We start from the raw sequence: 57671 nt of genomic DNA, 5'->3' as shown, positions 1-57671 counted from the left end.
GGGAATCTCCTTCCCCGTGCGTGAACACGAAGTCGAATGGAACATGGTGCCCTTTGACGTCCAACTCATCGGAGCAATGACCCTTCACGACGGAAAGATCTCCGAAATGGCGACCGGCGAGGGAAAGACCCTGGTGGCGACCCTGCCCCTCTTCCTGAACGCACTCGTTGGCAGAGGCGCGCACCTGGTGACCGTGAACGACTATCTCGCCAGCCGCGATGCCGAATGGATGAGTCCGATATTCACTTTTCACGGCATGAAAGTGGGCTGCATCACCACCGGCATGACCTTCGAACAGCGCAAGGAAGCATATCTCTGCGACGTCACCTATGGCATGAACAGCGAATTTGGCTTTGACTACCTGCGCGACAATATGGCGGTTCACCGCTCCCAATTGGTTCAGCGGGATTTCTATTATGCCATCGTGGACGAAGTGGACAGCATCCTCGTGGACGAAGCCAGAACTCCCCTGATCATCAGTGGTCCGATCGGGCAGGACAAAAATTTCTACAGTGAATTGCGCCCGATGATCATGCAGGTCGTCCAAGCCCAAAACGCACTTGTGCAAAGACTCCTGAGCGAGATCCGCGAAAACATGGCAAGCCCGAAGCCGGATAGCGAAACCCTCGCCACAAAACTCCTTTTGGTGAAACGCGGCACCCCACGCAACAAGGCTTTTCTCAAGCTTTCCCAGGAAGGCGAACTGCGTAAAATGATTAGCGACATGGAAGGCATCTACCTGCGCGACAAAAAGATGCACGAATTGGACGAAAACCTCTTTTATGTGGTGGAAGAACGCCAAAACAGCGTCGATCTCGCCGACAAGGGACGCGACATGCTCGCCCGCCACGAAAAAGACCTCTTCATCGTCCAAAGCCTGGACGAGCTCCTTCAGGAAATCGACGAAAAAGAATATGCCGGCGAGACCGAGCGTCAAAAACAAAAGACCCTGATGACAAACCGCTTCATGGATAAAAGCGAAAAACTGCACAACATCAACCAACTCCTGCGTGCCTTCACCCTCTATGAAAACGACCAGGAATACGTCGTGATCGACAACAAGGTGATCATCGTGGACGAATTCACCGGACGCCAGATGCCAGGACGCAGATTTTCGGACGGGCTCCACCAAGCACTCGAAGCCAAGGAAAACGTCACCATCGAAGCCGGATCCCAGACCTTTGCCACCATCACCCTGCAAAACTATTTCCGCATGTTTGAAAAACTTGCGGGGATGACCGGAACCGCCGTCACCGAAGAATCCGAATTCATGGAGATCTATAAGCTCCCCGTGATGGCGATTCCCACCAACGTGGAAGTCACCAGGATCGACCACGAGGACGTCATCTACCTCTCCAAAAATGAAAAATACCAGGCGATCATCAACGAAATCTCCTATTGGCACGAACGCAAAAAACCCGTCCTGGTGGGAACCGTGAGCGTGGAAGTCTCCGAAGTGCTTTCCCGCCTGCTCAAACGCAAAAACATCCCCCACAACGTCCTCAACGCACGTCAACACCAACGCGAGGCGGAAATCATCACCTATGCCGGACAGCCGGGAGCAGTGACCATCGCCACCAACATGGCGGGACGCGGAACGGACATCAAGCTCGGCACCGGCGTCGTGACCAAGCCGATCGAGGAATATCGCGGCTTGCCATCCGGAATCAATGACGAATTTCTCTATGGATTGCCCCTGGACGGCTTGCATGTGATCGGCAGCGAACGCCACGAAAGCAGACGCATCGACCGTCAGCTTCGAGGACGCGCCGGACGGCAGGGCGATCCGGGAACCTCCAGATTCTACCTTTCCCTTGAGGACGATCTGATGCGCCTCTTTGGCTCAGACCGCGTGGCGCCGATGATGATGAAGATGGGGCTCAAACCCGGAGACGCGATTCGCCATCCTTGGATGTCCAAAGCGGTGGAACGCGCTCAAAAGCGGGTGGAGGAACACAACTTTGAGATCCGGAAAAACCTGATCAAATATGACGAGGTGATGAACCAGCAGCGCGAAGTGATCTATTCCTATCGCCGCAGTGTGCTCAAAGGCTTCAGCATGAAACACGAGATCGTGGAAATGATCGAGGAAACCGTGATCGCCATCATCAATCTGCACCTGCCGCCGGACAGCTATCCCGAGGATTGGAACCTGGAGCGCCTCTGTCATTGGTTCAAGACCAGCCTCAATATCTCAGTCTCCGTCAGCGATCTGGAAAGCGACCACCTCAACCGTGAAATGCTCGAACACACGCTCCTGGAGATATGCCGAAACGCCTATGAAAACAAGGAACGCCAGCTCGGCGATGAAAACCTCCGCAATATCGAGCGCCGCGCCCTCCTCGAAGTGGTCGATGACGAATGGCGGGATCACCTCCACGAAATGGACCTGCTCAAGGAAGGCGTCTATCTGCGCGCCTATGCAAACAAAGACCCCCTGATCGAATATAAACGCGAAAGCTTTGATCTCTTCCAGAGCCTGATCACCCGCATCCAGGAAGCCGTCACCAAAAAAGTGTTTACCACCTACATCCTCTCCCAAGAGCAAATGGACAGCCTGCTGCGCAATGCCGACCTCAAACACGAGGACATCAACGCCTTTCTCCTCGCTCAACAACAAGCCGAAGCGGGTCTCACCCAAAACGTCAGCGTTCCGCCCCAATTCTCTGGCGGATATCAACCCACCGAAGAAAAACAGCGCCCCGTCAGAGTAGCCGAACGCGTCGGCAGAAACGATCCCTGCCCCTGCGGCAGCGGCAAAAAATATAAGAAATGCTGCGGAAAAGAAGAGGTGGGGAATTGATATGACGTGGAAAGGTGGAAAGGTGAAAAGGTGGAAAGGTGGCTGCGCCGGCTTTGACCTCTGTTGTTTGATTAACGAAACTGAGCTTGGTAAAGATAGATTTTTTTGTGCTGTGTGTTTTCCCCGCATGGGCGAGAGTCTTAAATATACGCAATTATTAAATAGATATGGACATGCTGAGTCCCGGCTCCACGTCGGATTCGCCTTTCCACCCTTCCACCCTTTCACCTTTCCACCAAACAAAGGATAGCTCATGCCCAAATCACTCATCATAGTAGAATCTCCGGCAAAAGCCGGCACCATCGCCAAGTTCCTGCAAAACCGTTTCGTCGTGAAAGCTTCGATGGGGCACGTGCGGGATCTGCCCAAACACGAAATGGGTGTCGATATCGCCCACGACTTCCGTCCCGACTACGTAGTGGACAAAAAGAAGGCCAAGGTCATCAGCGAACTCCGCGAAGCGGTCAAAGCCGCCGAAGCAGTCTATCTCGCCAGCGATCATGATCGCGAGGGAGAAGCCATCGCCTGGCACCTTTCGCAGCTTTTGGAAAAAGAACTTGCCGGCAGACAGCTCCACCGCATCGTCTTCAATGAGATCACCTCCAAGGCGATCAACGAATCCATCGCCAATCCCGGCGAGATCGATATGCCCAAGGTGGACGCTCAGCAAGCGCGCAGAATCCTCGACCGCATCGTTGGCTATCAGGTATCGCCTCTCTTGTGGAAAGTGATTGCCAAAGACCTCAGCGCCGGCAGAGTGCAATCCGTAGCCTTGCGTCTGATCTGCGAGCGCGAAGCGGAGATCAAAGCTTTCGATCCCAAGGAGTATTGGAAACTGGAAGCGGATTTTTGGAAAGACGGACTGCCTCCATTCAAGGCTTCGATTGAGAAATGGGACGGCAAAAAGATCGAGATCACGGATGAAAAGACCGCCCTTGAATTCGCCACGCAGACCAAAGACCAGAAAGCTCTGCTTGCCGAAATCAAACGTTCCATAAAAAACGTGGAACCGCCCCCGCCATTTATCACCAGCACCCTGCAGCAGGAGGCATCCAAGCTGCTCGGATTCCAAGCACTGCGCACGATGAGCATCGCCCAGCAGCTCTATGAAGGCATCGAACTCGGCGGAGAAAGCACCGGTCTGATCACCTACATGAGAACGGATTCGTTGAGAATCGCGGATGAAGCGATCGCGAGCTGCAAAGACTTGATCAAAGACCGTTTCGGCGTCGAATTGCAGCATTGCTCCACCCGGGTTTATAAGAACAAAAGCAGCGCTCAGGACGCCCACGAAGCGATCCGCCCGACCGATGTTTTCCACACTCCCGAAAGCGTGGCGAATTTTCTCTCCAGAGAACAGCTCCGGCTTTATACCCTGATCTGGCAACGCTTTGTCGCCACCCAGATGAAACCGGTCAAGCTGCAAAACTCTGCTGCGCAGATAGAGATCGGCAAGGCGATATTTTCCGCCAGTGGCAATCAGATCCTCGAAGAAGGCTTTCTCAAAGCCTATCCCCACGTCAATATCCCTCTGGGCGAGCAGATCCATCCCGATTACCGGAAAACGGACGCGCTCGAGCATTCGGATATCGTTTCTTCCCAGCACTTCACTTTACCGCCGTCGCGCTTCACGGAAGCCTCTTTAATCAAAGAGCTGGAAGCCAAAGGAATCGGCAGGCCCTCCACCTATGCTTCCATCATCAGCACCATCCGCGTCCGCAAATACGTGGGCATGGAAAAGAAATCATTTGTTCCCACCGACCTCGGCAACGACGTCAACCGCTTTCTGGTGGAGCGTTTCGACAGCATCTTCAACGTCAAATTCACTGCGCAAATGGAGGACAAGCTGGATGAGGTAGAGCTCAGCCGCATCGTCTGGCACGAACTCGTCAAGACCTATTATGACCAGCTTCAAAAGCTGATTGGAGAAATCGATCTGAAGAAAGACAAGGGCTCCTTTGAGCAGGATAGCGGCATCCTCTGCGAGGTCTGCAAAGAGGGTAAAATGATGATCAAGCGCTCCAAAGGCGGAGAGTTCCTGGCATGCAACAAATTTCCCAAGTGCAAGAACAGCAAGAGTTTCACCCGGGATAAAGATGGCAACGTCAAGATCCTCGAACCGCAGATTTTGGAGGAGAAATGTCCCCAATGCGGCAGCCTATTGATGGAACGTACCGGAAAATATGGTGCGTTCATCGCCTGCAGTGCCTATCCCAAATGCAAGTTTGCCAAGCCCAAAACCACTGGAATCGCCTGTCCTGAATGCAAAACCGGCGAAGTGGTGCAGCGCAAGAACAAGAAAGGCAGAACCTTCTATTCCTGCACCCGCTATCCGGAATGCAAGTGGATCACGAACGACAAACCGCTGCCGATCCCATGTCCGACCTGCGGCAACGAGTTTATCTATGAGAAATATCACAAGGACAGAGGGGAATACAAAGAATGCCCCAAATGCAAAACCCAAATGGAGTAAAACCCTAATGCATTTCGCGGATGCGCTGCGCAGCGCCGTGCAGAGCATTTTGAGCCATAAATTGCGCTCACTGTTGACCCTCACGGGCATCGTGATCGGAGTGCTTGCCGTGGTGAGCATGTTTTCCAGCGTCTATGCCCTCAAAGCATTGGTCAAGAACAACATGGAGGGCATGGGCTGGAACTATTCGATCGTTATCACCGCCGACCGAGTGAGTAGGGTGAGCGGTCCTCGCGGCTTGAGCAGAGCGATCCGGCGCGCCAATCAAAGCGTGCAGATGATAAATTATGATGACCTGCTCGCCTTGAGAGAAAACATCCCCCACAAAAGCATGTATGGCATGATCGAAAACAACGTGCTGATCCGGCTCGGCAATCAGGACAAATATGTTCGTCTGCGTGCCACGGATGCCGATTTCTTTGTCAACAAATCCTATCCCATCCTCCTTGGGCGATACTATAACTCTTATGAAAACGACAATCTTCTCCCCGTGGCGGTGCTGGGTTCCATCTTTGCCAAAGAGCAATATGGCGATGAGAATCCGGTGGGGAAGACCATTTCGTTGGGTAAATACCGCTTTTCCGTAGTTGGTGTGCTTGCCGACGACGAGCTCAATTCCGGCGGTGGGATGAATTTCAATTCCTCCGACCGCAGTCAGGATCTGCAATCCGTCTTTGTCCCGCTCCGCTATGGCGTGCATCATTTCGGCACAAATAAAGGCTTGCACATGATCTATATGCAGGGGGAAAACGAGGCGCAATTTCGCAGGATGAAGACCCAGGCGCGGCAGCTCCTGCTTTCGCGGCACAATATGTTTCCCAATTTCAGCTTTATGGATATCGGTGACGTGCTGCTCACCGTCACTGCGGAAATGGATTCGGTGATGAAAAAATGGAATATCACCCTCTTTGCCATCGCTTCCATCTCTTTGATCGTAGGCGGAATCGGGCTTTTCAGCACGCTTCTGATTTCGATCCAAGAGCGCATGACGGAGATTGGAGTGCGCAAAAGCATCGGCGCCACCGAGAGCGACATCTTCTTCTATTTTATCTTCGAAGCAGTCACCCTGGCGATGATCGGCGCTATTTTGGGTATCTTCAGTGCCTGGCTGATCCTGATCATCATCTCCCAAGCGATCGATTTTCCGCTCTTTTTGCCCATCCAGGGCGTGGCGGTGGGGCTCTCTTTCTCCTTCCTCGTTGGAGTAATCTCCGGTATCTATCCTGCCATCAAAGCGGCAAGAATAGATCCGATCAAAGCGATTTATTACATGGAGTGAACACAATTAAACGATATAAGCTTTTCAGCGCTCTTGTCATCATCATTTTACACGCAGTGCTCTGGCAATATGGCGAGGGATGGATCATTTCCATGGGCGAAAAATACAGCGCCCTACTAACCGGCAAACCACTGAATCAGATTCAGTTATTCGATTACGACGGCATCCCTGTGCAGTCCTATCGTGCCTATGGCATACAATACAATCCGCTGTTTATCGCAGTGCAGGCAAAAAAGGATTTTGACAATGAGCCCCGCAACATTAAGCGTTTCCTCAAGCTGAGCGATTGGTTGGTGGATAATGCGGAGATCGGGGATTCCACTCTCTGGTTGCCCTACAGATTCGATCTGCCTGGTTATAATCTCAAAGCGCCATGGCAATCGGGACTGGCTCAATCAGTCGTTCTCACTGTGTTTGTTAGACGCCATCAGATTGAACCGGGGGGAAAGTGGATGGAGCTTGCCGCCAAGGCGCTCAACACCATAAAACCGGAATCGCATCTGGTTCTGAAGATGGAAGATGGCGGTCTCTGGTTCATGGAATATCCTTCAAGTGTAGATCCATACGTGCTGAATGGGATGATGAGCGTTTTACTGGAATTGGATTTCTATTACAAACAAAGTGGGAATATAGAGGCTAAGGAACTGTTTGACAGAGGCTTCGAGTCTTTGGTATCGAATCTGGACAAGTTTGACTATCACGGTTTCAGCTATTATGGTATCAGAAAGCAGAAGGCGGGCAGGAATTACCATCAGAAACATATTCGCCAATTGTTGGAGCTTGCAGCAGTTAAGCCGCATCCGAAACTGGAGTATTACCAAAAGCGCTGGCAAAGCCGGGATCAGTATCCAGTCTTGGTTCAGCTCGTTTTCAATCCTCGTCCGCGGCGAATTATGGTTTTCTGGATCAGCCTGCTCTTGCCTTTGTTGATTATGTGGCTGGGCTTTAGTGTTAAGCCAAAAGCCTCTCTCAGAATTGTCCCGTTTACATTGGCTCTATAGAGTCCAGCTTATTCACATCCCTGGCGATTCAAAGTATCAATTCGATCAAAAGAAAGATCCCCAAACCCCAACACGTGTAGTGACCATGAATTATCTAACTAACTGTAGGGCGAGCATATACATTTTTAAATGGTAAAGATTGGCAAGGAGATGGTGAAAAGAGTTTTGCTATAGAGGGTTCGGGTTTGAGGTCAGATCGCTCTCAGATACTCATGTGTTTGTCATTCTTTTTCAGCCAGGCAAGGTGATTTCGATATTCCGGCATCAGAGATTCCACCAAGTCCCAGAACTCTTTGGAGTGGTTTTTATGATCGATGTGCGCCAGTTCGTGAAGGATGACATAATCGATAACGATCGGAGGCGCCATCACGAGTTTGTAATCGAAGGAGAGCCAGTTTTTGTGAGTGCAGCATCCCCAGAGGCGTTTGTTTTTGGAGATTCGGAGCTTGCCGGGTTTGTAGCCGTGGAGTTTTGCCAACTCCCTGGCTCGGTTCAGGATGTGATATTCAGCTTTGGCGTGATACCAATGTTTGAGCACGTCAGTGATTTTGGATTCATAGCTGCGGTTGACGAGCAGCATATCGGTCTGACGCCAGACAAAAGCAACCTCATCGACAAAACGTATTTCGATCTCCTCTCCCAAAAGGAGTATCTTCTCGCCGTCGGAATAGTCTTTTTTGAGGGAAAGGCGCTCTTGAAAAAGCTGATATTTCCTGAGGATGACGGCGCTTTTTTTGTGCAGGAAAGCTTCGATCGCTGCGTCGCTAACGCCTAATGGAGTGCGCACTTCAAGGATTCCTTCCCTTTTGAAATAGACCGTTGTGGTCTTGCGCCGGGAGCGCAGAATCCGGATTGGAATACCATTGAATTCCTGCAAAACAATACTCTGTCAGACTGTTTTGCCTGTCAAAATGATATCTATGACACAAAGCAAGGTAGTTATTGCGCTACGTAGTGCAGGGCGAGATTCGCCTGTTTCAAGCGAGGTTTCAAGGTGGAAATGTTTCTTGCGAAGCGGAATTTGTCCGCTCCGGTAGTCTTGATATACAGCTCAGTCGCCTTGCCATAGACATTATCCGGGATGGCTCCGGTCGCGCCGGCAAAATAGAGCTGATCATAATCCTGCAATCCGCCGGAATAGCTTATTCCAATCGCCGCGGCGATGCTGATCAAGGCAAAGAATTGGTCTCCCGGCACTTTCTCGACGTTTGCCAGATGGCGAAACGCGATATAGATGGTCTTGCCGGGCACGACGAAGATGCTGCGCTTTTCCTTGGGTTCGCGGATAAACTTGAGCTGCGTGGGCAGTCCGGCACTAGGATTTGCCTGATTGAGTTTTGCCAGAAATTCGGTGTATGCAGCCCCTGCGGGAACCACGCTGAGTTCTTTTTCCAATTGGGCTTCGAGTCCGGCAACGCTGACGGGTTGGGTGGTCGGAGCCGGTTGTTTCTCTGCCTTGGGCTGTTCATTTTTCTTTTCTTTCGGAGAGATGACTTCAGGGATCACGCGATCACCGGAAACAACGATTTCCGGTTTTTTATCCCTTGCGCCGCGGTCCACGATTGCTTTGCCGATCTGCCAGAGGATGAAGATAGCGGTCAATGCAAAGAACGCGCTGATGCCATATTTTTTGAAGTTGACCGAGGCTTTTTTCGGTGCGACGCTCATTCCGCCTTCAACGGCACCGTGGACCACACGGATCATCTGAGCTGTGATGTTGTCCGCGCCACCGCGTTGTTTGGCGAGTTCGATCAATATCTGACAAGAAATCTGCGGATCCTCGCTCATATACTCCATGATTTCCTCATCCGCAACGTATTCAGTGAGTCCGTCCGTGCAGAGCAAAAAGACGTCGTCCTGATAGAGAACGTGGGGTCCTGAGACGTCCGGAGTATAGTTTGTGTGTCCCAAAGCCTTGCTGATCACGTTTCGGCGGGGATGTTCCTTTGCCTGCTCAGGACTGATGACGCCGGTATCCACCAAGCCCTGAACCTCGGAGTGGTCTTTGGTGAGACGGTTGATGGAATCGCCTCTGCGCATATAGATCCTGCTGTCGCCGCTGTGGGCATACCAGAATTGACTACCTTTGATAAGCAGCAGCACGAGGGTGGATCCCATATCCAGCATGGCGATATCACGAGAGGCGGTCGCCAGGATGTTTTGATGCGCATGATCGATGCTTTGAACGATGATGGGGATCTCTTCCGTGGGAACAAAGTAATCGTCAAAATAGCTCTTGATGGATTCCACCGCAATGCGGGAAGCGATCTCTCCGCCTTCGTGCCCGCCCATGCCGTCGCACACTATAAAAAGAGTGCCATAGTCTCCATCGAAACGTCCATAATAATCTTCGTTCTTTGTGCGGGCGGGATTGAGACCGATGTCGGACAGCGCGCCCACGCTGATATGTGCAGTTATTTTCGCCATATTATCTCCATAGCTTTGATTTCGTTAATTGCGGAAATACTTTCTCTTTGCATGAGTGCTCAGGCTTGGATATATGTCAAGCACTTTTTTATATCCTGATGCTCTTGATGCTGCCCTGATTCAGTTTCAGCGCGGGTTCGCCGTGAATCATCATGATGATTCCCAGCTCTTTTTTGCAGGCGGGACACAAAGGTTTGGAATATGTTTGAGTGCCTTTTAGACCAACGAAATCCTCGGTGATTCTTGGAATCATACATTTGATAATCCTGCCCTTGCCCGCCTTGAAATAGCGGAAGAGCCGAAAACCGCACCGACACTCAATATCGACGATTTTACCGCTTTTCATACTATCAATGGGGTTAGTTCCAGATTTTCCGCATGAAACCTGCGAGAAACCCTTTTCACTGGGCATCTCAAGATCAAGCTTTATTTCATCAGCATCATTTTGATGGTTTTGTCATAATCCCCGGCGCGCATGCGATAGAGATAGACACCGCTGGAGACTGAGGAGCCAAGATCATCGCGACCATTCCAGACGATGGAATGATTGCCAGCCCGCATGGTGGAATTGACCAGGCTGCGCACTTTCTGACCGCGAATGTTGAAGATCTCGAGACTCACCGGTGTTTGTGCCGCGAGGCTATATTTGATCGTGGTTTCCGGGTTGAAAGGATTGGGAAAATTGGGATAGAGTGCGCTGAGCGGCAACGCGGGATTGAGATTGTCCTCGTTTGGAGAGGAAAAACCGGAAATGATCCGGATATTGTCTATCGTCCAGCCCGGATCGGTGAGTTCCACATGGTTGGATTGATCGGTGAGCCGGAATCTGATCCAGACGCTCTGTCCGGCAAAATCGCTGAGGGGGACATATTCCGTTTTGAAGACGTCGTGGCGTCCGGACTTTGTCCAAAGCGTCTGCCAATCCACGCCGTTGGTGGAAACTTGGACGAGGACGGGGTCGTGAACCCATTCTGTGTAGAGATGGGATTCAAAACTGAGCAGCACGTTATTTGTCGTGGCGATAAAAACTGGCGAAGCGGTTTGAATCCAGACGTCACAATTCATCTCATAGAGCCCTCTGCCGCCCCAACTATCGGTGATGGCAAATCCCGAGACGGAAAGCTCGTTTTGACGCAGCCAGGGACCTTGAATCTGCCAGTTTGACGTGCCCTCTTCCCAGTTTTCGCTAAAAAGAATCTGTGCCGGACTGAGCTCAAACTGGTGTTGATTCTGTCCGGGTGTGAGTTCGACCGTTCCAATATAGGGGAAGTATCCCTCCGCGCTGATTTCGATGGGGTATGTTCCCACAAAGCTGTTGTGAACGAAATTGCCGTTGAAATTGACGGTATCCGTCTCGATTCCATAAATGATGATCTTGCCGTTGAGCGGAGTTCCACTGCTGCGCACAGTTCCGATGAGCTGAGAAGCCGGTTTTGGCTGCATCAGGATATTGCGGACCGTCCAGGAACCGTTGTTGACCATGGCGCTGTTGATGACGTTGTCATAATAGCCCGTTTTTCTTGCCCGGATCGTGTATAGTCCGGTGGTTAGCGGTCTCCAATATCTTCCGGTTACGGGATGAGAAGTGCGGGGATGAAACCAGGGAGCGTTGTGTTCCTCGATGATGATCTGGGCTTCGAGGGGCTGGTTTGTGACCGCGTCGCGGATGTTTCCGGTGAGCATCGAACTAGAAGGAACGCTTGAGGAGAATGGAAGGGAGCGGTTTAGCATCCACCAGACGCCCAGTTTGCAGCGATCGACGGTATTGACCATCAGGAGTGAATCCGGCTGCAGGTTGCGAGTGCCGGCTTCGATCAAAAGCTGGACAGTGCCATATCGCTGATACATCCAGTCATGAAAAGCGCCTTTGCGGCTGAGATTGGGAGAGACTTCATAGCTGGCTCCGCCTGCTTCCTTGATGATCTGAGCACCGGTGCCATTGGCGATCGACGCAAAGAAAACGATATCCGGGCTAGGGCGGATTTCTTTCCAGTTGAAGGAATAATATACCTTTTCTGAAAAGTTTCCCGTGCGGGAGGAGTGCCACGCTATGGAATAGACAAATTTCTTCTGATCGCTGAGTGCTTTGATCGCCTGCAATTCGCTTTCGCTTTCCGCTGCCGGTCCGCGATAATAGTCCCAAACTTCGAGTCCGCCGCCCTGCATCAGAGAGTCGCCATGAACCCAGTTAAAGTCCATGTTGCGGTTCAAATCCACTCCATCGATATCATATCCCACCAGCGGGCTATAGTCAAATATACCGTTGTTGTTGTTGTCACGTTTGTTTTTGCGGTAGGAGGTATCCAGATTAGCCGTGACGACGTTGTGCCCCTCTGGATTGAGTGTGGGAACGAACCACATGTCCAACTGGGCGATCCACTGGGAAAAAGGGGTTTGATAGCGCTGGTTGAGAATCTGATGGATGTTGCTCATCACAATCTGAACTCCGAGCACTTCCTCGGCATGGACTTGACCCACAAACAGCAGAGCGGGTTCCTCCTCCTGCTGCATCACGTTGTCCGATATCTGCATGGCATAGATCGGGACATTGTCTTGTTGAGAAAAGCCGATCAGGTGCTTTCTGGCAATATCTGGATGCTGGGACTGATAATTATCCAGCATCTGCGATATCTGAGCGTAGTTATAATAGCAGGTGGGCAGTTCCGCGAAAAGCGCAAGTGCCGTCACTGCCAGCATTAAGATCGTCAATATTAGTCTTTTCATCAATATCTCCATCGGTTACAAAAAAGAAATTCATCATACAACATGCAATTTTTGCACCAGCGGGATAAAAGAATGCCGTGCTAAGTTGCCGGTAAAGGATTCACGGCATAGGGACAAGATATTCAGCGCAACTTCAATACTTTGATCAGTCTGGAACTCTTACCGTTATGGGCGCGGATCAGGTATATTTCGTTAGCCACGAAACGTTTGTTATCATCAAAGCCGTCCCAACTGAATTCCGTGCTCCCGCGTTCCAGTATCCCTGAATGGATCTTGCGGACTTTCTGCCCCCTGATGTTGTAAACGGCGATTTCGGCTTCCGTGCTTTCCTTCGCCTCACAGACGAATTTTGTGATCGACGCAAAGGGATTGGGTGCATTCTGCCATAGTTCGAGCCCGGGTGAGGGGATCAATTCGTCTTCCGGAGCAGAACTCCCGGCGGGAAGTATCTTCTGCAGTATGAGCGAGTTTATATTCTGGTAGGGGAGAGAAGAAGCCCCCCCCCATGACATTTATGCAATTTGGATCTGAGGAAACGGAAATTACATTCAAAGCGCCAAAGGGTGGAGCAAACAGTCCGTTTTGCGCTGGCTGGATCATTTATCCCTCCGGGTTGATAAAATAGTACCTATCATTGCCCAGAACGCTTGAGCCAATTCTTGCCAGCAGCACCATGTTGCCATCTTCAAATCCCGTCAAAAAACGGGTTGTCACGTTTTGCCCGGCAGCCGTCAGGGATAATTGTTGAAAGGACAACAATTCACCCGCGCTGGAGTATTTATATAGATCGTAAAGATGGCCATAATGCCAGCCATTCAAAACCCCGTCTGTCGTAAAACCAATATTTATGCCCATGGTTGCCAGGGTCAAACCGGGAGAGTTGATTAGGAGCGCCCCATCGGGTGAAACTACCTGCTGGATATAAACCACATTGTAATTTCCTTCGCCGACATGGTAAGATTCATACCAGCCGCAATACAGCTTGTCATTGATCAGTCCAGTGTTCCGGGTACCGATGGAGTAATTGTCCTGACGCTGTGATATCTGCTTTCCCCAGGGCGCGAATCCCTGCGCGGGCGTGCCTTCGGAAGTAAAGCGCAGTGCAAAAACTTCTCTGGGGGAGTTTTCCAGGTTCCAGACCAGATAATCCTTGTGCGATCTCAAGTATGTCTGTGAAGCATCTGGATACTCGGGATGGTCGGCAACCAACTGGATTCCCCCGTCAGGCCAGGCAAGGGATCCGTTCGTGATCTTCTGTCCCCAGATCCTGATAGTATTATTGGGCATGGTTTTGCTAAAGACGATGTAAAAACTATCGTTAATAAGGGAAACCTGGGAATCTTCACCCAAAGAAGAAATGGTCAGACCGCCGGCACCCCAGAGTGGATCTCCAGTCGTGCTAAATAATTGGGTTTTGAACACGGTATCACCGGGGATGCTTGAATCCCACCAGGAAACAAAGACCTCATCATTGGTCGTGACGAAGATTTCCGGCAGAGCAAGTGTGTTTTGGTTGAGGCAGTTTCTTGTCAAATCGATGCCACCTTGGGGGAACTGGGGCAGTCCGTTGGCATGGATCATCTGCATCTTGATGCGGTAGTTTCCATTGTATTGATCCCGTTGCATCCAGACAACCACGGTTTTATCGCTCATCTTCTTGGTCTGGGCACCTTGGATCTCCCAATTCAGTCCGTTTTGCAGCGGCAGACCGTTCTCCTGAAAAACCATGTCCCCGTCCGTTTCGATCACCTGGGCATATATTCCGCTGACCAAAGAGCGGTTATCCATCCAAACCAGCAGGACTTTATTGTCATAGAATTTTCCCCAGAGGTATTGCTGGGAACTGCCTTCCGTGCAGATCGGCAGTCCGGTGATCTGCCAATTGTGCATACCTGCGCTGTTAATGTGTGCAAGAAAGACATCCCTGTAAACACTTCCGATGTAGCACCCCCCCGCGTTATCCGGCAGGAATTGGGTGCTGTTACCGTCAATTTCCAAACCTGTGCCGAAAAGAAGCTGACCAGCGTTGTTTACTTTCTGGATACGGTAGGGCGAGTTCCATATCGAAGCAGCGATGAATACTGAACCATCCGAACCCGAAAACACATGGGTTCTGTCGCTCCAACCACTCGGCTAATCGGCAAATATCTGTGTAGGCTGGCTCCAGAGCGCAGTTCCGGCATGATTGTAGCGCTGGATATTCAAGCCCTCATTATCCCACCAGGACAATGCAAAACTATCATCGGTAAACTCACAGATCATGGGATGCGGGTAAAATGCGCCGGACACAGTTATCGGTTGGGGCCAGACCATGGTTCCGGAAGACGTAAAGCGTTTCATCCTGAGCTGATTCGGCATCCTGTAAGCGACAATAACGCTGTTATCCGGCCAGTACAAGCATTTTCGCGTGCACATTACCAATACTGCTATCCAGCGGCATCCCAGTCAGTGGAAGGGATACTACGCCAGAGGCATTGACATGCTGAAGCCGGCTGCTATCGTAAGTCTGATTCCACCAGCAAAAATACGCTCCGCCTGACATATCTTGAGCAATTTCAGGAAAGACTGGGGTGTTTGAGCCGGAGTTTGAATGTATCTGAATCCCCAGCGGATTCCACAGATGCGAGCCGTCGGCACCTATCTTCCAGGCATGGACCCCGTTGCTGCGCATGCCTATCAGGATGAACGCCCCGTCACTGGTCTCGGTCACAAAATTCCAGAAACTGGAACGACCATCAAACATCAGAGGTTGGGGCCACAACGCCTGCATCTGCTGATCGTAGAGACGGAGGCAGACCTTGGATTCACCTTCTATCACCTGCATCCATAGCAGAAGGGTGTTGCCGTTTGCACAGGCAACTCCTTGTTCGCGAAAATCGATGTTATCCAACTGCTGGATGACAACCGGTGCCTGCCAGGCAAGCTCCGCGTTCAGGGCAGCGCCTGCGATCCAGAGCAACAGCGCTATTTTTATCAGCTTGGTCATGCACCGCCTCCATTATTGTAGGATAGCTTTTTATTCACAAAAATATAGATAGCCGATGCTGCGGAAAGAGAAAATCCGCACAAAGACGCTCCCAAAGACAGCTCAAGCCTCAAGCTTCAAGAACAACTATAGACAAAACTCCCGCACAAATTCGTCCGATAAATACCTTAAGTAATGTTATCAGGTGAGAAACATGCGTAGTCATATTTGCCGAAATTGCATGTTGATATGTATGCCGAAGATGCTTCCCGCCTGCATTCAGTCTATTTTTGATCGAATTATCCGGAAAAGAAGGAAAGCCGTTCCAAACCACAAACTAAATCATTGCAGGTTTATCCGTTGGCCAGTTTTCCCGTCCGCGTTTCGAGATTATTCTTGACAGTCTGTGCCTTGTGGAAAGATGGATTAGATGTGCAAAAATGGTGTGATTGCCTTTGCATAGACGCGCCCGCCGAGTGGTGGCTGCGAACACAAAAAGTCCCTGAGATAAGACTTTAAACATGCGAAAAAGGAGAATAAATGGCCCGTATCTGGGAAAGCATAGACAGAGTGAAGACCGAGCTTGCCGCCAAACTGAAAGAGCTTGGCAAAAGTCCCGATGAGATCATCCTGGTGGCGATCACCAAGACTCATCCGGTGGAGACGATCAACCAAGCCCTCAAAAACGGCATCGCTCACATCGGCGAAAACAAGGTTCAGGAAGCCGTACGCAAGATACCGAATCTGCGTCAAACCTATGCCGGCTTTCACTTTGTGGGACACCTGCAATCCAACAAGATCAATCAGTTGATCGCGCTCAAACCCTTTCTGATCCACTCAATCGATTCCGTGGAAATCGCGGAAAAACTCAATGAGGCGCTTCAACGCCGGGACATGATTCAGGACATTCTCGTGCAGGTGAATACCACCGCGGAAGAGAGCAAAAGCGGAGTCAGTTTTGAAAACGCCCGCGAGACCGTATTGCAGATCGCGGAATTCCCATTTTTGCGCATTAAGGGCTTGATGACCATCGGCATCAACGATCCTGATCCGGAAGAGACGAGACCCTATTTTCGCATGCTCCGGGAACTCTTTGAACACTTCAAAAGTGAGAATATCCCCAACGTGGAGATGAAGTATCTCTCCATGGGCATGAGCGATGATTATCTGATCGCCCTGGAAGAGGGTTCGAACCTGCTGCGCCTGGGCTCGATCCTATTTGGAGAAAGGGATCGCGGAGGCAGACGGTGATCTATCTCCTCGCGCTCTTGATCGCGCTGCTATCCTATATGTACGGTTGTTTTTCAACCGCAAGGATCGTGGCAAAATCGGCACGCTCCCTCAATATCTTCAAGATCGGCACCGGTTTTGCAGACACAGAAAACATCTATTGCAATGTTTCAAAACCGATGGGAGTGTTAGTGGGCGCGTTAGACGTGGTCAAAGCAATGCTCTATCTGGCTGTGGTGGAGAGCGTTTTGAGATTTTGCGAGCCGATGATGACCCTCGAGGGATTGGATCTGCTCTATAGCGCGAACTTTATGCTGATCTATGGCTTGGCGATGTTGGTGGGGCACACTCTGCCGATCACTCACGGTTATCGTGGCGGACGGGGGATCTTCACATATATCGGTTTTGTGGCATATTTCGCTTTTTTGCCGATGCTGGTCACGGTCGTTCTCGCCTGGCTGATCGTGCTGATCTATAAGCAGATACGCTTTGCGCAATACCTGATAGTGATCCTGCCGGTGATCCTCACTCAGGTCTTCTTTTCATTCATCCCCTGGTTTCGCAGGGAGTTGCCTCCGCACTTTGTCACCATCCTGCTCGGGATCTCTTTGCTGATGGGCATTCTAAACTTTATCGTGTCCAAGAAACTGGGCGAGATCTGATCCCTTTTTACACTCCAATAATCGCGCTTGCGAGGAATATATGATCAGGATCAAACCGGTCTTAAACAAGAAGGACATCAAAGCCTTCATCATGCTGCCCTTTGAACTCTATAAAGGCGATCCGAACTGGGTTCCGCCTTTGATTTCGGAACAAAAGAAGTTCTTTGATCCGCGCAAAAACCCTTTCTACCTGCATTCGGAAGTGATGCTGTTTCTGGCATTCAAGGATGGGAAGGTCGTGGGCAGGATTTCCGCGCAGACCAATACTGAACACAATAAGGAACACAACGACAACATTGGTTTCTTCGGTTTCTTTGAATGCGTTGAGGATCAAGCAGTTGCCAACGCTCTTTTCGATGCTGCCTTGGAGTGGAACCGCTATCGCGGCAAGACCTCGATGCGCGGACCGATGAATTTCTCCGTCAATGAAGAATGCGGTCTCCTAACAGATGGTTTCGACGATCCTCCAATGGTGCTGATGCGGCATGACAAACGTTATTATCAGAAACTTTGCGAGGGCTGGGGCTTGGAAAAAACCATGGATATGTATGCCTATCTTTGCATCAATGAGACCATGCCGGAACGCATCGCCAAAGTGGCGCCATTGCTTCAGCGGCGCAGCAAAGCCACCATCCGCTCTCTCAGCAGAAATAAGAAACAGCTCAAAAAAGACATCGAAACCCTCTTTGACATCTATACCAAAGCCTGGGAATACAATTGGGGAAACGTCCCCATGACTGAGCAGGAATTCAGACACATCGTCAAGGAACTGCTTCCCATGGCGGATCCGGACATCATCTTTATCGCCGAAGTGGATGGCAAACCTGCCGGTTTCAGTCTCGGACTGCCAAACTACAACGAAGTGCTGAAGGTCATGAATGGGCGCGTCAATCCGATCACCATCATCAAAGCACTGTTGGCAAAACGCAGGATCTCCAGCGCCAGAGTCGTCACCATGGGCGTGATCAAAGAGTTTCAGGGACGCGGCATCGACACACTTTTCTACTATCACCAATATAAAAACGGCTTGCCCAAAGGCTTTTTCCGTGCGGAATTCTCCTGGGTGCTGGAAAACAACACAATGATGAACCGCGTGGCGGAAATGCTGGACGCGGTGGCATATAAGACCTATCGGATCTATGACAGAGCGATTCCTGAAAACCAATAGTCCCTGCTTTAGCGCCATCGACAAGATCACGATCGCCTTCTGTGGCTGGTTCGTGCTCTATATGCTGATTGGGCTTTCCCGCGCCACGGACGTCTATCTCCATCTGCCGGCATATCTTTCCATCCTCGCGCTGGTCTTTTTGATGGCATGGGCGCAGCAAAATCTCGATCCGGTAACGAAACCGCGGATGCACAGCGCGCTGAGCTTTGTGCGCAGCATATATCCGGTGCTGCTCTTCGGCTATTTCTTCACATCCAGCTATGCCGTGAACCGCGTCATCTTTGCCGATTGGCTGGATCCATTGTTCCACAAGATCGACCATCAGCTCTTCGGCTATTATCCATCGATGGTCTGGGGTCAGAGATTTAGCCACTGGGCGGTATCCGAGCTATTTCACTTCGCTTATTTCTGCTATTATTTGATGATCGCGGGACTGCCGGTCTATCTCTATTTCAAGAAGAAAGCCGCCTTCAAGGAGCTGATCTTCAACCTCACTTTCGTGTTCTATCTTTGCTACTGGATTTATTCATTTTTGCCGGTGGTGGGAGGACGTTTCTTTCCGGAAGCGATGGAGATGACAAAGCATTACCGCGCCGGCGTCTTCACCCACATCATGGTATTTATCTATAGCAATACCGTTCACCTCGGCGGAGCTTTTCCATCCTCGCATGTGGGTATCACCGTCGTGCTCACCATCGCGGCGCTCAAATTTGTTCGTCCCCTGGGCTACATCTTTGCCGTGATCACTTTCTTTCTCACTTTAGCAACCGTCTATTGTCATTATCACTGGTTCATCGACGCCGTGGCGGGGGTGGGCATCGGCATTTTGGGCTATTACCTCGCACTCTTCGTTCATCGAAAAATACAGGGAGAAACTCCATGAAGATATGTTTATTCATGTTGACACTAATGTTCTGCACCGTTTTGATCGCTCAACAGCCGGCTCTGCCAATCAGGGAATATGACTATGCGATCCCGGAAAACAACGTGAGCCCCATGGCGATCGGTTTGGGTGGCATGAATATCACCAATGGGGGGGATTATTATGGCTCTTATTCCAATCCTGCGCTGTTAGCGGATAATCAGATCAGCGCCTTGGTCACCTCCTTCCGTGTGGCGGACGAAAAGGCTATGGGCTTCTGGGAAGCCACTCAAATCAGCAACGCGCTCAAACCCAAGCAATTTAAGTATTTCTCCCTCGTCACCAAACAAGCCGCCTGGACCTATCAACCTGTGGCAAGCGTCCACATCAGCGAAATCACCGCAGGGGGCGACAGCAGCCGCTATTATGACTATCAATTAGACAAAGTGCAGATGTCGCTGGCGGCAAAGGACGATTCCTGGCAATCCATCCGCGCGGGGATCAATATCAAGTATCTCACCGGCAGACTGGTCTATCTGAAAGAACACCGCGTGGGCAGCAATCTCGTGCGGGATGCCTTTATCGATGATAAGGTCAAGGGCTTTTCCACGGACGTCGGTCTCACCATGCGCGAAGAGGATTTTACCTTTGGGCTGACTGCATACGACCTCTTTTCCCGACTTTACTGGGAAAACTATGATTCCAAACCCATCCAACGCCGTGTCGCGCTCGGTGTCCAATATGCCAGCGGCAGCAGCATCCTCATGGGCGGGGTTCAAGGCAAGACCAGCAAACAGACGGACACCTCCATCCACTTCGGCTTTCAAAACACCTGGAGTTGGGGCAGCCAAAACCTGCAGGGCGATTCCACAAGCCAGGGACTGGTGCTGCGCCTGGGGCTTTATAGCCAGGATTTTTACGGCACTTCGAATATCAATTACACGCTTGGCTCCGGCTATAACTACAATGTCTTCCGCTTTGATTTTTCCATGAACAACCGCGGCATGAAGCTGCGCGAAAGCGAATATCTCTTTTCCCTCGGGATCGGTCTCCCCTAAACAATGTTTCAGCTCAGCTTTCTAAACACCGGCTTATTGATCTTTGCTGCCGCCACTGTGCTGCCGCTGCTCATTTGGCTGTTGGCAAAAAAGAAGCCCAAGCAGGTGATCTTTTCCTCCCTGCGTTTCATCAAGATGAGCATGGAACAAGAAAAGAAACGCACCCAGCTCAAGAATATCCTCCTGCTGATTATCCGCATGCTGATCATTCTCTTGGTGGCGCTAGCAGTGGCGCGTCCGCTCTTCCGTTCGGATCGGTTCAAACCCTCCAAAAAGCATCCTCCCACCGCCATCGCCATCCTGCTGGACACCACCTATAGCATGGATTATGTCCATGAAGGGCGCAGCAATCTTGACCGCGCCCGGGATGCCATCAAAAAGATCAATGCCCTTTGCAACCCTCAGGACAGATTGATCCTGATCACTTCGGACGAAGGCTGGAACAATCTGCATTCGCAGATCTATGCAGGTTTGATACCCGAAGAGGTGCTTGATCTCATCGAAGTGAGTTTCAGCCCTATTTCGTTTTCCGATATGCTGAACCATGCGGAAAGCAAGCTGGCGGAAACCCAGCTCTCAAACCGCGAAATCTATCTTTTGACCGATGGACAGAGCCATGAATATCCTGCCTTCTCGAGCCTGCCCATCCACCTCATTCCCATCGTCAAGACCAACCCCGTGGAAAACCTTAGCTGCCGTGATGCCAAGCCCATCGCCCAATTAGTGGAAAAGAAACGTCAGCAGACGATCGAATTTATCCTAACCAACCACGGCGTGCAGGATCGCGAAAACGTCCTTGTGCGCATAGTGCTTGGCGACATCAAGATAGCGGAGAAATTCGTCTCTATCCCTGCCCGCCAAAGCCTCAATCAAAGCCTCGCCATCGATCTACAAAGCGATGGCTGGCAGAGCGGCTACGTCGAAGTGGCGGATGATCGTCTCCTGCATGACAACCGAGCCTATTTTTCCTTTCCCTTCCATCTGAACCCGCGCATCGCGGTGGTCAGCGCTCAGAGTTCGTTGCCTTTCTATCTGGATTCCATGCTGCGTGTCTATGTCGGCAAAGGTGTGGACATGCTGAGACCAGAGCAGCTAAATCTCTCCCGCATCGAGCAGTATCAACTTTTTGTGTTCTATGCCCCCGGTTCGCTATCTCCCCGTTTGAGGGAGTTTATCCTCGCGCTGCAGAAGCGCAAACACGGTGTCCTTTTCTGTCTGGATCGGTCTCTTTCGCAGGATTACAAGAACCTCATAGGGAGTCTCTTTACCGCTTCCATCGGTGCCTGGCAAAGCTCCAATGCCAGCATCGACTACGTGAACAAACATCACTATGTCAGCTCCATCATCGCGGACAAAAGCATCGGTAAGAGCAAGATCACGGATTATTGGAGCATTTCAGCCGGATCCGCTATTCCACTTTTGTCTGCCGGACGCGAGGCTCTCGCTTTGGCAAAGGACAACATGCTGCTTTGGGCTTTCGATCCCGCGGTGGCGAACAGCACTTTCTTCCTCGATCCCGCCTATCCTGTCTTTGCCTATCGCAGCATAGAATATGCCGGACAAGCACGTGCCGCGGGACAGAGCAATTTGATCGGAGACATCCTCTCTGCCGATACGATCACTCTTCCGGATAAAAATAAGCTCCATCTTGCCGGACGCGCATACCGGCCAGCGCGTCCCGGAATCTACAAACTGGATCTGCCGGATGGCTCTCAGACTCACGTGGCGGTCAATATTCCGCGCTCCGAAAGCGAATTTGTCCCCATGGACTTTAGTAAGCTAAAACACATCAAAGTCCTGGGCGAAAACTGGCAGGCAAGCCTCTTTCACACCCGCCTCGGACACGACATCTGGAAGTTTCTGCTTATCGCCGCGCTGCTCCTGATGGCGGTGGAAATCATAATCGTCAAGCTTGAAGAAGCCAGACTACCCAAAAGCCCAAGCGTATAACCCAGGAGAAACCCATGATTTTGGAAAACATAGCCTCCCCCTCTGAGATCAAGAAACTCAGCCTGATTGAGCTCAAAACCCTCGCCAAGGAACTGCGCAAACGCCTTGTGGACGTGGTTTCCAAGACCGGCGGACACATCGCTCCCAGCCTTGGAACGGTCGATCTCACCATCGCTCTTTTGCACATCTTCAATCCCCTCAAAGACCGCATCGTCTGGGATGTCGGACATCAAAGCTATGCCTGGAAGATCCTCACCGGCAGAAACGACCGTTTTGAGACGCTTCGCAGCTTGGGCGGCATCAGCGGATTCACCAATCGGGACGAAAGCCCCTTTGACGCCTTCAGCACCGGCCACAGCAGCACTTCCATCTCCGCCGCGTTGGGTATGGCTTGCGCCTCCGATCTGAATAAGGATAACAACTTTAACATCGCCGTGATCGGAGACGGAGCCCTCACCGGAGGCATGTCCTTCGAAGCGCTCAACCACGCCGGGCACCTGCAAAAAAACCGCTTTATCGTGATTCTCAACGACAATGCAATGTCCATCTCCAAAAACGTTGGCGGCTTGCAGAAATACATGGCGCACATGATGGCAAGCAAATCCTACAACGCCCTCAAACAGCAGATCTGGGAGATGAGCCAGAGCCTTCCAAACAGCATCCGGCGCCGCTTTATCTATGGCGCTCAAAAGCTTGAGGAATCCATGATCAACATCCTCGTGCCCAATATCATCTTTGAGGACCTCGGCTTCAAATACGTCGGACCTATCGACGGACACGACATCAAACAGCTTACTTCCATCTTCCGCCGCGTCAAGAATTACATGGTCGGCCCCGTCCTGCTCCATGTCGTCACCCAAAAAGGCAAGGGTTATATCCCCGCGGAGAAGGATGCATCGCTGTTCCACGGCGTCGGACCCTTCGAAAGCAGCAGCGGAATGCAAATCTGCAGCGGCAGCGAATCCTGGTCGGAGATATTTGGGAAAAGCCTCTGCGAGATCGCCAAGGCGAACAAAAACGTGACCGGTATCACAGCCGCGATGAGTGCTGGAACCGGACTCACCCGCTTTGAAACGGAATTTCCGGAACGTTTCTTCGACGTCGGAATCGCTGAACAGCATGCCGTAACTCTTGCCGCCGGAATGGCTTGCAAGGGCTTAAAACCCTTCGTCGCGATCTATAGCACTTTCATGCAGCGCGCCCTCGATCAGGTGATCCACGATGTGGCTTTGCCGCGTCTGCCGGTAGTCTTTTGCATTGATCGCGCCGGACTTGTCGGAGAAGACGGAGCCACTCATCATGGCGCCTTCGACATCTCATTTTTAAACTATATTCCAAGCCTGATCATCCTCGCTCCCGCCACGGCAGAAGAACTGGACGCCATGATGCGCTTTGCCTCGACCTACACAGAAGGACCCATCGCCATCCGCTATCCCCGCGGCACCGCATTTTGCACGGGAAAAGCACTTGAGAGTTTCATGCCCGGCAAGGCGAAGACAGTGCATAGCGGCAAAGAAATCGCTCTGGTGGCTTGCGGCGACGCTTTGCCAATCGCTGAAGAGGTCTGGCAAAAACTGCGCGATGATGGGCATCAACCTGCGTTGATCAACCTCCGCTCGATCAAACCTCTGGACGAAACAATGCTGAACAGACTCGCCAAGACCTGTTCCCGCATCTTCACTTTCGAGACCAATTCCATCATCGGCGGGATCGGTTCACGCATCGCTCAACTGCTTGTAGAACATGACGTAAAGGTGATCAATTTCGGTTATCCAGACCAGTTTGTCACCCATGGCAAGACCTCCCTGCTCAACGAACTCATCGGTTTTACTCCGGAAAAACTATATGAACGGATCAAAGAGAGTGTTTGAAGTTGAGAGAGATTCAGAGAAGGTTTTCACCACAGAGAAACAGAGAGATCAGAGAAGATTTTCACCACAGAGGAAAGCAGAGCAAGAGCAGAGCAAGAGCAGAGAGATGAGAGAGTGAGTTATGAGACGTGAGATGTTAGATGAACCATGTGCTGCTGATTGCTTTCGTTCGGCGCCAGCTTATCTCATCTCTCATCTCTCATCTCTGAAGCACCTTTCCACCTCCGCAGCAGTGGCATGCTGCGCTACAGGCACACCTTTCCACCTTTCCACCTTTCCACCTCTCTAAGCCATGATCTTCCTCTCTGATCCCATCGTTGCTCTCATCACACCACCGGGAAGCGCAGCCATCGCGGTGCTAAGGCTTTCCGGAAAAAACTCCGTTGGCATCGCAGCACAGCATTTCCGTCCGCGTAAAAAGCTGCTCAAAGCGACTTCCCACACCCTTGTGCATGGCATTTTTCACGACGAGGAGGGCATCCCCATCGACGAAGTGCTGATCAGCGTTTTTCGCGCACCCTACAGCTACACCGGCGAGGAAAGCGTGGAAATCTCCTGCCATGGCAATCCCCATCTCGCGTCCAGAATCCTGAAAGTGCTATTGCGTCATGCGCGGCATGCCAAAGCGGGAGAGTTTACCCTGCGTGCGGTCTTGAACGGAAAACTCGATCTTGCCCGTGCCGAAGCGGTGAACGACCTCATCAACGCCAGGAGCGCCAAAGCTGAAACCGCTGCATTGATGCAGGCGCAGGGCATTCTTTCCGCGCATTTGAAAGGCATTTTGGACGAGATCACGGAAGCAAGGATGCGCTGTGAACTCGCCATCGATTTTTCTGATCAGGATCTTCCTCAGATCGATCTCGACGACCTGAAAACCAGGATCGACATGCTTTGCGCCAAGACAGGCGCTCTCTGCATGGAAGGAAATAGTGGCAAATATATCCGCGACGGCATCAGAATCTGCCTTGCAGGAGCGCCTAATTCCGGCAAATCATCACTATTCAACGCTTTTTTGAAACACAACCGTGCCATCGTGACCCCCCATCCAGGAACCACCAGAGACTATTTGGAAGAAAGTTTTTCTCTAAATGGATACACCATTGTGCTTTACGACACTGCGGGACTCCGCGAAAGCGCTGACGAAATCGAGCGACACGGCATTGACCGCAGCCTTGAACTGATGAAGGAAGCCGATCTTGTTCTATATCTGATTCCCGCGGATCAGGTTTTGGGGAGTGAGCCTCCTGAGTTATATTCGCCTTCACTACCTCAAGAAACTCGCATGAAATGTCTCTTTGTCCTCTCCAAAACCGATCTGGTAGATCCTTCGAAACTTGAAACGTTTCTTTCCGGAGTTCCCCATGTCCCAGCTTCCATCGTGATGGAAAATGGCTTGGACGCCCTCTCCGCTGCGATTATATCCCGCTTTGAGCTGCCTCAGGAAATCGTCAATCGTCCGCTGATCACCAATACCCGCCACCTCGGAGCTCTTGAACGCAGCCTCGATTCCCTAAGAAAAGCCAAGGACGCTCTCGCGGAGGACGCCGGTTTTGAATTCGTTGCCTTTGATCTGATCACCGCCAGTTCCGCCATCGAAGAGATTCTCGGGATCATCACTCCGGACGATATGCTTCAGCGGATTTTCGGCAATTTCTGCATCGGCAAATAGAAGACATAAAATCGTAGTGACAGTCGCCTGGACTGTCCTCATCCCTCCAAGCAGTGTGCTACGTTTATCGTAAAGGCAACCGCCTCGATTGCCTTCGGGGCTCATCCCTCCAAGCGTGATTAGTTTTCATTGCCATACTCATTGGTTATTCTCCGCCTGGCTCTTCGTATCCACTCTTCGTATCCACTCTTCGTTTCCGCAGCATCGGCATGTGGCGCTACACTGCTCTCCGCCTTGGCTGCGTTAATCAAGCCTTAATCAAGCGTTAATCAAGCGTTAGTTTTATTACGCTTGATTAACGCTTGATTAAGGCTTAATTAACACTTTGGATGTAGCGCAGCATGCCGATGCTGCGTGACAGTATAGATGTTGAAGATGTTGATAGAGCGATAGTTGTGATGGATGTTTCACGATAGATGCTTTGGGATGAGAGCCACAGCCCCAAAAATACCGATAAAATTGGTTGCAGCAGAGAGAGATTATATGGAAATGCAGTATAAGAAAGCCTCGAGTCCTCTTGAATTGAGGTAGTCCCCAAGCAGGATCGAGCCATTTGTAAAAGGATATGGCATAAGCAGGTTGGGAAAAACTTGTTGACACATAGCGCACGTGGATTTTCTTGGCTCAAATTCAGTTAATTTCATCAAGGAGCAAGATAAATGAAACAGGGAATTCATCCTAAATATGAGGTTGTGACCGTTCGTTGCGCTTGCGGGAACACCTTCGAAACGCGTTCCACCAAGGGTAATGTGCAGGTCGAGATCTGCAGCGTGTGCCATCCGTTTTACACCGGCAAGCAGAAGATCATCGATACCGCCGGTCGGGTCGAAAAATTCAATAAGAAATATAACCTGAAAGACGATCTGAAAGACGAAAAGTAGAATAAAACCATCTTAGAACGCCATTTTGCCGATGCTTTGAGCAGGTAAATGGCGTTTTTTATTTATCTGCCGATCGCGATCGATATTTGTGGTTACCGGCTGAAGCCGATGATGTGTGACAACCCCAATGATCGCGACTAAACCGGAGACACAAAGGAATAGATTATGACAAATAAACAAGAAATCAGTGTTGGCGGTCAAGCCGTCATCGAAGGCGTGATGATGCGCGGGCCGGAAACTCTGGCAACCGCTATTCGCCGTAAAAATGGAAGCATTGAACTGCTCAAGACCCCCTTTATCAGCAAGACCCAGACGGTGAAGCTATTTAAGCTTCCCATCATTCGTGGTTTTGTGTCCCTGATCGAGATGATGATCATCGGCATCAAGACCCTCACCTTTTCCGCCACCCGCTTTGAGCTCGATCTGATCGAAACGGAGAAGGAAAATGGCAAAACCGTGAAAGTCAAATCCAAGGCGGCGCAAAAGACGGAGGAGATATTCAGCTATATCTTCGCTTTCGGGCTTGCCTTTCTGCTATTCGGACTGCTACCCTACAAGCTTTCGGACTGGATGAAGCTTTCCAGACAGGATTTCTTTTTCAACCTCTTCGCCGGAGGGATCAGGATTGTGTTTTTTGTGCTTTATGTATGGCTGATCAGCCTGATGAAGGACATCCGCCGCCTTTTTCAATATCACGGGGCGGAGCATAAAAACGTGAGCGCCTACGAGAAAAACAACGAACTTTTGATCGCCGAGATCCAAAAGAACAGCACCATCCACCCGCGTTGTGGCACGAGCTTTATGTTCTTTGTGCTGCTGATCGCGATCTTGATATTTTCGATCACGGACACCCTCGTTTCCGCTTTCATCCTCAAGGGTCCGCTGCCGATGTTCCTGCGTCTGGGATACCATTTTCTAATGATTCCAATCATTTCCGGCGTCAGCTACGAAGTGCTCAAATTCAGCGGACGCAACATCAAACACCCGATCGTGAAACTGATGACGATCCCCGGCATGGCAATGCAGAGGATCACCACCCAGCCCCCGGATGACAGCATGGTCGAAACAGCGTTAGTGGCGATGAAAGCCGCGCTGGGTCTGGATTATAGCGAACACAACGTGGTGCTCTTGAGCGGAAAAAAATGATTCCGAGAGACAAGCTCGATTCCCTTAGGCAAGAATTGGAAGAAATGCAGGAAAGCGTCTCCGATCCCCTGATCATTTCAGACGGACGCCGCTTTCGCACGTTGATGCGCAGATTCAAGGAACTGAGCGAAATCAACGAAACCTGGAGCCGCTATCAGGAAATCGAACAACACATCCTCGATGCGCATCATATCCTTGAAACGGAAAGTGATGCCGATATGGAAGACATGGCAAAGGACGAACTTGCCGATCTGGAAGCTAAACTGGCAGATGCCGAACTGCTGCTGCGCGATCTGCTCAACCCCAAAGACCCCATTGACGATAAAAATGCCATCATCGAAATCCGTGCCGGAACCGGTGGTGAGGAAGCGGCGCTCTTTGTAGCCGACCTCTATCGCATGTACAGCTACTACGCGGAAAAGAAAGGCTGGAAACTGCAACTTTTGGATAGCAGCGAAACCGGTTTGGGCGGATTTAAAGAGATCATCTTTCAGCTTTCCGGAGATCAGCCCTATGGTTTGATGCGTTTTGAAAGCGGCGTTCATCGCGTGCAACGCATCCCAGTGACGGAATCCGGAGGACGCATCCACACCTCCGCGGTGAGCGTGGCAGTGCTTCCCGAAGCCGAGGAAATCGATGTCGTGATCAACGATGCCGAGATCCGCGTGGACGTCTATCGTAGCTCCGGGAATGGCGGTCAAAGCGTGAATACGACAGATTCCGCGGTGCGCATTACCCACATTCCTACCGGCATCGTGGTCACCTGTCAGGATGAGAAATCCCAGCTCAAAAACAAGGTGAAGGCGATGAAAGTATTGCGTGCCCGACTTTTGGACAATGAGATCAGCCGCCAGGAACAGGAAATCGCCACTTCCCGCAAGGCGCAGGTGAGCACCGGAGACCGATCCGCCAAGATCAGAACATACAATTTCCCCCAGTCCCGGGTGACCGATCACAGAATTAACTTGACAAGCTATAACCTCGACGCTTTTTTGGCTGGAGAGATAGATGACTTTATCACATCGCTGAGAATGGCATGGCGAAACGAGAAGGTAAATGAATAAATGGCGCTGATTCCGATACTGCTGACGGGGGGCATGCTCCTCGTCTTTCTGGCTTTGTCCTTTCTTTTTTCAGGATATGAGACCGGACTGATCTCCATAAATCAGATCAATTTGGAAAACGAGGCGAAGCGCAGCAAGTCCCGTGCCCAGCTTTTGGCTTTTGTGCGTCAACCGGATAAGTTTCTGGGCACGACCCTGATCGGAAACAACATTGCAAACGTCCTGTTGGCATCGATCTCCACCTATTTTGTGCATCAGCTCAACATCACAAATCTCGATGCCCGCTACACGGCTCTTTTCATCGGAGTGATCGTTCTCACATTTGGCGAGATCATGCCCAAGGCGATCTTCCGCGATCACGCAGAGACGATCGTGCCGGCTCTTTTTCCCTTGATCCGTTTTTTCTCCATTGTCTTCAAGCCGATGATCATGATCGTCACCTGGATCAACAACGGCATGCAGAAAATGCTGCGCATCAACGGCGAACAGCACTTCAAGTATCTCACCAAGGACGACCTGTCCTATCTGCTGTCTCAAACATCTTCGGATGCGATCAGCCAGCCCCACATTGAAATGATCGAGGACGCGCTGGATTTTAAGGAACAGGAAGCCCGCAACGTGATGGTGCCCCGCACGGACATCGTCGCCATCCCGGAAAGCGCAACTATCACCGAAGCAATCGAGATCGCCCGCAAAGAAGGCTTCACCCGTTATCCCGTTTTTCGCCAAAACCTCGATGACATCGTTGGCGTGCTGATCATCTATGATGTCCTCAAACGTGATTGCACCGAAAACATGACCGCCGGGCAGATAGCCCACGAGCCTTTCTTCGCTCCGGAGAATATGGATCTGGACGTCCTGCTCAAGGAAATGCAGCAAAAACACAGATCTATGTCAATTATCGTGGATTCCTACGGTGGAACTGCGGGAATCGTGACGATGGAGGACATCCTCGAAGAAATCGTCGGCGACATCGAAGATGAATATGACGACGACGAACAGGACAAGCAAGTGGAACAGGTTTCACCCAATACCTGGCTGGCGCAGGCGGACGTGGAGATCGACCATCTTGCGGATGAATATGGCATTGAGCTTCCCGAAGGGAGCTATGAAACCATCGCCGGATTGATCCTCGACAAGCTTGAACGCATCCCCCTGCAGGGGCAATTCATCACTGTCGATCCCTATCGGATTCAGGTTTTGCAGGCAACCGACAAGAAGATAATCAAGGTAAAAATCCATAAAATAACATAACGATGAGGTAATCCATGAAATTGATGGAATGCGTCCCCAACTTCAGCGAAGGAAGAGACCAGGCAGTCCTTGACGCCATCGCTGCCGAAATCCGCGGGGTGAATAACGTAGTCCTTCTGGACGTCGATCCCGGAGCGGATACAAACCGCACCGTCTTCACTATGGCAGGCGAACCGGAAGCGGTTGTCAACGCCGCTTTTCTCGCCATCAAAAAAGCAGCAGAACTGATCGACATGAGCAAACATCACGGTGCGCATCCTCGCATGGGCGCCACAGACGTCTGTCCCTTCATCCCCATCTCGGATATGAGCATGGAAGAATGTGCCGATTATGCCCGCAAACTTGGTAAACGCGTGGGCGAGGAACTGGGCATTCCCGTCTATCTGTATGAAAACGCAGCTAACAAACCGGAGTGGCGCAACCTGGCAACCGTGCGCAGCGGAGAATATGAAGCCCTCGCTGAAAAAGCCAAGGATCCAGCCTGGAAACCGGATTTTGGTCCCCACGTTTTCAACGCCCGTTCCGGGGCTACCGCGATCAGCGCCCGCGAGTTTCTCATCGCCTACAACGTCAATCTCAATACCCGCGATAAAAAGAAAGCACACGACATCGCTCTTTCCATCCGTGAAAGCGGAAAACCTGCCCGCGACTCCAACGGCAAGCAGCTAAAAGACGAAAAGGGCAACAAGATCACCATCCCCGGCTTTTTTTCACATTGTAAAGCGGTGGGCTGGTACATCGATACCTACAACCGCGCCCAGATCAGCATCAATCTGACCAATTACAACATCACTCCGGCACACCTGGTTTTGGATAAAGTGCGCGAACTCGCCTCCGAAATGGGCGTCCAGGTCACCGGCAGCGAGATTGTGGGCTTGATCCCCAAAACCGCGTTGATCAATTCTGGAAAATACTATCTTGAGAAGATGAACGAAAGCACCGGCATCCCGGAGAAGATGATCATGGAAACCGCCATCCAATCCATGGGATTAGCGGAACTGGCACCCTTCGACCTGGAAAAAAAGGTGATCGAATATGCCATCGCCAAAAAAGACAGCCTCGTCTCTATGAAGATAGATGAATTTGCGGATTTGCTCTCCACAGACGCGCCCGCTCCCGGTGGTGGAAGCGTCGCTGCGCTTTGCACAGCCTTGTCCGGAGCCCTGTCTGCCATGGTTTCCAACCTCACGATTGATAAAAAAGGCTATGAAGCTGTGCAGGACAAGGTGCGCGAACTGGCTCCCGCGGGACAGGACATCAAGCTGAAAGCCTTGCAGTGCATCGATAAAGACACCGAAGCCTTCTATGCCATGATGGACGCCATGCGTCTGCCAAAAAAGACCGATGAAGAGATCGCGGCGCGTAATGAAATGATAGAAATGACCACTCAAACAGCAATCCTTGTTCCCTTTGAAACACTCGAGCTATCCCTGCAGGCGATCCAACTGGCGGAAGAAGTGGCAAAAGTGGGCAACACCAACGCTCTTTCCGATGCCGGAGTGGCAGCGCTCACAGCACTCACCGCTGCAAAAGCCGCATATTACAACATCCTCATCAACCTTGCCGGAATCACCGACGACCGTTTCAAAGCCGATATCTTGGCAAAATCTCGTCTCATTATCGATAACTGCAATATCCTCGCGGATAAGATCGAGAGCGAGATAGTTGGAAGGTTGTAAAAAGGGCTTAATCCGGTTTTCACATTGATGTGCCTATGATCGTAATGACAGTCGCCCCGCGGCTGTCCTCGCTGTCCATCAAACCGATTTATATTGACAAAATACCCTTTTGAACGCATAATATCTTCAGCACATATTTTAGGAGAGATGATGGCAACTGATCCGCTCAACTTTCACGAGTTTATGCCCGAGGACGTGTGGAAATGGAAGCTGCTTGAGCAGCAGCTTGACGGCGTTCTGGCGATGCACGATTATGAGGAGATCCGCCTTTCCGTGCTGCAGGATTATCGCGTGTTGCGGGATGGCATCACAGCCCTGATGCATGGACACAAAGCAGAGGAAGTCGTGGACAATACCCTCAATCTTTCCCAGCCGGATAACGATATCAGCCTGCTCAGTCTGCGTCCCGAAGGCACGATCAGCGTGCTGCACCACACCGCCCGCATCTATAAAAAGGGCGAGATTCACCGTTTCTATTACCACGGACCTATGTTTCGCAAGGACAAAAACCACCAGCCGATGGAATTCTATCAACTCGGAGTGGAAATGCTTGGCAGCGACAGCATCCTGTCCGAAAATGAGGTGATCAGCCTCGGAATCAAGCTCTGCGAAGGTATCGGGTTAGGGGACGTCTCCCTCAAATTAAATAGCTATGGTTGCGAGGAATGCCGCCAGTCATATTTTGCCGATCTGAAAGCTTATCTGGATGATCATAGCGCCGCTTATTGCACCGCCTGCATCGAAAACCTCAAGACCAATCCCTTTGAGGACACCCGCTGCCTCGATCCCAAATGCGTTCACGACGTGAGCAAAGGACCTCAGATCACAAAATATCTCTGCCCCAAATGCAAGGATAACTTCCAGAAGATCAAGAAGATCCAGGCAAATCTGGGACACCGTTATGGCGTCGATCCCTATCTCTTCAAGAACTTCGCCTATTACAACGAAACCGTCTTCGATTTCGTCATCCGCCACGGCGGGAGTGAGATCATCGTTGGCGGCGGCGGCAGATATGACTATCTTTCGGAACTCATCACCAACAAGAAGATCCCCGCCGTGGGCTTCTATATCAATTTGGATACGGTCTTTCACATCCTTGAGGAGCGCGGCGGCTTCGGCACAAGCACCAAATCTTTCTCGGTTTATATCAGTTCCCAGTCCCCGGAGATGGAGATGATGATGCTCCAAATCGCCCACGAACTTCACTCCCAGAGGATCAGAACCGTGATCGGCGCCGAAATCACATCCACGGAAAAGGAACTGAGCCGCGCCCGAAAAAAAGGCTGCGCCCTGATGATTCTCATCCGCGAGGAAAACATCCGCGAGGGAAAGATTTTGTTGAATAACCTCGGCAAGGAACATCAGGAATACGTGGCGCTGGATCATATCATCGAAGCTGTGCAGATCGCACGTAAGGCTTTGAACATGGAATGACAGATTTAATCAGGAGAAATATATGCAACCCATATCGACAAATCACGCCCCCGCGGCGGTAGGTCCATATTCCCAGGCGGTGCTGCACAAGGAGACGCTCTTTATTTCAGGACAGCTTGGCATCGACCCCGCAACCGGCATCATGGCTGAGTCCTTTCAGGCACAGGCGGAACTGGTTTTCGAAAACCTCAAAGCCATCCTCGCGGCTGCCGGTATGAGCATGGAAAACGCCGTCAAAGTGAGCGTCTTTCTGAAGGACTTGAACAATTTTGCCGCAATGAACGATATCTATGCCCGCTTTTTCAGCCAGCCCTATCCCGCCAGGGAAGCAGTGGAGGTTGCGCGGCTGCCCAAAGACGGTTTGATCGAAATCTCGCTGATCGCGATGAGATAAATCCATGAGCATCATCACCAAAACCGGAGACCGAGGACAGACATCCCTCTACAGCGGAGAAAGAATCTGGAAAGACGACGCCCGCGTGGACGCCTATGGCAGCATCGACGAGCTGGATGCCCACATTGGCGATGCCAAACATCTGCTCGCCAATCCCGAATTGCAGGAACTGCTGATCGATCTGCAAAACAAGCTCTACCGCGTGATGGGAGAGCTCGCTTCGCCGACTGCGGTCTATCCGTATCCCATCTGCGAAAACGACGTGGATGAAATCACCGAACGGATCAAAGCTTTTGAAACCCAGACTCCGGTCACAGGGTTCGTGATCCCCGGCTCCACACCCGCTTCAGCAAAACTCGATATCTGCAGAACCATCGCCCGCAGAGCGGAACGCCGCGTGATCTCCCTTTCCCGCCATGAAGAGGTTTCGGAAGAGATTTTGAGCTTCATGAACCGCCTTTCCGATTTCTTCTTTATCATGGCGCGCCATATCGAAGCTTTCGAAGGCGCGCTCACCTATAAAAGAACATCAGATAGGATTGAATGCAAAGGAGATAGATAATGTATAAGATAGTGCTGATCCGCCACGGAGAAAGCATCTGGAACAAAGAAAACCTCTTCACCGGCTGGACGGACGTCGATCTCTCCGAAAAAGGCGTGCAGGAAGCACACGCGGCAGGAAAACGCCTCAAGGAAGAAGGTTTCATCTTTGACGAAGCCTGGACTTCAGTGCTTAAACGCGCCATCCGCACTCTTTGGATCGCCCTCGACGAGATGGATATGATGTATCTGCCCATCCACAACGACTGGCGTCTAAACGAACGACACTACGGAGCTTTGCAGGGATTGAACAAAGCCGAAACTGCAGCCCGCTATGGAGACGAACAAGTGTCCATTTGGCGCCGCAGCTATGATATTCCGCCGCCTCCTCTCACCGGTGACGATCCCCGTTTTCCAGGTATAGATCCTCGCTATGCGTCTCTTTCACCCGATCAAATCCCTCTGGCGGAATCTCTCAAAGACACCTGCAAACGCAGCCTCCCTTTCTGGAACGAGATCATAGTCCCACGCATCTATGCCGGACGCCGGATGATCGTCTCCGCGCATGGAAACAGCCTCCGCGCCATCGTCAAATCCCTGGACAACATCAGCGATGCGGACATCGTTTCATTGAACATCCCCACCGGCATCCCCCTGGTCTATGAATTTGACGCCGGTCTGAAAGTCTCCAAACGCTATTATCTCGCCGATCCTGAGGAAGTCGCCAAAGCCGAAGCCGCGGTGGCGAATCAGGCAAAAAGGAAGGGGTGACTGGATGAGAGATGAGATAAACACAGAGGAAAGCAGAGTGAAAGCTGAGCAAGAGCAGAGATATATTTGTCGGTGAACGGGTGAGCAGGTGAGACTGTGCCCCTCACCTGTTCACCTACTTACCCGTTCACCAATTCCAATTTCAATATATATATGTTGCCTTGATAAAGGGTAACGCAAAAAAATCCTCACCCCAGTATTTAAGCGGACGAAACGCGCCCATATCCCAGCTTATATTTTGTCCCTTGAAACGGATGCCGATAAGCCCTATCTCAGCACTATAACTATCTTCCGAATCGTCATCCGGATCAAGACTATACTTTTTTCCCGGCGAATGGTAGATTTCTTCAATCCCCGAAGTGCGCTTGGAGAAACTCACTATCCCGCCAAGACCAAACACTTACTGGCTTTCTTTGTCGTTAAAATCGGTACCCAGCGCTGTTATGAAATGACCACTGACTTTCGGATTGCCTTCCCCCATAGCAATACGGAATCAATACGGACTCATTACGGACTAAGTCCGTATTGACTCCGTAATGCTCACGGGGAAGGATATGATTTGAACGTGTAAGAGTTTGAATTTAAAAGCAGTTGGATGATAATGGCAGATTTCCGGAATTGACGCTGTAGGTGTTGGTGTCGTTCCTGTTGGGGCTGCCGCACCGGAACCGACGGGGACGTCGGTAAATCCATAACCTCATACAACGCTACATCATGGAACGCCGACGTCCCCGTCGGCGACAGCAGCGATGCTTATGACACATCTGCCAATTTCGTAAACTGACCGGCGGACATGAACCGACGGGGACGTCGGTAGATCCATATTCCGGTCACCTGTTCACCGACAAACATCTCTTATCTCTCATCTCTCATCTCTGCCCCACCTTTCCACCCAAAATAATCATTGTCAAAATCCGCGTCCTGAATTGCCATGCTTGCCAAATAGAATCCGGAGAAGATCGATGAATTATGACAGCCGCAAAACCATCACCGGCGGCAGCTTACGTTGTCTGCTTATCATATTGATCTTATTGCAGATCAGCAGCATTATCGCCGCCGTTTATACCGTGGATGCAGATAGTCTGACGCAAAAACTGGACGCACTGCTGCGCTCGCCTTTGATCAGTGGCGCGACTGTGGCGCTGGGAATATGGGAGCTGGAGGCTGGCAAAGAGGTCTTTGTTAGAAACGCCGACGCGAATCTGATCCCTGCGTCCCTGCAAAAGCTGTACACCTTGTCTGCCGCGCTGCATGAAATGGGCTCCGGACATCAATTTGTCACTCGCTTTGGCTATCGGGGAGAGATTGTCGAACAATGCCTCAACGGAGACCTTGTCATCATCGCGGACGGCGATCCCGCTTGGACGACGGATTTCTATCTTGAAGGAGCGCACCGGATATTTGAGCATTGGGCGGATTCGCTGAGCACTCACGGCATCAAAAGCATCAATGGCAACGTGGTCATCAACGTCGGCAAATTCCCCGTTTACCGCGATTCCACCACCTGGGACAGGGGGGATTATGCCTATGGCTATGCAGCAATTTCGGCACCTTTTTCCTTCAATGAAAACGCCATCATCTATGAGATCACGGCAGGGGATACGATGGATTGTGAAACCACGATAAGTGTCGAAGGCGGATACTCTTACCTCAGATTTGACAACATAGTGAAGACTTCGATGCAAGGGGTCAAAGCAGATGTCTCGATCAACGCGACGGATACGCCAAATCATATCCTAATCAGCGGAACCATACCTCTGGAAAGCACTTACAGGGTACGAGCCGCGGTGCCAGATCCGCATGCTTTCGCTTCCGGAGTAATGATGCAATACTTCAAGGAAAAAGGCATCGAAATCTCCGGTCATGCATCCTTCGATTCCGCTTTCCCCGCAAACGCACAAATGGAAACGCTTTTCAACCATCCATCACCACCGCTGAAAGACATCGTGGGCGTCTGCATGAAACGCAGCTCAAACCTGATGGGGGAGATGCTCTACGTCCAGCTAAGTGGCGGCATTGCAAGCACTCAGGATAAGATCAGAAGCTTCGCCGCCACCACCGGAGTTGTTTCAAATTCCATCAGCGCGGTCGATGGCTGCGGACTCTCGCGCAAAAACCTACTCAAGGCAAGCTACCTTGGCAAGCTCCTCGTCTTTGCCCAGAAACAGCCATGGTTCAAAGACTTCTTCTCCTCCCTCGCGATCTCCGGCACCGACGGAACCCTCAAAACACGTTTGGTGGAAAGCCCCGCCCGCGAAAAAGTATTTGCCAAAACCGGTTCCATGCGCGGTATCAGCAATATTGCCGGATATTTTACTGCAAGTGACGGCAAACTCTATGCCTTCGTCATCCTCTGCAACGATGTCCCGGACACGACCAAAGCCCGACAGTGGCAAGATGAGACGCTGGAAGAGATGGTGAGATTATGCGAACAGGGAGTGAACATCCGTGGCTCTGAGATTATACAGGCTCCACGTTGATTAATCATGAGACGCCGACGTCTCCGTCGGCGACAGCAGCGATATATTCAGATGCTTAAAAAACCGATTCTCCGCCACACTCTCCCTGATCCCTCCGCTCCTCTGTGGTGAAAGAAAATCTCCGATCCCTCAACGTAATACGGCGAGTTTACCGCGCGCGATCTCTCCATCCATTTCCACTACATAGAAATAGATGCCGGAGGAGACTTTGCGTCCGCTGTTGTTGGAGATGTTCCAACGCCAGGTGATGTTGTTGATCTCCGGGTTGAAGGGACCGATGGCGCTGCTGAAAACCAACGCTCCGGAAGTGTCGTAGATTGAGATATTGCCCTTTTTCCCGGCGGGGAAATTGATGAAGGCGCAGGATTGATGGAGCGAAGGCTTCACGGGATTGGGGTAAACGGTGAGGTTTTTGAGATTCTTGATGTTTGTGAGCGCGAAACGGGCAATGTTGTGCTGGGGCGAGATCGTGTTTCCGAAAAGGTCGCTGAGGTTGTGCACGGTGAGATAATATGCGCTACTGCTCGGTTTCAGCTTGGAATTGAGGGTGATGATGATGACGTCCTGGTTGTGGGAAATGGTGTCGATCGAATTTTGGAGATCGTTTGATGGAAGATGCAGTTGATAGTTCAGGGGATGGATCGCTCCGGCGGGCATAATCTCTTCATTGAATGTGATCTGCACGCTTTTTTCACCCGGAAGCACTTTCACTTCGGATATTTTGGGAGCTTCCACATCCGCCACGTAGGCAAAAGTATAGCTATTGACGGGTAGCGCCACGCCGGTAATGCCTTTCACATTGCGCAATGCCAGAGTAAACATCTCCGTGATCGCCGGGAAGGCTTGACGGAAACGAACCTGCAAACCGTAATGATTGAAAATGCTGTTCACGGAAAGCGGTATCCCCATGTTGTGGTCGAGGTTATAGCATCCCGGATTGAGCGCGTCGTTTGACATCTGCTGATCAAAGATGAGGCGCAATTCCTTGCTGCCGACGATATCTATGCTGACAAGCACTGGCAGGGGATTGGGGATCGCGGTTTGCCACAGCAACGGGATACTTTCCGGCGGACTGAATGAGTGGTTAACCGCCGTGATGGTATAGCGGTAGGTCTTTCCGGAAACGAGTCCGCTATCCTCATAGACGTTGCCGAGGACGTTGTCGATCAAGATGACATTGTTTTGATCGTCCTTGCGGTAGATGCGGAAAGAAGCTGCAGTGTTATCCACCCAAGTGAGTTTAACTCTTTGATGATCAAGCGGAACGCAGAGCAGGTTTGCCGGTGCCGGGGGTCCGGTGAAAGGATCTTCCGCAGTCCACTGCACAGCAGCGATGGAATCTGGGCTAACCTTATAGTTGGTAATGAAATAGGCACGGTTGTTGGCATCTTTATAGGCGAGGGTGGTATAGCTGCGAAAGCTGTTTTCGCTGAAGACCGGTTTAAATTGTCCATTGATGTATTTCAGGACATAGAGGTTGGGGGATATTGCCAGAATGATCTCATCCTTGCCGTCGTTGTCCAAATCAAAGGACTGGACGGAGTTTTGGGAGAGGACTTCGTTGAACATAATGGAGCCCATGCTCGTGTAGTTGTTGTTTGAAGCAAATTTGAAGCCTTCAAAATACCAGAAATTGAGGTTGGGATTGAGGATATCGCGATAGTATCCGCCCACGAAAAAATCCTGGCGACCGTTGCCGTCATAATCACCGCTGGTGAGTTGATAGGTGTTTCCGACAGGCAGGCGTGTCGTCCAGCTCATTTCATGAAGATTGTCGTTTGTCACTTCAAACATCATGATATCTCCGTCGGTGTCGGCGGTGAGGATGTCACGTTGGTTGTCGGTATCAAAGTTTTTGACGATGATGGAGGGAACGAAGGTGTTGCGCAGATTGGTGGACGTGGTGTTGCGCAGGGTGTTTTTGGCACTGATAACTCCCGCGGCGGAGCGTTTGTAAAGCTGGATAACGCGTTCTGCGGGCAGGTTTTTGACTAACAGGATGTCGTCCACGCCGTCTCCGGAATAATCTGCCAAAATGCCTCCGGTGATGGCACCTTCTTCCCAGATGGCGGTGCCGGGATAGGTTTGGGTGGCAATCGTTTCCAGCAAAATCGCCCGGTCAGCTCTCAGGGTAAGCAGTTCCTGTCCCAGGTTGTTTGTGTTTCCGGCACCCAGCAGCCAAAATGAATCGTTAAAATTGTGCTTGACGACGTGTCCTCCAGCCTCAGGTTGGAAGGCAAAGACGTTTCCATATCCGCTAATCGGCAGATCCATGGCGACGTATTCGGGGCTGCCATCCCCGTTGTAGTCAAATGTTTTTGCCAAAGGCACGCGGGGGGAGCCGACCACTTCATGTTGGAATCCATAGTTGGGCACCGATTCATAGACGATGTTCATGAATGCGGGATAGAGCGGAGTCACGATGCTGAGGTTGCTTTTGTTAGTGGCTTTGACGCTGATGTCGATGCTGCCCGGTGATACTTGCGGTGGCACTGCCCACACGTGCAAGCTGTCCTGCGCAATGCCATAGACGTCAAAAATGGAGCCGTCGGCAGCGATGATCTTCAGTTCGGTGCGCACCGGTTCGTTGAACTTGGCGGATATGTAGTAGCGAAGATTTTGTTTGTCATAGCGTTTGAAGTTCTGCAGCGAGTTCTGAACCAGCCAGGGCGCGCTGTAATCGTATTGCACGGTTCGATAATAGTTGTATTTTCCGCCGTTCATGTTTTCATACTGGATGCGAATCAGGTATTTCCCTTCCGGCATCAGTTCCGGCAGATAGAAATGCGCCAAGGTTCCGTTGGTGACGGGTGCGGTGTGATAGACGGGGAGGTTTGTGTGATTGGTCACGTCCATCCAATCCAGCGACGAAGGAGCATTCTTGGTGGAATACATCACCGAGTAGCGGAAGAAATTCTGTGTTTGGACGGTTCCCACGATGTCAAAGCTGTCCGAAACTCCGTCAAATTCCTGAGGATCGGTGATGGTCACCAAAGGAGGATTGGTGTTTTCAAGGAGTTTGCGCGAGTTCAAAAGACCATGACCGTAGAATTGATCAAAGCCCGGGGCGCCGAGGTCGTCCGTGGAGTTTAGCAAACGGCTGCGCACTTGATCGGGTGAGAGACCCGGATGCAAAGACAATAGCAGCGCGACGGCACCCACCACAAAAGGCGAGGACATCGAAGTTCCGCTTTGCTCGAAATACTGCTCACCCGCTTCCAGTTTGTAGGTGCTGAGAATCTGCTCTCCGGGAGCGACGAGTTCGAGATCGACTCCATAGCTGGAAAAACCTGCCAGGTTGCGGGTTTTATTCACCGCTCCGACGGAAATCACGGTGGAAAGTCTTGCAGGATAACTGAGGATCGGTCCCGGATCGTTACCAGCGGAGGCGACAATTGTGACGCCTTTGTCATAGGCATATTGACAGGCGTCGGCAATGATGGCGGAATAGTTTGGATCCCCCCAACTGAGGTTGAGGACGTGGCAGCCGTTGTCCGCAGCATAAATGATTGCCGCTGCGGCGTCATCATCCTGCAGATAACCCTGTCCCTGAGTGGTTCTGAAACCGGCACGGATCGCCATCAATTTCACGTTCCATGCCACTCCGCTGATGCCGATGCCGTTGTTTCCAACCGCACCGACTATTCCGGCAACGTGGGTGCCGTGATAGTTTTCATCCGTGGGGTCGTTGTCCTGACCGGTAAAATCGCCGATGCCGACGTCCGACATTTCCGGTGCATCCGAAAAATCCCAGCCCCACCAATCGTCGATATATCCATTACCGTCATCGTCGATGCCGTTATTTGGTATCTCGCCTTGGTTGATCCAGATGTTTGCATTTAGATCCGGATGCTCAAATAGCAATCCTGAATCCACGATACCCACCACGATGAGCGAGCTGCCGGTGCTGTAGTTCCAGGCTTGGGGATTGGATGTAATATGGTGAAATTGCAGAGGATAGAGCGGATCGTTCGGAGTCAGGTGCATCTTCCTGAGAAAGTTTGGCTGCGCGTATTCGATGCCGGTAAAGCTGTACTGACCATTTTTAAGTGCTGTCCAATCCGGATCAACAGCTATGTTGACCTGATAATAGCGATTGGTGTGCATCCCGCTGATGGGAATGATGTTAGACGCGCCAAGTTGGTCAAGATAGCTGTCGAAAGCTGTCAATCCGGTGCGATCCGATCGCACGGATATCGGCTGCGTTGTTTTGAACAAGAGCACTCCAGGCGTGATTTCCATATTCAAAGCCGCCAGACAGCTCAAAGCCATCAACGCCGGCAGTATTAACGAGAGTATTTTCTTCATGCGTGATAAATCCTTATTTTTGGTGGAAAGGTGGAAGGGTGGAAGGGTGGAAGGGTGGAGCTGCGCCAATGGAATGTGATACGCGCACGGGTCGGACTTCCCTTGCGGACAAATCCGCTAACACTGAGCCTTTAATTTGCGACAGCCGGGGACATCCGTCATTGCGGCGAAGCTTTCGAACGGCGCAGCTCCACCTTTCCACCCTTCCACCCATCAGCTTAGAAATTGTAGGATACTCCGAAGGCGTGGACGTCGTTCAGTCCCTTCGTGAAAGGCGCCCAGGCATAATCGATCTGCAACCCGAGCAGCTTGATTCCGATGCCGGTGCTGAAGTTTTCCGCCGAGTGATTCAATTTGTAGGCTCCGCGCAGCGCGATCATCTCATAGATTTCCAGTTCCGAGCTGAAGATCCCTTTCCAGTCTGCGTCGATGGGCTTGACTGCGCTGGCTTCAAGGATGAGCTTGCCGCTCTCAAATGTGTAAGCTTTGCTGAGGTCTGTCTCAAAGGTGATCGGCATCCGCGTCTCCACGTCTTCCATTTTGGAAGACGTGCCCAGGTTCCGAAACGAAAAGGATAATCTGCTATCCCGCACCGGAGGCAGAAGGGTCATACCCAGATCGGCATGGACGCCATAGCTGGAGGCGGTATTCAGCTTTTGATACATGACTCCGCCGTTCAAGCCAAAATAGGTCGCGGGACCCATGCGATAGGCATAGCTCGCCATCAAGCTGATATCCAAAGGTGAATAGTAGCCGATCAGGTTGCCGGTTACGTCCCGGTTTTCGATCTCGCCGTAATCCAGATTGCGCAGTGCGAGTCCAAAATGCGTGAGCCGGTCTGATTGGGAATAGAAGACGTTATTATATTTGATGTCGTCCAACCAAGCGGTATGGGAGATTCCAGCGCTGCGGTGGCTTTCGATTGCTGCGCTGGCTGGTTGGTTGATGAATGCGGCAAGATTTCCTCCGGCATGAATGCCGCGTCCGCCCAATGCCAAGCTTAGCGGATTGGTGCTGATGTTGAGGAATTTGTAGCCATACAAGCCTGTGTTTTCATGCGTCTGGGCACATAGTGCCGAGCCAAAAAGCAGGCTCAGGATCAGGATCAATCTAAAGTGTTTCATCATGCACGCTCTCCATATCATTTCTGCACCGCGAACTTGGTGCGGATGGATTGTTTATTTGCGGAAACGACGACGATATAGACGCCGTTTCCAAGTTTCGCCTCCGGAATGTCGATGATCTCCCGGTTGCGCAAATATGCTCTGGCAAAGGCTTTCTGCCGATAGACCAAAGCCCCGCTCACGTCATATATCTCTATCTCGACCTCGGCATCCCGGTTCGTCATGAGGTTGAGGCTCAGTTTGTCACCATAAAGCGGTTTAAGTGGATTTGGGAAGACATAGAGCTCGCCGGGAACGAAGGTCTTGTCCGTCTGATACTGATTTGGCAGGCTGCCATGATCTCTCGAGGCGCGGCGGGAAAGATTGCCATATTCGACGATCCAGCCTGGGTCGATATCCTCCATCCGTGCTTGTGGTAAGGGTTGGCGGAATATCTTGCCGTTGTCCGAAGCGCTCCAAAGATAGATGACATTGTCCGAAGCTTTTCCAATCATCGGCAGATTGCGGCTGCGATCCGAAAAAGAAACTGGGAAACCGTTCTTGGGCTTGAAGTTATCTTCCCACACCATCAGGCGGTTATTGATAAAAGACCCCGCCATTTCCATTTTGCCATCTCCATCGAGGTCAAAAGCGACCAAACCGCCATTTATGGCTGTATCAACCGAACTGGGACGATTGAGCTGTGCCGGACTGAACAGCGAGCCGGAATAGTCCAACACAATGATACCGTTTTCCCCTCCGAGGAGGATGTCCAGGCTGCCGTTTTTGTCTATATCGGACAAGGAAAGGGGAGCCGAAACATTCATATCGTGCACAAAGGGAAAGCCCGGCAGCAGATTCAAATTCATGTCATACAGATAGATGGAGTTTGGTGTCTGCAGGATGAGCTCGCCATTCGTGCTTGGGGGAACTATCGGTGCCATATAGATGCCCACAATCGTGGAATCGGCAGGCACATCGAGGATTGCACCGGGCAGGATCAAAGATTGTTCCGCAGTGTCATACCGCCACAAAGTGCCCGGTCCGGAAACCGGTTTTGTCAAAAGATAGAGCTGCTCACGGAAGAGGATCATATTCGTGGCGATCGGTTGGTTGAAATTGGCGATCACCGAAGAAGTACCGGTGCTTTTGTTATATCTGTAAAGGGCGCCGTTTCCGCTGAGGGCGTTGTTTAAGGGAATAAAAAGCTGCGATCCGCTATCGACCGGATGGCTCGCCCAGCCCCAACCCGTTTGGGTGAAGACATATTGTCCGGAGTCATTTCCAAGCCGATAGACGCGCACCATATTCTGCTCTTGCATGGGGATATAGAAATGCGTGGCGTCCCAGACGTAGTGTTTCGCGACTGGCAAACGCTGAAGGGGAAAGCCGCTCATCATGGTCTCGTCTTTCCAGATATTCAAGCTGCCATCCGGCATGGGATAAAATATCTCCGCACTGCCGTCTCCGTCAAAATCCACCATGCAAGCGTTGATGGGATTGGCGCCGCTGAAATTGGCATCGAGCTTCCAGCCGAAACTCACGGAAAAGCTCATCTGATTGCCGGCGGAGCTGATATCATAGATCTCCAAGGGTATCCCGCCATAATAACTTACGGCAGTGGGTAGCGAGAGCAGACCGTTATGCGTCTGATTGCCGAAATAGGCGTTGTTGCCCTGGCGGAATGTGTCGTAAGGACTGCCCCACTTGTAGATATCATAAGCTGAAGTGTCCAGATGCTGGATGCCATCAGCTTCTTCGAGATCGATTCCCTTGTGCAAAGCATTGCCGTTGATGCGGTTTTTATCGAAATTGAGGGTAAAGGTCTCGCGGATGACGTTTTCGTCAATGTGCCAGATCAGCAGTCCGGAGCCGTCCACCGGTTGGTTCATTCCCGAAGGAAGTGGTCCGCCGAGTCCGGGTAGAAAGAAATCCCACTCACTGCCGATGTATCTGTTTTCCATGAAGTTAAAGTATGGCAGCAGGGGATAGTTATCATAGTAATCCTGGACGCCCGCCGCGAGCAGTTTGAAAGTGTAGCTGGGCATGCCGTTATAGGGATTAATGCTGTCGTCCGGATTTTGCCGGCGGTTTTCGATCAGGAAATATTCGTCCTCGGAGATCGGAATCTTATAGAGCCGGTTTTTACCGCTTTCGTGATCGAGAAAATGGTCGATCGTGATGTTTTCGCGGTCTTCAACGATGGTAATGGTATCCTCCCAACCGAGGAAATCCCTGCACCAGCCACTCACCTGAGCGGGAACATAGCCGCTGGCGTTCCAGACTCCCGTGCCCATCAAACCCCAGTTTCCAATGCCCTGGGAACGACCGTTTGAGGAATCGTTGTCAAAGAGGGTGGGCAAGCCGATCAGATGTCCAAATTGATGTGCCAGCACGCCGTAGATGCTGAATAGATAAGCTTCTGCGTCCTGCTGTCCCTGGGTGGGGAAATAATCCTGAAATTCGCTTTCGGGAATGATGACGATATTCGTAAGAATTGCTCCGTCGGATGTCGCCAGCCCTGGATAGTTGTTGTTTTCAGGGTCAAAAGCGGCTTGCAGGTTTTTCCGCGTGAGGAAGGTTGACCAGATCTGATCTCTGCGGATGCCGCTGATGTCGGATTCCTGACCGCTGCCGGCATGGAAGATGATCAGTCCGCCATATTGACTGAAGTCGATGATCGGATCCGCCATATCGACGAGGTCTCTCGCCAGTTCCGCGATTCTTGCGTCGATGGCTTCGCTGGTGTCCCCACCGTAATATCCCATCGCTTGCGGCAGGGTGAAGACCTGTGGCGGCAGCGTGTAGTTCAGTTCATACTGATTATGTGAGGCATCGGCGAAGAAATCGCTGAGATGCAGCATCCAACGGTCAAAAAAAGCTTCGTCGTGCATCAGAAAATCAGGATAGCCACCCGCGGCTTGAAAGTGGACATCCGGGAATTGAACCCTCAGAACCAGAATGTTGTTGGGTATCTGTCTTGGGCGCGGCATCCCTTTTTGCCCGATAGCAAAATCGGGCAGTTCAATGCGCGTGGCAGTATAGTTTGCCGGAATCTGATGATACTTCGGATGCGGCGGCACGAGCGCAAAAAGACCAAATGCCAGAGCGCAAAGCGCCATCAGGATAGTATATCTCTTGTAACCTGAATTCATCGGTGATTTCCCCCTTCAGGGTTTTGACTTATGCAAGAAAGAAAAAACAAGGGCTCCGCTTCGGGCAGCTTGATATAAAACTCAGACACCATCTATTGTAAGCTATGATTGGCGTCAATAAAAAAAACTCGTTCGCAGAGGCGGATTCTCCACCGCGGCGAACGAGCCTATGTTGCGCAAATAACGTATAACCTTGTCTTAGATGGTCTTGCCAGCCATAAAGTCGGCTTCGTTACACTTGCAAACCTTGATAAATTCATAGCGGGGAGACCAACCGGCCGTTCCTTTCTTTTTGTTCATGACCGCTTTGATCTTTTTCACTTCGGTTTTGCAAACCGGGCACATGACCTTGCCTTCATTGGAGGCTTCGTGTGCAAGTTTGGCGGCAAAGCTTTTTACTTTTCCCATTTTATCCTCTTTCAGACCCCACCGCGGTGGAATCTATCCTTTAATTCGCTCGTTCTATGTATTCGCCGTTTCTCGTGTCGATCTTGATCTTGTCGCCGACCTCGACGAAGAAGGGCACGGTTAATCTCAGACCCGTATGCGTGTAGGCGATTTTTCCACTGCCGGAAGCGGTGTTGCCTTTGACGTTCGGCTCGCATTCAGCGATGGTTTGCACCACGTTGATCGGCAGCTCCACGTCCAGGATTTCTCCGCTGGGCGTCTGAACGATCATCACTTCCATGTTGTCCATCATCAGCTTTTCGCGTTCGCCGATCACAGCTTCGTCCACGTGCATCTGCTCGTAGTTTTCCAAGTCCATAAAGATGAAGAAAGTGCCTTCACGATACAGGTATTCTTTCTTGTTGCGTTCCACGCGGACTTCGTTGAAATTGTCGTTTTCACGGAAGGTATTTTCCAACACCTTGCCCGTGCGGACGTTTTTCAGCTTGGTGCGCATGAACGCGGAGCCCTTTCCCGGTTTGACATGAAGGAAATCAACCACTTCATACAAATCGTCCTTGAACTCGATTATCATTCCATTTCTAACATCTGACATTGAAGCCATATCGATTCGATCCTCAAACATTTATACTAAGAAAGCCATGATTTTTTCTCCCGATATTTTGGCAAGGCATTTTTTTAATCGTGCTCACCCACTCACATCTTCCCCCATAGCAATACGGAATCAATACGGACTCATTACGGACTAAGTCCGTATTGACTCCGTAATGCTATGGAGAGCGAAGGGAAAAATTACGTTGACAATTATCCCCAAGCCTGAAAGTGAGAACCGAGGAAATTGTGATGAAAATAACGAAATTGTGCCTGATCATGTTGCTCTTACTCTGCGCTGGGAGCGGGCTTTTTGCTGAAAAGACGAAAGAGCCATACCGTGCGATGCTTTATTCCGCGATGCTGCCCGGCGGGGGACAGGTCTATAATGAGAAGTATGTCAAAGCTGGGCTTGTGATCGGAGTTCAGAGCTGGTTGATCGGTTCCGCGATCTATCACAACGGCAAGCGGGCAGACTATCAGAAGCTTGTGGATTCGACCACGGACGCCATCTACCAACAACAATACCGTGCCCTGCGAAATGAATATCAAGACAAGCTCAGCAATGACATTTGGTGGATCGGGATCACCGCCGCCCTTTCGGTGATCGATGCCTATGTGGACGCGCATCTCTATGATTTCGAGGCGCGGAAAAGCAAGTTAAACCTCCGTTTCGATGGGACTTCGGTCAAGCTGGAGCTCGATTTTTAGCTCGTCGGATAAGGGACTGACATGGCAAAATACATCTTCTCCTGCATCGCGATATGGATACTGATATCAATATTAGGCGCGAAGACCTTACCGGTCAAGCAATTTGAGCAACGCATCTTTGAACTAACCAACGTCCAGCGGCTAAAATATGGTCTCAAAGCTCTCGTCTATGAAGACGGCCTCGCCGCTTTGGCAAAACATCACAGCAACAATATGGCAAGACATAACTTCTTTGATCACAAGGATAAAGAGGGCTTGGAAGTAGGCGGACGCAAGGACAAGTATTATCCGGAACTGCTTTCCTCGTCAACGGGAGAAAACCTTGCCATGCACGAAATATCGACCCGTAAATACAGCCCTGAGGATATCGTTACCGGTTGGATGAATTCACCCAGCCACCGTGAAAACATTCTCACTCCGGAATATACGCACCTTGGTGTGGGAGTGGTGCTTATGGGGGCGAAGCTATATTCCACGCAAAATTTCGGAGTGGCGATCGTGAAGCTCAAGAGTGCCATGCCCATAAGCTTTACCCAAAAAAATTGCTATGTGCTTGAATATGAATATCTTTCGCCGGAATCGCGAGGGGATTTCAAAGCCTCTCTGAAACTGCCTGATCCCAAAACACGGGTGATGCTCACCGAGCGCAGCTACGTTTTGGGCTACGTTCCGGTCAAACTGAACTGGAAAAACGGGGGGGAGTTTTCTGTGGTGCTGGATTTCAAGTATGGCAAAGGAACTTATGAGCTAAATTATGGCTGGGGAGATCAGTATTTCGATCGCTGCTATGTGTTTAAGGTAAAATGATGTCAATCGTAACGGGGCAGTGATCCGAACCCATGATGTCCTGTCTGATGCCGGCGGATACGACCCTGTCCTGGTGTTCTGCGTTGACGAAGAAATAATCGATGCGCCAGCCGATATTTCGCGCTCTGGCAGAGACTCGGTAGCTCCACCAAGAATACTGATCCGGTTCGTCATTGAACCTGCGGAAGGTATCCACCCAACCCCGGGAGGCGATTTTGTCCAGCCAGGCGCGCTCAATGGGCAAAAAGCCTGAATACTTCTCGTTTTCTTTGGGATTGGCGAGGTCGATTTCCTTGTGCGCCGTGTTGTAGTCTCCGGTCACGAGCACCATTTTTCCGGTGGCTCGCTTTGTTTCCATCACGCTCAGGCACTGATCATAAAAGCGCAGTTTATAGTCCAGCCGCTCGTCATCTCTCTGTCCATTCGGGAAATAGATGTTGAAGAGGATGAAACTCTCGTATTCGCAGATCACAGTTCTGCCTTCGCGGTCAAATTCTTCGTTGTCGAGTCCAAATTCCACCTTGATGGGCTTGGGCAGGGAAAGTATCGCGGTGCCGGAATAACCTTTGCGCTCGGCATGCGACCAGTATTTGTGGTATTTTTGCAGTTCAAAGATATCTTGAGGGATCTGGTGTTCCTGCAGCTTGGTTTCCTGCAGACCGATAATGTCCGGCTGCTCGCGTCTGAGCACTGCGTTGAAGTCCTTGTTCAGCACGGCGCGCAAGCCGTTTACGTTCCATGACCACAATGAGAGTTTCATATTCTATCCTGTTATTTTGATTTTGCCGATGATGCGTGTCCTTTTCGCAGGTGGACAATCTTGGGGAATTGCCGCCATGTCAAGCGCGAAAATGCGAAAGGGAGTTTTATTATCCACCGAGACCCAAGCTTTCCAATCTTTTGCTTGACAGAAAAGCTGCCCAAATTTTAATGGTCCTCACTTTGACGCGAGGTGGAGCAGTTGGTAGCTCGTCGGGCTCATAACCCGAAGGTCGAAGGTTCGAGTCCTTCCCTCGCTACCACTTTTAAATCCAGGAAACAGCGAGGCTGTTTCCTTTGATACAGAATAAACTGTGGCGGTGTAGCTCAGTCTGGTTAGAGCGTCGGAATCATAATCCGCAGGTCCGGGGTTCAAATCCCTGCGCCGCTACCAGTTTTTTTTTGTGCGCCAGTAGCTCAGTAGGATAGAGCAGCAGCCTTCTAAGCTGCGGGTCAGGGGTTCGAATCCCTTCTGGCGTGCCATGCATTCACAGATATTAAACTAATAGATGCCGACACGTGGTGGGTGTAGTTCAATGGCAGAGCACCGGATTGTGGTTCCGGGCGTTGTGGGTTCGACTCCCATCACCCACCCCACGTTATGAAAAGAGCAAAAAATTGAAGAATTACTTAGGCTTTGACATCGGCGCTTCGAGCGTCAAATACGGAATTGGCAACTGTCAACTGGGTTTACTGCATTTTGGCAGTTTCAGCATCGCCGAGCGCTCTCTTTCCTGCCTGCATCAGGTTTTCCGCTCCATTCTTGAAGATGTGAACCAAAAATGGGGTCTGGACAAGATCAGCGCCATCGGCATCGGAACTCCCGGCACCATCGACCGGGAAAGCGAAACAATCGTGGGAGTCAATCCCAATCTGCCTTTCTGGGTCAATCGCGATCCGCGGGAACTCATCCCTCCTGAGCTCAAGCTATCCGTGTTTGTTGACAACGACGCCAATCTCATGTGTCTTGGCGAGGCATTTCATCGTCATCCCGGCAAAAAGGTAGTGGGCATCACCATCGGCAGCGGAATCGGTTGCGGCTACGTTCAAGAAGGTGAAATCTACCACGGCAGCCATGGTTTCGCGATGGAATTGGGGCACATCATCATGGCGATAGACGGAGCGGTTTGCAACTGTGGAAGATGCGGATGTCTGGAGGCATATTCTTCCGTGGATGGTTTGCAACGCCGCATCTGGCGATGTTTGACCACTGAAAAACCGGAGCTGAAAGATCAAAAACCCTGGGGACTGAGAAAGATCATCGCCCACAAAGCCGATTTCCCCGTGATCGACAAACTCGTCAGCGAAGGTATGAACTATTTAGCGCGGGCGGCGGCAAACCTGATCATCGTGCTCGATCCGGATGTCCTGATCTTCGGAGGCGGGGCAATGGACGCGGCTTTGTATGATTTCGGAATGCTCAAGGAAACCGTCGAAACCTTTCTGCCGCAGCTTAATATCCACAACTGCGCATTGGGAAAGGCGGCACATGGCAACCGTGCCGGGGTTTTGGGCGCCATCGCTCTGGCGGAGCAATCTTCTTCCGGTAATTCGGAATGAATCTTGCTTTAGTATATTACACTACTTTTTGAGGAGTATTAAAATGAAAAAAACGAAAATTGGCTTACTCATAATCGGCGTTCTGCTACTTGTCGCGGGGATTTTGTCCGCGCAGTTGACCTCGATCCAAGCTGTTATCGAGATCAATCCCAATCCGATGGATAAGTTTACGACAATCGACGTGCGCATGACTCATAATACCAATATCGGCGTGAACATCGAAACCGATACCGGCGTAGTCATCAAAACTCTTTATTGGGGTCCCGGCGGAGAAAGCACTGTCTTATATTGGGATCGTTCCGGTGACAACGGCAATTACACACCCGCGGGAAAATACTACGTAGTGGTCAACTATTCGAGCAGATATACTTCGACCAAGAAGACTTTGATTTTAAGATAACCCAATATCATTAGTTATGAGCTCATCTACAGAAAAGAAGTCCGTTTTGGACTTTTTTTCTTTCCTGATTGAAATCATCCTCCAGAGCTTGCGCATCCGCGGCAACCAACATGTGAACCGAAACGTGATTCTCCGGCAGATTCTGTTCACCGGATACGAAGCGCTTCCTCTGATCGGATTCACGGCTCTGGCGATCGGCGGGTTGATCATCCTGCAGGGCTATAACCTGCTCAGCACCTTCGGTCAGGGCATTTGGGTGCACAACATCCTGGTGACGGTGGTGATCAACGAGCTCAGCGGAATCTTCACTGCCTTGGTGGTGATCGCCAGAAGCGGAACGGCGATCTCGACGGAATTGGGAAACATGGTCGTGCGGCGTGAAATCGCGCTTTTGAGGTCATTTTCCATCTCGCCGATCTCCTATCTTGTGGTTTCGCGCATCATCGGCGTGGTGGCGGCAATGGTCGTGCTGACCATCTATTTCAACATCATCGCGGTGCTTGGGGGCTGGCTTTTCACCCGGCTCTTCAATCCGATCAATTTTGGGTTTTTTATGGGAGAGTTTCTTGGGGTGTTGAAGTTTTCCAATATCTTCATCAGCCTGCTCAAGCCCTTTGTTTTTGGGCTCATCATCTCCATCACGGCTTGCTATCAGGGGCTCAGCGTTCATCACGCCTCCACCGAGGTGCCGCAAAGAACGATCCGCACGGTGGTCAATTCCATCTTTCTGATCGTGGTGTCGGACATCATCATCACCTGGCTGTTCTGGCAGTTTGGATAAGCGATGCAGATAGAATTTGATCATGTTTCCACCGAAAGCGGGATGAGAGACTTCTCGCTGAAGTTTGAGTTGAAGAAAACCACGGTGCTCTTCGATCCCTGCGAGGATCTTTCACGTTTGATTTTGAGCGTGTTAGTGGGCTTGGAACCGATATTGGATGGAGCGCTGCGGATCGGCGGGATCGCTTTTGACGATTACTTTGCCGGACGCGCCATCCCTCAGGTCTTTGGCCATGTATTCAACGAGGGGATCATGCTTTCCAATCTCAGCCTGCGGGAAAATCTCTTGCTCCCCTACCGGTGGTTCAATCCGAATCAGGATAGCAGCGTTTTTGACCGGGAAGTGAAGAGCCTGATGGAGCTTTTTTCGCTGAAACTGGATCTGGGTTCGCGCCCTTCGCTGCATCGTCCGGCACCGCTGAAGATGCTCAGCTACGTGCGCACCATACTGTTAAAGCCGCAGATCCTGATGATCGACGATCCCTATTATTTGCTAAACAAGAGCGAGCGCGCCACGATGCTGCGAGGGTTGACGCAAATGAAGGAAAATATGGTGATGCTGATCGCCAGCGCGGACGACGATTTTACCAGCGGTTTTGCCAAAGAAGTGATCGATCTGAGCGATTTCTGTAAAGCCATTTCTCCCGACCCCACAGCAAAAGCTTGACAAATTTTGAACTCTATAAAATCATCCCCTCAGTTTGGAGAAAACTGATAGATGAAGTATAAGATTAAACACACCAAACAGATAGTGTATGTGTTCGTCGCACTTCCACTTGTTCTGTTGATCACCGCCGCGGTGTTTATCGCCTTGCGGCAAAATCTGTTTGAGAGGAAATATATCTATTATTCGACTCTCGAAAACGCCACCGGTATCTCTACGCAAACACCCCTGCTCTTCAAAGGATTTGAGATTGGACGTCTTAAATCATACTATTTGACGGACAATGGCACCATCCGCCTGGAACTGAGCGTCTTGAAAAAATACCACAAGTTGATGGTGAAGGATTCCGTGATCCTGAGGTCCACCAATCCGATCACGAACAAAACCTCCCTCGAATATATCTCAAACGCGCTTTCCAACGAGCCTCTACCGGCTGAGAGCATCATCCTGTCCACTGATTTTGCCGAAGGGAAAGCCATGCTCAGACGCATCGCTCCCACCAGGGGAGACACGATCACGGAAATCCTTGAAAACGTCGCCCAACTCAGCTCCGAGCTGAACAAAGACGGCAACGCGGACAAAGGCGCGTTGATGCGAACGATCAACAACATCGCCGATGCCAGCGAAAAAACCGAAGCCCTGATGACGCACTTGGAAACGATCATGAATCAAATGAACCTCTTTGCCGCGAATCTGAACCGGGACAAAAATCCCGAAGCCGGCACCGTCTTCCGTTTGCTAAATAACCTTGCCGATATCAGCGCTTCCGTTGATCAGCAGATGGTTCGCGTCGATGAGATGCTGATCACCGTCAACCGGATGCTGCCGAACTATGAAAAACCGGACAGCCTGCTCATCCGGATGCTCGATCCCAGCGGAGACAAGCTTTTCACCCCGCTCGGCAGCACGATCACCAATCTGAGCCGCAATCTGGACGCCACCTTGGGCATCTTGCAACACATACAAAGCTCTACTCCGGAAATGAACGCCCTGCTCTATAACCTCAATGAAACATTAAATAACGCCAAAAAGACCCTGGAAGCGCTGAACAACAACCCCCTGCTGCGATCCGGGATCACTCCTTCTTCACCGTTGCCGGCTTCTCCCGCAGGCAGAATCAGCGAGATGCCGGATGAGAATTAAGCTTGTTTGCTGCATCCTGATCATCTTTGCCCTTGCGGCTTGTTCCAGCTTACGCAAGCCCCCTCAGCCACAGGCAAAAAGCAATGCCGATAATATCTGGCTCATTGCCAATCAACAGGAGCTTTCCGGCAGGAAGGAGATCGCGCTGAGCAATTACCGACTGGCGCTCAATCATTTTCGCGGTTTTGCCGGTATCGAAGGTGAAATGTTCGCTCTTTCCGGCATTGCCAGGATCAATTTTGACGCGGGCAACATTGCCGAATATGATTCCATCCGTCAAAGCATGATCTGGATCATCGAAAAGATCGATCCGAAACAGCGCTACATCTTTACTTTGCTTGATTTGCACGTTTTGATGAAACAGGCAGACTATGCCGGAATCGCGGCTTTGGCAAAGGACGACAAAGCTTTAGCCCCATCAGCGCGTTTGCAGACGCTCAGCTACCGCTTACAGGCAGATGCACGGCTGCGCAAAGCCAACCCCAATGACGCCCGAGAGCTGGCTAAACTTGCAAAGAAAACCGGACGCCGGCTGGCAAAGAGCAACCCCATCCTCGCGCACGACACCGCACGTGCTCATTACGCGCTGGCATATTATCATTACTCGATAAAAGCTTTTGCCACCGCCGGCAAACACATCGCCAAGAGCCTCGAGCTGGATTATCTTTATGAAGATTTTCAGTCCCTGGGCTATGCGCATTGGTTGGCGGCAAAGATAGCTTTCGCGCAAAATCGTTCCGCTGATGCGATTTCTCTCTTGATGAAAGCGCGGCGCATATTCACTGCGTTTGGCGATCCCGCGATGCTAATGATCGTCGAAGCCGATCTGAAATTGATCGAAAAAGGAGACAAGCAATGAACCTGAAAGGAAAGAAAGCCCTGATCCTGGGTATCGCGAACAGCCATTCCATCGCCTACGGCATCGCCAAAGCCCTTGCTGAAAGGGGCTGCGAATTGATCCTCGGTTATGCCGGTCCGGTATTGGCAAAGCGCGTCGTGCCCATCGCCGAAGAGCTGAATGCCAAGCTCTGCCTTGAATGTGACGTCTCCAAAGATTATGACATCCAAAAGCTGATTGCCCAGGTGCGCAGCGTGTGGGACAACATCGATTTCATCGTTCATTCCATCGCTTATGCCCCCACGGCAGAGCTCAACAAAGCTTTCCATCTCACCTCACGTTATGGATTCAGCACCGCGATGGACATCAGCGTCTATTCTCTTGTGGCGCTGATGCGCGAAGCCGAACCCCTTTTGCATGAAGGCTCTTCTGCGATCACGCTCAGTTATTACGGCTCCCAGAAAGTGGTGCCAAACTATGGGGTGATGGGAGTGGCAAAAGCCGCGTTGGAAGCCAGCGTCCGCTATCTTGCCTACAGCTTGGGCGGAAAGGGAGTGCGCGTCAACGCCATCTCTGCCGGTCCGCTGCGAACGCTCTCTTCAGCAGCCATCAGCGGGATCAGCCAGATGCAAAAACGGGTCGAAAAAATCTCTCCGCTTTCGCGAAATATCACGCAGGAGGAAGTGGCAAAATCCGCCCTTTACCTGCTCTCCGATCTTTCTTCGGGCGTCACCGGCGAGACGCTCTATGTGGATGCCGGCATCAACATCATGGCATATTGACGGGGTAGAATGAAATTATTTATCAACGCTTCGCTTCCCACTGCCTCAGCAGCTCTGAAAAGGGTGAATCTGCTCTTTGACGAGACCATCGTCAAGATTTCCGCAGACGATATTGCCACCGAGGAATCCCCCGAAATCATCGATCTGAAGGGAAAGATACTCCTCCCAGGCGGGATCGACGCTCACAGCCATATCATCCACGACGGTGAGCCGGCTAAAAGCATCGCCAAAGTGAGCAAATCAGCCCTCGCCGGAGGCTGGACGACGCTTTGCGAACTCAGCTATTTCAGTCCCGCTCCCATATTTGACTTCCACGATCTGGAGCGCACCATCCAGCGGCTCAATGGCACTTCCCATGTGGATATGGCGCTTTGGGGAAACGTCGATATCGGCGATTATCCATATCACGCGGAGACCGCTCAGGAGCTTTGGGCAAAAGGCGTGGTCGGCATCGCGCTGCTCACTCCGTCACCCAATCCCGCCATCCCGGATATCAGCTTTACGGAGATCATGGATCTCTTTATGGATATCTACGAAAGCGACACCGCCTTTGCCTTTCAGGGTTTTGACTATGAAAACCACGGCAGCTTTGATTTTGCTTCGCAACTGGACGGAGTCAAAAAGATCCTCCGCCGTATGCAGGAAAACCCCATCCACATTCCTCGCGTGGCGTCCTATCCAAGCATCGAATTTATCAACACCATCTCCAAACGCTCGGATATCTCTTTTGCCATGTGCATCGGCGACCTGATGAAAGTCTTTGGCGGCATCGATCCCGGCAGCGGTCTCAGCGCGGATCTCGAAGAACACCAGGAGCTGCTCTTTGAGCTCTTCCGCACAAACAAGATCTATATGCTATCAAACAGCGTGTCCGCGGCAGCCGCTGCTCCCGAAACCACGGAAGCTTTTCTGGGAACGCATCACAGCCTGATGCGACATTCCTATCTATGGGTGCTCTCCGAGCTTTGGAAAAACCGCAAAGTCCCTCTTGCCACCTGCATCAAAATGACCAGTGAAAACGCCGCCAAACGCCTCGGACTTTATCCCGTCAAGGGCGCGATCGAAGTGGGCTCCGATGCCGATTTTATGATCTATGATCCCGAGGTCAACACTACTTTCAAGGCTCCGGACGGCAGCAAACACGAGCTCACCGGCTCGATAGATTCCGTCTGGCTCAGAGGGAAAGAAGTCTTTTCCGACGGCAAGACTGCCCCGCCAAGCGGCAAACATATCAGCCGCCACACCAATCCCAAACGCCGCTACAACAACACTACCTGGATCTGATTATTTTTGTAGATAAATATACCGGCTCAGTTGCTTAAAAACCGCACTGGAAACCCATCCAGAGCGGCAATTTGAACTTCAAGAGCAGCCATGGTACAACAGATATCCTGCGGACTCGCTTTCCATCTCATGGACGAAGAAGACGCAGCGGGAAAATAAGCCTTCATCAAACCCGGCATTCCTGGTCGATCCGCAAAACTCTCGCACATTGCCCATCAGCTTGGGCTTGACCCCTCTTCAAACGCTAAAATGTCCAATCACATAACATAGCAATAAATTACGCATAATTTGCGTCCCGCTCCCCATTCCCGCAGCTACATCCTTCCCCCTTTGCATTACGGAATCAATACGGACTCATTACGGACTAAGTCCGTATTGACTCCGTAATGCTAAGGGGAAAGAACCGGAATTTTTAGGTCTTGACTGATTGCTTCTTGACAAAAAAACAATGTTAAGCAAAACCGCATAAATATCTATAATATAACTTGACAATACTATCTCTGTTGGTAAAGTGGCTTCGTATCAAGGAGGTACATATGATTCGGATTCATTTGACACCAAAAGAGAAGGAGGAGCTTCTAAGGCTGAGAAAT

47 protein-coding genes and 4 tRNA genes (1 of these 51 running past the window's edge) are annotated in these 57671 nt (G+C 51.1%); 36 read left to right on the top strand and 15 right to left on the bottom strand.

What is annotated here, in order from left to right; translation table 11 throughout:
• The 4 genes from secA to Q8M98_11500 all read left to right on the top strand — a co-directional run.
• Nucleotides 1–2803 carry the 3' portion of a preprotein translocase subunit SecA gene (gene secA / locus Q8M98_11515; protein MDP3115378.1) on the top strand. Its footprint begins 365 nt before the window's first position, so the window shows 2803 of its 3168 coding nt (coding positions 366–3168); its start codon lies off the left edge, out of view; the stop codon is at nucleotides 2801–2803.
• Nucleotides 2804–3056: 253 nt separating this feature from the next.
• Nucleotides 3057–5276 carry a type I DNA topoisomerase gene (topA, locus tag Q8M98_11510; protein MDP3115377.1) on the top strand — a complete coding sequence of 740 codons (2220 nt, stop codon included), beginning with the start codon at nucleotides 3057–3059 and terminating at the stop codon, nucleotides 5274–5276.
• Between the two features lie 7 nt (nucleotides 5277–5283).
• Complete coding sequence (locus Q8M98_11505) at nucleotides 5284–6555, top strand: ABC transporter permease (GenBank protein ID MDP3115376.1); 1272 nt, start codon at nucleotides 5284–5286, stop codon at nucleotides 6553–6555.
• Nucleotides 6552–7556: a D-glucuronyl C5-epimerase family protein gene (locus Q8M98_11500; protein MDP3115375.1), complete on the top strand. Its 1005-nt coding sequence runs from the start codon at nucleotides 6552–6554 to the stop codon at nucleotides 7554–7556. The genes Q8M98_11505 and Q8M98_11500 overlap by 4 nt, the downstream gene beginning before the upstream one ends.
• A 202-nt stretch (nucleotides 7557–7758) precedes the next feature.
• On the opposite strand, the gene Q8M98_11495 is transcribed toward Q8M98_11500, so the two are convergent.
• The 8 genes from Q8M98_11495 to Q8M98_11460 all read right to left on the bottom strand — a co-directional run bounded on the left by Q8M98_11495 (nucleotide 7759) and on the right by Q8M98_11460 (nucleotide 15693).
• Nucleotides 7759–8433, bottom strand: coding sequence for a SprT family zinc-dependent metalloprotease (locus Q8M98_11495; GenBank protein MDP3115374.1), 675 nt, complete (start codon nucleotides 8431–8433; stop codon nucleotides 7759–7761).
• Nucleotides 8434–8495: 62 nt separating this feature from the next.
• Nucleotides 8496–9983, bottom strand: coding sequence for a protein phosphatase 2C domain-containing protein (locus Q8M98_11490; GenBank protein MDP3115373.1), 1488 nt, complete (start codon nucleotides 9981–9983; stop codon nucleotides 8496–8498).
• An 88-nt stretch (nucleotides 9984–10071) separates the two neighbouring features.
• Nucleotides 10072–10329 carry a hypothetical protein gene (locus tag Q8M98_11485; GenBank protein ID MDP3115372.1) on the bottom strand — a complete coding sequence of 86 codons (258 nt, stop codon included), beginning with the start codon at nucleotides 10327–10329 and terminating at the stop codon, nucleotides 10072–10074.
• Nucleotides 10330–10409: 80 nt separating this feature from the next.
• Nucleotides 10410–12707 (bottom strand): M14 family zinc carboxypeptidase, encoded by a 2298-nt coding sequence (locus Q8M98_11480; GenBank protein MDP3115371.1) that lies wholly within the window; start codon nucleotides 12705–12707, stop codon nucleotides 10410–10412.
• A gap of 122 nt (nucleotides 12708–12829) precedes the next feature.
• A complete protein-coding gene (locus Q8M98_11475; GenBank protein ID MDP3115370.1) occupies nucleotides 12830–13120 on the bottom strand; it encodes a FlgD immunoglobulin-like domain containing protein in 291 nt (96 codons plus the stop codon).
• 187 nt (nucleotides 13121–13307) lie between these two features.
• Nucleotides 13308–14813: a hypothetical protein gene (locus tag Q8M98_11470; GenBank protein ID MDP3115369.1), complete on the bottom strand. Its 1506-nt coding sequence runs from the start codon at nucleotides 14811–14813 to the stop codon at nucleotides 13308–13310.
• Nucleotides 14814–14840: 27 nt separating this feature from the next.
• Nucleotides 14841–15065 (bottom strand): hypothetical protein, encoded by a 225-nt coding sequence (locus Q8M98_11465; GenBank protein MDP3115368.1) that lies wholly within the window; start codon nucleotides 15063–15065, stop codon nucleotides 14841–14843.
• Nucleotides 15066–15087: 22 nt separating this feature from the next.
• The gene (locus tag Q8M98_11460; GenBank protein MDP3115367.1) at nucleotides 15088–15693 is read right to left on the bottom strand and encodes a hypothetical protein; all 606 of its coding nucleotides are present in this window, start codon (nucleotides 15691–15693) and stop codon (nucleotides 15088–15090) included.
• Nucleotides 15694–16212: 519 nt separating this feature from the next.
• Here Q8M98_11460 and Q8M98_11455 point away from each other — a divergent pair.
• The 17 genes from Q8M98_11455 (at nucleotide 16213) to gpmA (ending at nucleotide 35305) form a co-directional block, all read left to right on the top strand.
• A complete protein-coding gene (locus Q8M98_11455; GenBank protein MDP3115366.1) occupies nucleotides 16213–16923 on the top strand; it encodes a YggS family pyridoxal phosphate-dependent enzyme in 711 nt (236 codons plus the stop codon).
• Nucleotides 16920–17564 carry a glycerol-3-phosphate acyltransferase gene (locus Q8M98_11450; protein ID MDP3115365.1) on the top strand — a complete coding sequence of 215 codons (645 nt, stop codon included), beginning with the start codon at nucleotides 16920–16922 and terminating at the stop codon, nucleotides 17562–17564. The genes Q8M98_11455 and Q8M98_11450 overlap by 4 nt, the downstream gene beginning before the upstream one ends.
• A gap of 40 nt (nucleotides 17565–17604) precedes the next feature.
• Nucleotides 17605–18732 (top strand): GNAT family N-acetyltransferase, encoded by a 1128-nt coding sequence (locus Q8M98_11445; protein ID MDP3115364.1) that lies wholly within the window; start codon nucleotides 17605–17607, stop codon nucleotides 18730–18732.
• Nucleotides 18704–19615 (top strand): phosphatase PAP2 family protein, encoded by a 912-nt coding sequence (locus tag Q8M98_11440; protein MDP3115363.1) that lies wholly within the window; start codon nucleotides 18704–18706, stop codon nucleotides 19613–19615. Before Q8M98_11445 ends, Q8M98_11440 begins: the two co-directional genes overlap by 29 nt.
• Nucleotides 19612–20652: a hypothetical protein gene (locus Q8M98_11435; protein MDP3115362.1), complete on the top strand. Its 1041-nt coding sequence runs from the start codon at nucleotides 19612–19614 to the stop codon at nucleotides 20650–20652. Before Q8M98_11440 ends, Q8M98_11435 begins: the two co-directional genes overlap by 4 nt.
• 3 nt (nucleotides 20653–20655) lie before the next feature.
• Nucleotides 20656–22602: a BatA domain-containing protein gene (locus tag Q8M98_11430; protein ID MDP3115361.1), complete on the top strand. Its 1947-nt coding sequence runs from the start codon at nucleotides 20656–20658 to the stop codon at nucleotides 22600–22602.
• Nucleotides 22603–22616: 14 nt separating this feature from the next.
• On the top strand, nucleotides 22617–24473 hold the full coding sequence (gene dxs, locus Q8M98_11425) for a 1-deoxy-D-xylulose-5-phosphate synthase (GenBank protein MDP3115360.1): 1857 nt from the start codon (nucleotides 22617–22619) through the stop codon (nucleotides 24471–24473).
• Between the two features lie 292 nt (nucleotides 24474–24765).
• Nucleotides 24766–26142, top strand: coding sequence for a tRNA uridine-5-carboxymethylaminomethyl(34) synthesis GTPase MnmE (mnmE, locus tag Q8M98_11420; GenBank protein ID MDP3115359.1), 1377 nt, complete (start codon nucleotides 24766–24768; stop codon nucleotides 26140–26142).
• Nucleotides 26143–26801: 659 nt separating this feature from the next.
• Nucleotides 26802–27023: a 50S ribosomal protein L31 gene (gene rpmE, locus Q8M98_11415; GenBank protein MDP3115358.1), complete on the top strand. Its 222-nt coding sequence runs from the start codon at nucleotides 26802–26804 to the stop codon at nucleotides 27021–27023.
• 165 nt (nucleotides 27024–27188) lie between these two features.
• Nucleotides 27189–28169, top strand: coding sequence for a DUF1385 domain-containing protein (locus tag Q8M98_11410; protein MDP3115357.1), 981 nt, complete (start codon nucleotides 27189–27191; stop codon nucleotides 28167–28169).
• A complete protein-coding gene (gene prfA, locus Q8M98_11405; protein MDP3115356.1) occupies nucleotides 28166–29233 on the top strand; it encodes a peptide chain release factor 1 in 1068 nt (355 codons plus the stop codon). Before Q8M98_11410 ends, prfA begins: the two co-directional genes overlap by 4 nt.
• Entirely contained in the window at nucleotides 29234–30487 is a 1254-nt protein-coding gene (locus Q8M98_11400; GenBank protein MDP3115355.1) for a hemolysin family protein, read from the top strand.
• A 14-nt stretch (nucleotides 30488–30501) separates the two neighbouring features.
• On the top strand, nucleotides 30502–32166 hold the full coding sequence (gene ftcD / locus Q8M98_11395; protein MDP3115354.1) for a glutamate formimidoyltransferase: 1665 nt from the start codon (nucleotides 30502–30504) through the stop codon (nucleotides 32164–32166).
• 150 nt (nucleotides 32167–32316) lie between these two features.
• A complete protein-coding gene (locus tag Q8M98_11390; GenBank protein MDP3115353.1) occupies nucleotides 32317–33600 on the top strand; it encodes an ATP phosphoribosyltransferase regulatory subunit in 1284 nt (427 codons plus the stop codon).
• A 22-nt stretch (nucleotides 33601–33622) separates the two neighbouring features.
• Nucleotides 33623–33994 carry a RidA family protein gene (locus tag Q8M98_11385; protein MDP3115352.1) on the top strand — a complete coding sequence of 124 codons (372 nt, stop codon included), beginning with the start codon at nucleotides 33623–33625 and terminating at the stop codon, nucleotides 33992–33994.
• Between the two features lie 4 nt (nucleotides 33995–33998).
• Nucleotides 33999–34556 (top strand): cob(I)yrinic acid a,c-diamide adenosyltransferase, encoded by a 558-nt coding sequence (locus Q8M98_11380; protein ID MDP3115351.1) that lies wholly within the window; start codon nucleotides 33999–34001, stop codon nucleotides 34554–34556.
• Nucleotides 34556–35305, top strand: a complete 750-nt coding sequence (gene gpmA, locus Q8M98_11375; GenBank protein ID MDP3115350.1) for a 2,3-diphosphoglycerate-dependent phosphoglycerate mutase — start codon at nucleotides 34556–34558, stop codon at nucleotides 35303–35305. Before Q8M98_11380 ends, gpmA begins: the two co-directional genes overlap by 1 nt.
• Nucleotides 35306–35447: 142 nt before the next feature.
• Here the strand turns inward: gpmA and Q8M98_11370 are convergent, their stop codons facing one another.
• On the bottom strand, nucleotides 35448–35705 hold the full coding sequence (locus tag Q8M98_11370) for a hypothetical protein (GenBank protein ID MDP3115349.1): 258 nt from the start codon (nucleotides 35703–35705) through the stop codon (nucleotides 35448–35450).
• 562 nt (nucleotides 35706–36267) lie between these two features.
• Between Q8M98_11370 and dacB the strand changes: the two genes are divergently transcribed.
• A complete protein-coding gene (gene dacB, locus Q8M98_11365; GenBank protein ID MDP3115348.1) occupies nucleotides 36268–37785 on the top strand; it encodes a D-alanyl-D-alanine carboxypeptidase/D-alanyl-D-alanine-endopeptidase in 1518 nt (505 codons plus the stop codon).
• Between the two features lie 129 nt (nucleotides 37786–37914).
• Here dacB and Q8M98_11360 read toward each other — a convergent pair whose 3' ends face one another.
• The 5 genes from Q8M98_11360 to efp all read right to left on the bottom strand — a co-directional run bounded on the left by Q8M98_11360 (nucleotide 37915) and on the right by efp (nucleotide 47354).
• Entirely contained in the window at nucleotides 37915–42093 is a 4179-nt protein-coding gene (locus tag Q8M98_11360; protein ID MDP3115347.1) for a S8 family serine peptidase, read from the bottom strand.
• A 218-nt stretch (nucleotides 42094–42311) separates the two neighbouring features.
• The gene (locus Q8M98_11355; protein MDP3115346.1) at nucleotides 42312–43220 is read right to left on the bottom strand and encodes a PorV/PorQ family protein; all 909 of its coding nucleotides are present in this window, start codon (nucleotides 43218–43220) and stop codon (nucleotides 42312–42314) included.
• 14 nt (nucleotides 43221–43234) lie between these two features.
• Nucleotides 43235–46351 (bottom strand): M6 family metalloprotease domain-containing protein, encoded by a 3117-nt coding sequence (locus tag Q8M98_11350; protein ID MDP3115345.1) that lies wholly within the window; start codon nucleotides 46349–46351, stop codon nucleotides 43235–43237.
• Between the two features lie 198 nt (nucleotides 46352–46549).
• Complete coding sequence (locus Q8M98_11345; protein MDP3115344.1) at nucleotides 46550–46759, bottom strand: hypothetical protein; 210 nt, start codon at nucleotides 46757–46759, stop codon at nucleotides 46550–46552.
• Nucleotides 46760–46799: 40 nt separating this feature from the next.
• Nucleotides 46800–47354 carry an elongation factor P gene (gene efp / locus Q8M98_11340; GenBank protein ID MDP3115343.1) on the bottom strand — a complete coding sequence of 185 codons (555 nt, stop codon included), beginning with the start codon at nucleotides 47352–47354 and terminating at the stop codon, nucleotides 46800–46802.
• Between the two features lie 248 nt (nucleotides 47355–47602).
• Here efp and Q8M98_11335 point away from each other — a divergent pair, with 248 nt between their 5' ends.
• Together Q8M98_11335 and Q8M98_11330 are read left to right on the top strand one after the other, a co-directional pair.
• Nucleotides 47603–48061 (top strand): DUF5683 domain-containing protein, encoded by a 459-nt coding sequence (locus Q8M98_11335; GenBank protein MDP3115342.1) that lies wholly within the window; start codon nucleotides 47603–47605, stop codon nucleotides 48059–48061.
• Between the two features lie 21 nt (nucleotides 48062–48082).
• The gene (locus Q8M98_11330) at nucleotides 48083–48868 is read left to right on the top strand and encodes a CAP domain-containing protein (GenBank protein MDP3115341.1); all 786 of its coding nucleotides are present in this window, start codon (nucleotides 48083–48085) and stop codon (nucleotides 48866–48868) included.
• Here Q8M98_11330 and Q8M98_11325 read toward each other — a convergent pair.
• Entirely contained in the window at nucleotides 48855–49628 is a 774-nt protein-coding gene (locus Q8M98_11325) for an exodeoxyribonuclease III (GenBank protein MDP3115340.1), read from the bottom strand. The two genes, Q8M98_11330 and Q8M98_11325, sit on opposite strands and share 14 nt — an antisense overlap.
• A gap of 186 nt (nucleotides 49629–49814) precedes the next feature.
• Here Q8M98_11325 and Q8M98_11320 point away from each other — a divergent pair.
• From Q8M98_11320 to Q8M98_11265, 12 genes are all read left to right on the top strand, one after another.
• Nucleotides 49815–49890: transfer RNA gene (locus Q8M98_11320), tRNA-Met, on the top strand.
• A 53-nt stretch (nucleotides 49891–49943) separates the two neighbouring features.
• Nucleotides 49944–50021, top strand: a tRNA-Met gene (locus tag Q8M98_11315).
• A 12-nt stretch (nucleotides 50022–50033) separates the two neighbouring features.
• Nucleotides 50034–50110: transfer RNA gene (locus Q8M98_11310), tRNA-Arg, on the top strand.
• Nucleotides 50111–50149: 39 nt separating this feature from the next.
• Nucleotides 50150–50224: transfer RNA gene (locus Q8M98_11305), tRNA-His, on the top strand.
• Nucleotides 50225–50245: 21 nt separating this feature from the next.
• Nucleotides 50246–51187 carry an ROK family protein gene (locus Q8M98_11300; GenBank protein ID MDP3115339.1) on the top strand — a complete coding sequence of 314 codons (942 nt, stop codon included), beginning with the start codon at nucleotides 50246–50248 and terminating at the stop codon, nucleotides 51185–51187.
• A 43-nt stretch (nucleotides 51188–51230) separates the two neighbouring features.
• On the top strand, nucleotides 51231–51587 hold the full coding sequence (locus Q8M98_11295; GenBank protein MDP3115338.1) for a hypothetical protein: 357 nt from the start codon (nucleotides 51231–51233) through the stop codon (nucleotides 51585–51587).
• A 16-nt stretch (nucleotides 51588–51603) separates the two neighbouring features.
• Nucleotides 51604–52368: an ABC transporter permease gene (locus Q8M98_11290; GenBank protein MDP3115337.1), complete on the top strand. Its 765-nt coding sequence runs from the start codon at nucleotides 51604–51606 to the stop codon at nucleotides 52366–52368.
• A gap of 3 nt (nucleotides 52369–52371) precedes the next feature.
• Nucleotides 52372–53034 (top strand): hypothetical protein, encoded by a 663-nt coding sequence (locus tag Q8M98_11285; GenBank protein MDP3115336.1) that lies wholly within the window; start codon nucleotides 52372–52374, stop codon nucleotides 53032–53034.
• A 51-nt stretch (nucleotides 53035–53085) separates the two neighbouring features.
• On the top strand, nucleotides 53086–54174 hold the full coding sequence (locus tag Q8M98_11280; protein MDP3115335.1) for an MlaD family protein: 1089 nt from the start codon (nucleotides 53086–53088) through the stop codon (nucleotides 54172–54174).
• Nucleotides 54164–55033, top strand: coding sequence for a hypothetical protein (locus Q8M98_11275; GenBank protein ID MDP3115334.1), 870 nt, complete (start codon nucleotides 54164–54166; stop codon nucleotides 55031–55033). The genes Q8M98_11280 and Q8M98_11275 overlap by 11 nt, the downstream gene beginning before the upstream one ends.
• A complete protein-coding gene (locus tag Q8M98_11270) occupies nucleotides 55030–55794 on the top strand; it encodes an enoyl-ACP reductase (GenBank protein MDP3115333.1) in 765 nt (254 codons plus the stop codon). Before Q8M98_11275 ends, Q8M98_11270 begins: the two co-directional genes overlap by 4 nt.
• A 9-nt stretch (nucleotides 55795–55803) precedes the next feature.
• A complete protein-coding gene (locus tag Q8M98_11265) occupies nucleotides 55804–57078 on the top strand; it encodes an amidohydrolase family protein (GenBank protein MDP3115332.1) in 1275 nt (424 codons plus the stop codon).
• Nucleotides 57079–57671 lie beyond the last annotated feature (593 nt).

Source organism: Candidatus Cloacimonadaceae bacterium (assembly GCA_030693415.1).
Lineage (GTDB): Bacteria > Cloacimonadota > Cloacimonadia > Cloacimonadales > Cloacimonadaceae > JAUYAR01.
The sequence above is the reverse complement of the archived record's forward strand: the minus strand, read 5'-3'. Positions and strand labels throughout refer to the sequence as shown.

What these genes read in the sequence shown, in the direction of transcription:
- topA (MDP3115377.1), top strand. Translation starts at nt 3,057, where the DNA reads ATGCCCAAATCACTCATCATAGTAGAATCTCCGGCAAAAGCCGGCACC.
- Q8M98_11505 (MDP3115376.1), top strand. Translation starts at nt 5,284, where the DNA reads ATGCATTTCGCGGATGCGCTGCGCAGCGCCGTGCAGAGCATTTTGAGC.
- Q8M98_11490 (MDP3115373.1), bottom strand. Translation starts at nt 9,983, where the DNA reads ATGGCGAAAATAACTGCACATATCAGCGTGGGCGCGCTGTCCGACATC.
- Q8M98_11485 (MDP3115372.1), bottom strand. Translation starts at nt 10,329, where the DNA reads ATGAAAAGCGGTAAAATCGTCGATATTGAGTGTCGGTGCGGTTTTCGG.
- Q8M98_11480 (MDP3115371.1), bottom strand. Translation starts at nt 12,707, where the DNA reads ATGAAAAGACTAATATTGACGATCTTAATGCTGGCAGTGACGGCACTT.
- Q8M98_11465 (MDP3115368.1), bottom strand. Translation starts at nt 15,065, where the DNA reads ATGCCGAATCAGCTCAGGATGAAACGCTTTACGTCTTCCGGAACCATG.
- Q8M98_11460 (MDP3115367.1), bottom strand. Translation starts at nt 15,693, where the DNA reads ATGACCAAGCTGATAAAAATAGCGCTGTTGCTCTGGATCGCAGGCGCT.
- Q8M98_11455 (MDP3115366.1), top strand. Translation starts at nt 16,213, where the DNA reads ATGGCCCGTATCTGGGAAAGCATAGACAGAGTGAAGACCGAGCTTGCC.
- Q8M98_11445 (MDP3115364.1), top strand. Translation starts at nt 17,605, where the DNA reads ATGATCAGGATCAAACCGGTCTTAAACAAGAAGGACATCAAAGCCTTC.
- Q8M98_11440 (MDP3115363.1), top strand. Translation starts at nt 18,704, where the DNA reads ATGACAGAGCGATTCCTGAAAACCAATAGTCCCTGCTTTAGCGCCATC.
- Q8M98_11435 (MDP3115362.1), top strand. Translation starts at nt 19,612, where the DNA reads ATGAAGATATGTTTATTCATGTTGACACTAATGTTCTGCACCGTTTTG.
- Q8M98_11430 (MDP3115361.1), top strand. Translation starts at nt 20,656, where the DNA reads ATGTTTCAGCTCAGCTTTCTAAACACCGGCTTATTGATCTTTGCTGCC.
- dxs (MDP3115360.1), top strand. Translation starts at nt 22,617, where the DNA reads ATGATTTTGGAAAACATAGCCTCCCCCTCTGAGATCAAGAAACTCAGC.
- mnmE (MDP3115359.1), top strand. Translation starts at nt 24,766, where the DNA reads ATGATCTTCCTCTCTGATCCCATCGTTGCTCTCATCACACCACCGGGA.
- rpmE (MDP3115358.1), top strand. Translation starts at nt 26,802, where the DNA reads ATGAAACAGGGAATTCATCCTAAATATGAGGTTGTGACCGTTCGTTGC.
- Q8M98_11410 (MDP3115357.1), top strand. Translation starts at nt 27,189, where the DNA reads ATGACAAATAAACAAGAAATCAGTGTTGGCGGTCAAGCCGTCATCGAA.
- prfA (MDP3115356.1), top strand. Translation starts at nt 28,166, where the DNA reads ATGATTCCGAGAGACAAGCTCGATTCCCTTAGGCAAGAATTGGAAGAA.
- Q8M98_11400 (MDP3115355.1), top strand. Translation starts at nt 29,234, where the DNA reads ATGGCGCTGATTCCGATACTGCTGACGGGGGGCATGCTCCTCGTCTTT.
- ftcD (MDP3115354.1), top strand. Translation starts at nt 30,502, where the DNA reads ATGAAATTGATGGAATGCGTCCCCAACTTCAGCGAAGGAAGAGACCAG.
- Q8M98_11390 (MDP3115353.1), top strand. Translation starts at nt 32,317, where the DNA reads ATGGCAACTGATCCGCTCAACTTTCACGAGTTTATGCCCGAGGACGTG.
- Q8M98_11385 (MDP3115352.1), top strand. Translation starts at nt 33,623, where the DNA reads ATGCAACCCATATCGACAAATCACGCCCCCGCGGCGGTAGGTCCATAT.
- Q8M98_11380 (MDP3115351.1), top strand. Translation starts at nt 33,999, where the DNA reads ATGAGCATCATCACCAAAACCGGAGACCGAGGACAGACATCCCTCTAC.
- gpmA (MDP3115350.1), top strand. Translation starts at nt 34,556, where the DNA reads ATGTATAAGATAGTGCTGATCCGCCACGGAGAAAGCATCTGGAACAAA.
- dacB (MDP3115348.1), top strand. Translation starts at nt 36,268, where the DNA reads ATGAATTATGACAGCCGCAAAACCATCACCGGCGGCAGCTTACGTTGT.
- Q8M98_11360 (MDP3115347.1), bottom strand. Translation starts at nt 42,093, where the DNA reads ATGAAGAAAATACTCTCGTTAATACTGCCGGCGTTGATGGCTTTGAGC.
- Q8M98_11355 (MDP3115346.1), bottom strand. Translation starts at nt 43,220, where the DNA reads ATGATGAAACACTTTAGATTGATCCTGATCCTGAGCCTGCTTTTTGGC.
- Q8M98_11350 (MDP3115345.1), bottom strand. Translation starts at nt 46,351, where the DNA reads ATGAATTCAGGTTACAAGAGATATACTATCCTGATGGCGCTTTGCGCT.
- Q8M98_11345 (MDP3115344.1), bottom strand. Translation starts at nt 46,759, where the DNA reads ATGGGAAAAGTAAAAAGCTTTGCCGCCAAACTTGCACACGAAGCCTCC.
- efp (MDP3115343.1), bottom strand. Translation starts at nt 47,354, where the DNA reads ATGTCAGATGTTAGAAATGGAATGATAATCGAGTTCAAGGACGATTTG.
- Q8M98_11335 (MDP3115342.1), top strand. Translation starts at nt 47,603, where the DNA reads ATGAAAATAACGAAATTGTGCCTGATCATGTTGCTCTTACTCTGCGCT.
- Q8M98_11330 (MDP3115341.1), top strand. Translation starts at nt 48,083, where the DNA reads ATGGCAAAATACATCTTCTCCTGCATCGCGATATGGATACTGATATCA.
- Q8M98_11325 (MDP3115340.1), bottom strand. Translation starts at nt 49,628, where the DNA reads ATGAAACTCTCATTGTGGTCATGGAACGTAAACGGCTTGCGCGCCGTG.
- Q8M98_11295 (MDP3115338.1), top strand. Translation starts at nt 51,231, where the DNA reads ATGAAAAAAACGAAAATTGGCTTACTCATAATCGGCGTTCTGCTACTT.
- Q8M98_11290 (MDP3115337.1), top strand. Translation starts at nt 51,604, where the DNA reads ATGAGCTCATCTACAGAAAAGAAGTCCGTTTTGGACTTTTTTTCTTTC.
- Q8M98_11285 (MDP3115336.1), top strand. Translation starts at nt 52,372, where the DNA reads ATGCAGATAGAATTTGATCATGTTTCCACCGAAAGCGGGATGAGAGAC.
- Q8M98_11280 (MDP3115335.1), top strand. Translation starts at nt 53,086, where the DNA reads ATGAAGTATAAGATTAAACACACCAAACAGATAGTGTATGTGTTCGTC.
- Q8M98_11275 (MDP3115334.1), top strand. Translation starts at nt 54,164, where the DNA reads ATGAGAATTAAGCTTGTTTGCTGCATCCTGATCATCTTTGCCCTTGCG.
- Q8M98_11270 (MDP3115333.1), top strand. Translation starts at nt 55,030, where the DNA reads ATGAACCTGAAAGGAAAGAAAGCCCTGATCCTGGGTATCGCGAACAGC.
- Q8M98_11265 (MDP3115332.1), top strand. Translation starts at nt 55,804, where the DNA reads ATGAAATTATTTATCAACGCTTCGCTTCCCACTGCCTCAGCAGCTCTG.